Source organism: Candidatus Brocadiaceae bacterium, from assembly GCA_012728835.1.
GTDB lineage: Bacteria > Planctomycetota > Brocadiia > SM23-32 > SM23-32 > JAAYEJ01.
Genome location: JAAYEJ010000012.1, coordinates 57,672 through 114,596, shown reverse-complemented (window position 1 = coordinate 114,596; position 56,925 = coordinate 57,672). Strand labels below are relative to the sequence as shown.

52 protein-coding genes and 1 tRNA gene (2 of these 53 running past the window's edge) are annotated in these 56,925 nt (G+C 69.0%); 23 read left to right on the top strand and 30 right to left on the bottom strand.

Annotation, left to right across the window (positions count from 1 at the left end; all coding sequences use genetic code 11):
* From GXY85_02150 to hisA, 4 genes are all read right to left on the bottom strand, one after another.
* A protein-coding gene (locus tag GXY85_02150; protein NLW49633.1) for a nitroreductase crosses the window boundary here: on the bottom strand, positions 1–355 show its 5' portion. Its footprint begins 149 nt before the window's first position; 355 of the gene's 504 nt are visible here — the first part of the coding sequence; the start codon lies at positions 353–355; its stop codon lies off the left edge, out of view.
* Between the two features lie 93 nt (positions 356–448).
* Complete coding sequence (gene purE, locus GXY85_02145; GenBank protein ID NLW49632.1) at positions 449–970, bottom strand: 5-(carboxyamino)imidazole ribonucleotide mutase; 522 nt, start codon at positions 968–970, stop codon at positions 449–451.
* Between the two features lie 51 nt (positions 971–1,021).
* A complete protein-coding gene (locus tag GXY85_02140) occupies positions 1,022–3,055 on the bottom strand; it encodes an elongation factor G (GenBank protein NLW49631.1) in 2,034 nt (677 codons plus the stop codon).
* Positions 3,055–3,843, bottom strand: a complete 789-nt coding sequence (gene hisA / locus GXY85_02135; GenBank protein NLW49630.1) for a 1-(5-phosphoribosyl)-5-[(5-phosphoribosylamino)methylideneamino]imidazole-4-carboxamide isomerase — start codon at positions 3,841–3,843, stop codon at positions 3,055–3,057. The genes GXY85_02140 and hisA overlap by 1 nt, the downstream gene beginning before the upstream one ends.
* 291 nt (positions 3,844–4,134) lie before the next feature.
* Between hisA and GXY85_02130 the strand changes: the two genes are divergently transcribed.
* The 3 genes from GXY85_02130 (at position 4,135) to GXY85_02120 (ending at position 6,570) form a co-directional block, all read left to right on the top strand.
* Positions 4,135–4,788, top strand: a complete 654-nt coding sequence (locus tag GXY85_02130) for a LysE family transporter (GenBank protein ID NLW49629.1) — start codon at positions 4,135–4,137, stop codon at positions 4,786–4,788.
* A gap of 41 nt (positions 4,789–4,829) precedes the next feature.
* Positions 4,830–5,267 carry a DUF454 domain-containing protein gene (locus GXY85_02125; GenBank protein NLW49628.1) on the top strand — a complete coding sequence of 146 codons (438 nt, stop codon included), beginning with the start codon at positions 4,830–4,832 and terminating at the stop codon, positions 5,265–5,267.
* A 103-nt stretch (positions 5,268–5,370) separates the two neighbouring features.
* Positions 5,371–6,570, top strand: a complete 1,200-nt coding sequence (locus GXY85_02120) for a hypothetical protein (protein NLW49627.1) — start codon at positions 5,371–5,373, stop codon at positions 6,568–6,570.
* Between the two features lie 9 nt (positions 6,571–6,579).
* Here the strand turns inward: GXY85_02120 and GXY85_02115 are convergent, their stop codons facing one another.
* Together GXY85_02115 and GXY85_02110 are read right to left on the bottom strand one after the other, a co-directional pair.
* Positions 6,580–7,356: a serine/threonine-protein phosphatase gene (locus GXY85_02115; protein ID NLW49626.1), complete on the bottom strand. Its 777-nt coding sequence runs from the start codon at positions 7,354–7,356 to the stop codon at positions 6,580–6,582.
* Positions 7,357–7,409: 53 nt separating this feature from the next.
* The gene (locus tag GXY85_02110; GenBank protein NLW49625.1) at positions 7,410–8,297 is read right to left on the bottom strand and encodes a protein kinase; all 888 of its coding nucleotides are present in this window, start codon (positions 8,295–8,297) and stop codon (positions 7,410–7,412) included.
* Positions 8,298–8,524: 227 nt separating this feature from the next.
* Between GXY85_02110 and GXY85_02105 the strand changes: the two genes are divergently transcribed.
* Both GXY85_02105 and GXY85_02100 read left to right on the top strand, forming a co-directional pair.
* A complete protein-coding gene (locus tag GXY85_02105) occupies positions 8,525–10,159 on the top strand; it encodes a phospholipid carrier-dependent glycosyltransferase (protein NLW49624.1) in 1,635 nt (544 codons plus the stop codon).
* 70 nt (positions 10,160–10,229) lie between these two features.
* Complete coding sequence (locus GXY85_02100; GenBank protein NLW49623.1) at positions 10,230–11,603, top strand: sulfatase-like hydrolase/transferase; 1,374 nt, start codon at positions 10,230–10,232, stop codon at positions 11,601–11,603.
* A gap of 10 nt (positions 11,604–11,613) precedes the next feature.
* Here the strand turns inward: GXY85_02100 and GXY85_02095 are convergent, their stop codons facing one another.
* The 3 genes from GXY85_02095 to GXY85_02085 form a co-directional block, all read right to left on the bottom strand.
* The gene (locus GXY85_02095) at positions 11,614–11,817 is read right to left on the bottom strand and encodes a cytosolic protein (GenBank protein NLW49622.1); all 204 of its coding nucleotides are present in this window, start codon (positions 11,815–11,817) and stop codon (positions 11,614–11,616) included.
* Between the two features lie 149 nt (positions 11,818–11,966).
* The gene (locus GXY85_02090) at positions 11,967–12,461 is read right to left on the bottom strand and encodes a ferritin (protein NLW49621.1); all 495 of its coding nucleotides are present in this window, start codon (positions 12,459–12,461) and stop codon (positions 11,967–11,969) included.
* 46 nt (positions 12,462–12,507) lie between these two features.
* Positions 12,508–13,170: a peroxiredoxin gene (locus GXY85_02085; protein NLW49620.1), complete on the bottom strand. Its 663-nt coding sequence runs from the start codon at positions 13,168–13,170 to the stop codon at positions 12,508–12,510.
* Positions 13,171–13,849: 679 nt separating this feature from the next.
* Here GXY85_02085 and GXY85_02080 point away from each other — a divergent pair.
* On the top strand, positions 13,850–14,692 hold the full coding sequence (locus tag GXY85_02080) for an SAM-dependent chlorinase/fluorinase (GenBank protein ID NLW49619.1): 843 nt from the start codon (positions 13,850–13,852) through the stop codon (positions 14,690–14,692).
* Positions 14,693–14,701: 9 nt separating this feature from the next.
* Here the strand turns inward: GXY85_02080 and GXY85_02075 are convergent, their stop codons facing one another.
* The 12 genes from GXY85_02075 to GXY85_02020 all read right to left on the bottom strand — a co-directional run bounded on the left by GXY85_02075 (position 14,702) and on the right by GXY85_02020 (position 29,305).
* Entirely contained in the window at positions 14,702–15,247 is a 546-nt protein-coding gene (locus tag GXY85_02075) for a hypothetical protein (protein ID NLW49618.1), read from the bottom strand.
* Positions 15,248–15,266: 19 nt separating this feature from the next.
* On the bottom strand, positions 15,267–17,579 hold the full coding sequence (locus GXY85_02070) for a pyruvate dehydrogenase (GenBank protein NLW49617.1): 2,313 nt from the start codon (positions 17,577–17,579) through the stop codon (positions 15,267–15,269).
* Between the two features lie 113 nt (positions 17,580–17,692).
* Positions 17,693–18,934, bottom strand: a complete 1,242-nt coding sequence (gene clpX, locus GXY85_02065; protein ID NLW49616.1) for an ATP-dependent Clp protease ATP-binding subunit ClpX — start codon at positions 18,932–18,934, stop codon at positions 17,693–17,695.
* Positions 18,935–18,979: 45 nt separating this feature from the next.
* A complete protein-coding gene (locus GXY85_02060; GenBank protein ID NLW49615.1) occupies positions 18,980–19,624 on the bottom strand; it encodes an ATP-dependent Clp protease proteolytic subunit in 645 nt (214 codons plus the stop codon).
* A 34-nt stretch (positions 19,625–19,658) separates the two neighbouring features.
* Complete coding sequence (gene tig / locus GXY85_02055) at positions 19,659–21,095, bottom strand: trigger factor (GenBank protein ID NLW49614.1); 1,437 nt, start codon at positions 21,093–21,095, stop codon at positions 19,659–19,661.
* Positions 21,096–21,283: 188 nt separating this feature from the next.
* Positions 21,284–21,988: a peptidylprolyl isomerase gene (locus tag GXY85_02050; protein NLW49613.1), complete on the bottom strand. Its 705-nt coding sequence runs from the start codon at positions 21,986–21,988 to the stop codon at positions 21,284–21,286.
* A gap of 125 nt (positions 21,989–22,113) precedes the next feature.
* Positions 22,114–23,055, bottom strand: coding sequence for a hypothetical protein (locus GXY85_02045; GenBank protein NLW49612.1), 942 nt, complete (start codon positions 23,053–23,055; stop codon positions 22,114–22,116).
* Positions 23,056–23,308: 253 nt separating this feature from the next.
* Positions 23,309–25,930 (bottom strand): hypothetical protein, encoded by a 2,622-nt coding sequence (locus tag GXY85_02040; protein NLW49611.1) that lies wholly within the window; start codon positions 25,928–25,930, stop codon positions 23,309–23,311.
* A gap of 166 nt (positions 25,931–26,096) precedes the next feature.
* Complete coding sequence (locus GXY85_02035; protein NLW49610.1) at positions 26,097–27,281, bottom strand: hypothetical protein; 1,185 nt, start codon at positions 27,279–27,281, stop codon at positions 26,097–26,099.
* A gap of 43 nt (positions 27,282–27,324) precedes the next feature.
* Positions 27,325–27,801, bottom strand: a complete 477-nt coding sequence (locus GXY85_02030; GenBank protein NLW49609.1) for a hypothetical protein — start codon at positions 27,799–27,801, stop codon at positions 27,325–27,327.
* Positions 27,802–28,239: 438 nt separating this feature from the next.
* Positions 28,240–28,626, bottom strand: coding sequence for a BlaI/MecI/CopY family transcriptional regulator (locus GXY85_02025; protein NLW49608.1), 387 nt, complete (start codon positions 28,624–28,626; stop codon positions 28,240–28,242).
* Positions 28,627–28,798: 172 nt separating this feature from the next.
* Positions 28,799–29,305 carry a class I SAM-dependent methyltransferase gene (locus GXY85_02020; protein ID NLW49607.1) on the bottom strand — a complete coding sequence of 169 codons (507 nt, stop codon included), beginning with the start codon at positions 29,303–29,305 and terminating at the stop codon, positions 28,799–28,801.
* Positions 29,306–29,425: 120 nt separating this feature from the next.
* Here GXY85_02020 and GXY85_02015 point away from each other — a divergent pair, with 120 nt between their 5' ends.
* From GXY85_02015 to GXY85_01970, 10 genes are all read left to right on the top strand, one after another.
* Positions 29,426–30,442: an SGNH/GDSL hydrolase family protein gene (locus GXY85_02015; protein NLW49606.1), complete on the top strand. Its 1,017-nt coding sequence runs from the start codon at positions 29,426–29,428 to the stop codon at positions 30,440–30,442.
* A 69-nt stretch (positions 30,443–30,511) separates the two neighbouring features.
* Complete coding sequence (locus GXY85_02010; protein NLW49605.1) at positions 30,512–31,552, top strand: Gfo/Idh/MocA family oxidoreductase; 1,041 nt, start codon at positions 30,512–30,514, stop codon at positions 31,550–31,552.
* Positions 31,553–31,604: 52 nt separating this feature from the next.
* Positions 31,605–33,092: an Asp-tRNA(Asn)/Glu-tRNA(Gln) amidotransferase subunit GatA gene (gene gatA / locus GXY85_02005; GenBank protein NLW49604.1), complete on the top strand. Its 1,488-nt coding sequence runs from the start codon at positions 31,605–31,607 to the stop codon at positions 33,090–33,092.
* A gap of 214 nt (positions 33,093–33,306) precedes the next feature.
* The gene (locus tag GXY85_02000; GenBank protein NLW49603.1) at positions 33,307–35,097 is read left to right on the top strand and encodes a type II/IV secretion system protein; all 1,791 of its coding nucleotides are present in this window, start codon (positions 33,307–33,309) and stop codon (positions 35,095–35,097) included.
* A gap of 134 nt (positions 35,098–35,231) precedes the next feature.
* The gene (locus GXY85_01995) at positions 35,232–36,191 is read left to right on the top strand and encodes an AEC family transporter (GenBank protein ID NLW49602.1); all 960 of its coding nucleotides are present in this window, start codon (positions 35,232–35,234) and stop codon (positions 36,189–36,191) included.
* Positions 36,192–36,276: 85 nt separating this feature from the next.
* The gene (locus tag GXY85_01990; protein ID NLW49601.1) at positions 36,277–36,978 is read left to right on the top strand and encodes a hypothetical protein; all 702 of its coding nucleotides are present in this window, start codon (positions 36,277–36,279) and stop codon (positions 36,976–36,978) included.
* A 70-nt stretch (positions 36,979–37,048) separates the two neighbouring features.
* Positions 37,049–37,139: transfer RNA gene (locus GXY85_01985), tRNA-Leu, on the top strand.
* Positions 37,140–37,415: 276 nt separating this feature from the next.
* Entirely contained in the window at positions 37,416–39,278 is a 1,863-nt protein-coding gene (locus GXY85_01980) for a hypothetical protein (GenBank protein NLW49600.1), read from the top strand.
* Positions 39,256–39,531 carry a hypothetical protein gene (locus tag GXY85_01975; protein NLW49599.1) on the top strand — a complete coding sequence of 92 codons (276 nt, stop codon included), beginning with the start codon at positions 39,256–39,258 and terminating at the stop codon, positions 39,529–39,531. The genes GXY85_01980 and GXY85_01975 overlap by 23 nt, the downstream gene beginning before the upstream one ends.
* A gap of 60 nt (positions 39,532–39,591) precedes the next feature.
* Positions 39,592–40,185 carry a sigma-70 family RNA polymerase sigma factor gene (locus tag GXY85_01970; GenBank protein ID NLW49598.1) on the top strand — a complete coding sequence of 198 codons (594 nt, stop codon included), beginning with the start codon at positions 39,592–39,594 and terminating at the stop codon, positions 40,183–40,185.
* A 135-nt stretch (positions 40,186–40,320) separates the two neighbouring features.
* On the opposite strand, the gene tadA is transcribed toward GXY85_01970, so the two are convergent.
* From tadA to lexA, 4 genes are all read right to left on the bottom strand, one after another.
* Positions 40,321–42,198, bottom strand: coding sequence for a Flp pilus assembly complex ATPase component TadA (gene tadA / locus GXY85_01965; protein ID NLW49597.1), 1,878 nt, complete (start codon positions 42,196–42,198; stop codon positions 40,321–40,323).
* A gap of 452 nt (positions 42,199–42,650) precedes the next feature.
* Positions 42,651–43,226, bottom strand: a complete 576-nt coding sequence (locus GXY85_01960) for an RNA polymerase sigma factor (GenBank protein NLW49596.1) — start codon at positions 43,224–43,226, stop codon at positions 42,651–42,653.
* Positions 43,227–43,317: 91 nt separating this feature from the next.
* Positions 43,318–43,533 (bottom strand): DUF1854 domain-containing protein, encoded by a 216-nt coding sequence (locus GXY85_01955; protein NLW49595.1) that lies wholly within the window; start codon positions 43,531–43,533, stop codon positions 43,318–43,320.
* Positions 43,534–43,610: 77 nt separating this feature from the next.
* Positions 43,611–44,216, bottom strand: coding sequence for a repressor LexA (gene lexA / locus GXY85_01950; protein ID NLW49594.1), 606 nt, complete (start codon positions 44,214–44,216; stop codon positions 43,611–43,613).
* 636 nt (positions 44,217–44,852) lie between these two features.
* On the opposite strand from lexA, the gene GXY85_01945 reads away from it, so the two are divergent.
* Positions 44,853–45,173 carry a TRL-like protein family gene (locus tag GXY85_01945; GenBank protein NLW49593.1) on the top strand — a complete coding sequence of 107 codons (321 nt, stop codon included), beginning with the start codon at positions 44,853–44,855 and terminating at the stop codon, positions 45,171–45,173.
* Positions 45,174–45,250: 77 nt separating this feature from the next.
* Here GXY85_01945 and GXY85_01940 read toward each other — a convergent pair whose 3' ends face one another.
* The 3 genes from GXY85_01940 to pspA form a co-directional block, all read right to left on the bottom strand.
* Positions 45,251–45,634: a PspC domain-containing protein gene (locus GXY85_01940; GenBank protein NLW49592.1), complete on the bottom strand. Its 384-nt coding sequence runs from the start codon at positions 45,632–45,634 to the stop codon at positions 45,251–45,253.
* Complete coding sequence (locus tag GXY85_01935; protein NLW49591.1) at positions 45,621–45,866, bottom strand: phage-shock protein; 246 nt, start codon at positions 45,864–45,866, stop codon at positions 45,621–45,623. Before GXY85_01935 ends, GXY85_01940 begins: the two co-directional genes overlap by 14 nt.
* A 66-nt stretch (positions 45,867–45,932) precedes the next feature.
* Positions 45,933–46,595 (bottom strand): phage shock protein PspA, encoded by a 663-nt coding sequence (gene pspA, locus GXY85_01930; GenBank protein ID NLW49590.1) that lies wholly within the window; start codon positions 46,593–46,595, stop codon positions 45,933–45,935.
* 213 nt (positions 46,596–46,808) lie between these two features.
* Here pspA and pspF point away from each other — a divergent pair, with 213 nt between their 5' ends.
* The 5 genes from pspF (at position 46,809) to GXY85_01905 (ending at position 50,291) form a co-directional block, all read left to right on the top strand.
* Positions 46,809–47,816 carry a phage shock protein operon transcriptional activator gene (gene pspF, locus GXY85_01925; protein NLW49589.1) on the top strand — a complete coding sequence of 336 codons (1,008 nt, stop codon included), beginning with the start codon at positions 46,809–46,811 and terminating at the stop codon, positions 47,814–47,816.
* A 504-nt stretch (positions 47,817–48,320) separates the two neighbouring features.
* Positions 48,321–48,647, top strand: coding sequence for a PadR family transcriptional regulator (locus GXY85_01920; GenBank protein ID NLW49588.1), 327 nt, complete (start codon positions 48,321–48,323; stop codon positions 48,645–48,647).
* 1 nt (position 48,648) lies between these two features.
* Positions 48,649–49,446, top strand: coding sequence for a hypothetical protein (locus tag GXY85_01915; protein ID NLW49587.1), 798 nt, complete (start codon positions 48,649–48,651; stop codon positions 49,444–49,446).
* A gap of 77 nt (positions 49,447–49,523) precedes the next feature.
* The gene (locus tag GXY85_01910; GenBank protein NLW49586.1) at positions 49,524–49,781 is read left to right on the top strand and encodes a hypothetical protein; all 258 of its coding nucleotides are present in this window, start codon (positions 49,524–49,526) and stop codon (positions 49,779–49,781) included.
* 36 nt (positions 49,782–49,817) lie between these two features.
* Entirely contained in the window at positions 49,818–50,291 is a 474-nt protein-coding gene (locus GXY85_01905; GenBank protein ID NLW49585.1) for an FprA family A-type flavoprotein, read from the top strand.
* Positions 50,292–50,297: 6 nt separating this feature from the next.
* On the opposite strand, the gene GXY85_01900 is transcribed toward GXY85_01905, so the two are convergent.
* Complete coding sequence (locus GXY85_01900) at positions 50,298–51,212, bottom strand: VWA domain-containing protein (protein NLW49584.1); 915 nt, start codon at positions 51,210–51,212, stop codon at positions 50,298–50,300.
* Positions 51,213–51,220: 8 nt separating this feature from the next.
* Positions 51,221–52,171: an acetylglutamate kinase gene (argB, locus tag GXY85_01895; protein ID NLW49583.1), complete on the bottom strand. Its 951-nt coding sequence runs from the start codon at positions 52,169–52,171 to the stop codon at positions 51,221–51,223.
* A gap of 194 nt (positions 52,172–52,365) precedes the next feature.
* Here argB and GXY85_01890 point away from each other — a divergent pair, with 194 nt between their 5' ends.
* A protein-coding gene (locus GXY85_01890) for a hypothetical protein (protein ID NLW49582.1) crosses the window boundary here: on the top strand, positions 52,366–56,925 show its 5' portion. The gene runs 141 nt beyond the window's last position; 4,560 of the gene's 4,701 nt are visible here — the first part of the coding sequence; its start codon is at positions 52,366–52,368; its stop codon lies beyond the right edge, outside the window.

Genomic DNA, 56,925 nt, shown 5'->3' with positions numbered 1-56,925 from the left:
TCCAGCACGTGCCCAGACCCTCGGCGGCGGCGGCCAGGATCAGGTGCTCCATGGCGATGCTGACGTCCACGTCGCTGTAGTTCTTCCCGTCGCTCCTCTGCCAGGCCTCTGCGGGCCGCGCGCAGGCGCAGATGACGATCGGCGCCTCGGCGAACCACGGCTGCGAGTAGGCGTCCAGAAGCCGCGTGCGCAACTCGGCCTCCCGGATGACCAGGAAGCGCCACGGCTGGCGGTTGGCCGCGCTCGGGGCGATCCGAGCCGCCTCCAGGACACGCCCCAGCGTCTCCTCGTCCACGGGGTCCGCGCGGTAGGCGCGCACGCTCCGGCGCCGTCTGAGCACATCGTGGAAGTCCATGGTCTCCCCCCTTCTGGATGTCCGGGTACATTATTGTCCCCGGGCCTCGGGTTTGCAAGCCGGCGAGCCGTCCGGAGCGAGTTCCGGGCGGCTTCAGCCGTTCCGGCGGTCCTTGCACCAGGTGCGGATGCGTTCGTCCTGGTTGCGGACGCGTTCGGCCAGCGCGTCCTTGTGGCGGACGAGGGCTTCGCGCAGCGCCGGATCGCCGCCGGCGAGGATCTGCACGGCCAGGATGCCCGCGTTGGCCGCGCCGGACCTGCCCAGTCCCACGGTGGCCACCGGCACGCCGGCGGGCATCTGCACGGTGGACAGCAGGCTGTCCATGCCGCCCATGCGGTCGGTCGGGATCGGGACACCGATCACCGGGATGACGGTGGCCGCGGCCAGGACGCCGGCCAGGTGGGCCGCCCCGCCGGCGGCCGCGATCAGCACCTGAACGCCGCGGCCGGGCGCCTTTCGCGCGTATTCCTCCACCGCGCGGGGCGAGCGATGGGCGCTGAGCACGCGCATCTCGAACGGCACGCCGAACTGCTCGAGCACCTCGACGGCGGCCTCCACCACGGGCAGGTCGGACTCGCTGCCCATCACCAGTGCGACGCGGGGGGCGTCGGTCATGGGGCGTCTCTTTCTTGACGGAGTGCCCGGCTCAGGTTGCCGGCGCGCCGGCTACTCCTCTTCCCTGGCCTTCTGGTGGCGGGCGATGATCTCCTGCTGAACGTTCGCGGGCACGACGGCGTAGTGCGAGAACTCCAGGGTGAAGCTGCCTTCGCCGCCCGTCATGCTCTTCAGCTCGGTGCTGTAGCGGGTGACCTCGGCCCGCGGGATCTCGGCCTTGACGACCTGCAGGCTGCCGACCTGGTCCATGCCGAGGATGCGGCCCCGGTGGCCGGTCAGGTTGCCGGTGACGTCGCCCATGTACTGCGAGGGGATGGTCACCTCGATCAGCGCCATCGGCTCCAGGAGGACGGGCTTCGCCTGCTCGAAGGCCGCCTGGAACGCGCGCCCGCCGGCGATCTTGAACGCCGCTTCCGAGGAGTCCACCGTGTGGTACGATCCGTCGTGCACGGCGGCCTTGACGTCGACAATCGGGCAGCCCGCCAGGATGCCCCTCTCGAGGACCTCGCGGATGCCCTTCTCGATGGCGGGGATGTACTGGCGCGGGATGACGCCGCCGACGACCTCATCCAGGAACTCGAAGCCGGCCCCGCGTTCGTTCGGCTCCACGCGCAGGTAGACCTCGCCGAACTGCCCGCGTCCGCCCGTCTGCTTCTTGTGGCGGTGCTTGCCCTCGGCCGCACGTGTGACCGTCTCGCGATAGGCAATGGCCGGCTCGTGGGTCTCGACGGCCACCCCGTAGCGGCGCTTCAGCCGGCTCAGCATGACATCCACGTGCAGAATGCTCATGCCCGTGATCACCAGTTCGGCGCCCTGGCCGCGCCCGACGGTGAAGGTCGGATCGCCCTCGGCCAGGCTCTGGAGGCCCTGGGCCACCTTCTGGTCGTCGTCGCGACTCTGCGTCCCGATGGCCAGCGGCATCATGGGCGCCGGGAACGCCGTCGGCCGGACGCTCAGACGGGTCTCCCCGCAGAGCGTGTCGTCCAGGCGCAGCTCCTCGACCTTGGTCACGCAGAGCAGGTCGCCGGGGACGGCATAGTCGGTCTCCTCATGCCCCTCGCCCTTGGGCAGGTAGATGTGGCCGAGCCGTTCGGGCTTGCCCGTGCGGGCCAGATGCACGGTCAGGTCCCCACGGAGGCTGCCGCTGTAAACGCGGAAGCAGGCGACCTTTCCGACGTGGACGTCCGTGGTGGCGCGGAAGACGCGCGCGCAGAACGCACCGTCGGGGTCGGCCGGCAGGGGCACCTCCTGAGCGTCCGCACCGAGGGCGCTGCGCGGTGCCATGTCGGCCGGGGCCGGCGCACAGGCGGCCAGGAAATGCCCGGTCTCGCGCACGCCGACGTCGGCGCGGGCCGCACAGCAGAGGATGGGCACCAGGGCACCGGACGCCACGGCCCGGCGCAGCGTGGCGGCGATCTCGGCCGGGTCGATCGTCTCGCCCTCGAAGTAGCGCTCCATCAGCTCGTCGTTGCTCTCGATGACGCTCTCCAGGGCCGCCTCGCGGGCCGCGTCGAAGTCGCCCTCGACGCCGGCGGGCGCCTCCTCGGTCTCCAGAACGTTCACCACGCCCTTGACGCCCTGCCCGGTTCCGATGGGCAGGAAGACGGGGCGGCACTGGTTGCCGAACGTCGTCTGGATCTCGTCCAGCGCCTTGGACAGGTTGACGTTGTCGCCGTCGATGCGCGTCAGGAGGATCACGCGGGCGAGCCCTTCGCGTTCGGCGGCCGCCCACATGTTGCGCGTGTTGAGCTGGATGCCTTCGCGGGCGCTGACGCAAATGACGGCCGTCTCGACCACGGGCAGCACGGAGACGGCGGCCCCGACGAAGTCCGGGTAGCCGGGTGTGTCGATGAGGTTGAAGGCACGGCCCTCGAACTCGAACTGGAAGATCACGCTGTTGATGGAGAACTTCCGTTCCTGTTCTTCGACTTCGTAGTCGCTCAGCGAACTGCCGGCGTCGACATCCCCGGCGCGCTTGGCGACCCCGGCCACGTGCAGGAAGTGGTCCACGAAGGTCGTCTTGCCCACGCCTCCATGTCCGAGCACGGCAACGTTCAGGATGTTCGAAGGTGTTCGCGGGGCCATCAGAGGTCTCCAGTCTGGCTGTCTGCTCCGGAGTTCGCCGCCGCATCGGGCGCCGCCGGGAGACGCGAAGGGTAGCGAGAGGCTGCCGCCAGGGCGTCGGCCATGGACATGTGCTCCTCGTAGAATGCCTTGCCCACGATGACGGCGTCGGCGCCGCAGGCGCCCAGCATGCGGATGTCGTGCGTGGAGGCCACGCCGCCCGAGGCGATGATCGGCACGTCGACCGCCTTGCGAAGGGCCTCGACCCCCTGGAAGTTCGGGTGGGTCAGCATGCCGTCACGACTGACGTCCGTATACAGGAACGCGGCCGGGGCCGCCTCGGCGAGCCGGCGGGCCAGGTCCAGGGGGTCCTCCCCGACGACCTCCTGCCATCCTTCGACGGCCACGTGCCCTTCGCGCGCTTCCACGGCGATGACGACGCGGCCGGGGAGGCGCCCGCACAGCCGGGCGGCCCAGGCCGGGTCGCGCACGGCCCGCGTGCCCACGACGGCACGCGCCGCGCCGGCCTCGAGCACCCGCTCGACGGCCTCGGTGGTGCGCAGGCCCCCTGCCACCTGCACGGGCAGGGAAATGCCGTGCAGGATCTCCCGCACGGCGTCCCAGCCGGCCCCGGGGCTGCCCAGGGCGCCGTCCAGGTCCACCACGTGAAGGACGCGGGCGCCCGATCCCTGCCACTTCCGGGCGGCCTCCAGGGGGCTGTCGTAATACACGGTGGCGTCCGACGGCCGACCCTGAAGCAGACGGACGCACTTGCCTCTGGCGATGTCAACGGCCGGATAGACCAGCATTTGCAGTCGTGACTCGGTCTCGCGAGAATGGCGCCTGCACGCACCGGACGCCGCGGATGCGGTGCCGCCCGGTGCGAGGAGGCGGCCGGGGGATGCGCCGGTTCCTGCCTTCCCCGCCGTCTGCGGAGCGTGACGGGCAGACGCAAGTCATTATAGAAGCGCCCATTCGGACTGTCAAAGGGAAAGCCCCCCCTGCGGCCGCCCCGGCCGTCGTGTCGTCGCACGCCGGCCCTACGTGCCGTAGAATGGGCCCGGCAGTCGGCCGTCCCCCTTGAGTCGGAGGTGTACATCGTGGCTCTGCCCGCACTCTTCGCGCTGGCCTTCGGCACGGGATTCACCGGCGCCGTCGCCCCCGGCCCCGTGCTGTTTGCGACCGTGCGCTGGAGCGCCCGCCGGGGCCGGTGGGTCGGTCCGGCCGTGACCCTCGGCCACATGATCGTCGAACTCCCCCTGGTGGTCGGGGTCGTGCTGGGCCTGGGCGGCCTCCTGAAGGCGGACCTGTTCGTGGCAGTCGTCGGCCTGGCCGGCGGCACGACGCTGCTGGCCATGGGGGTGAGCATGGCGTGGACGGCCCGGCGGGCGTCCCTGCCGTCGAACGCGGACGACGACCCGGACGGCGGCCGCATCGAGCTGGGCCGGATCGCGGCTGCCGGCGCGCTCACGTCCCTCTCGAACCCCTACTTCCCGCTCTGGTGGGCCACCGTGGGGCTGAGCTTCCTGGCCCAGGCCGCCCCGGCCGGCCCGGCCGGCTATGCCGTGTTCTACACGGGCCACGTCCTGGCCGACCTGGTCTGGTACAGCGCCGTCTCGGAGAGCATGCACCGCGGCCGACGGCTGCTGTCGGACCGCGGTTACCGCCGGCTGGTCGGTGCGTGCGGGCTGCTCATGGCGGCCTTCGGCGTCTTCTTCGCCGTGCGCGGGTACGGCTTCCTGGGCGGCACGTGAGCCGGCCCGCAGATACCCGCACAGGAAGGAACCCCCCCAAGATGCCTGCCTCCGGAGCACGCAAGTGGCTTCTGGTCGCCGCCGGCTGCACCGCCGTGGCGCTGGGCGCCGTCGGCGTCGTTCTGCCCGTGCTGCCGACGACGCCCTTCCTCCTGCTGGCCGCGGCGTGCTTCGTGCGCAGCTCGGACCGGCTCTACCGGTGGCTCATACGCCACCGGTGGTTCGGCAGCTACATCCGGAACTACAGGGAACACCGCGCCGTCACCCGACGGGCCAAGATGGTGGTGGTGACGCTGCTCTGGCTGACGCTCGGCTACTCGATGGTCGTCGTCGGGGCACTCTGGCTCCGCCTGCTTCTGGCGGTGATCGGCCTCTGCGTGACGATCCACGTGGTCGGCCTCAAGACGGCGCCGCCCGCCACACAGGCCGGCGGTGCGGCCGGCCCGGGGCCGGGCGAACGGCCGGCACCGCCGGCGTAATCGGCACTGTTTTTGCTGCGTCCGGGCTGTAGAATGGAAATGAGGCAACGGCATTCGCTGAGGCGACATCGAGCCCCCTGTGCAAAGCCCGTGGAGGCCCATCATGGCAGACGCGCTGTCGGAGGTTCGGGACGAGGCGATCGCCCTGACGCAGAACGCCCTGGTTGTGGACATCTACACGACCAGCTTCCTGCACGAGTCGATCCTCAAGTCGCTCCGCAAGGGGGGCCTGGCGAACCGGCCCGGCTGGTTCGCCCGGATGGGCGGGAGCGCGGGCGCCGCCGGCTACCGCCGTTTCGACCTGGCGGCGGTCAGGGAGGGCGGGCTGAACGTCTTCGGCCAGAGCATGCTGGACGGCTCCGCCTCAGCGGGCATGTTCGAGCGTTCGGGCGAGTACCAGCTCTCCGTGGACCTTGCCCGGGAGTTCGACCGCGAGGGCGAGTGGCCGGAGGACTGGGCCCGGTTCGCCTACCCGCCGGACGCCTACGACCACTACACGCTGCAGTTTCCGAACCGCCCCGGCCTGCTCAACGCGCTGATCCTGTATGAGATCGCCGTGCGCGAGGTCGAGGCGATCGACGACCTCGTTCTGATCGAACGGGCGGAGGACATCGTCCGCGCGCACGCCGAGGGCAAGGTGGGCCTGCTGCTGGACGCCAACTGCGTGCAGATGATCGGCGATTCGCTGGAGATGCTCGGGATCCTCTACCGGCTCGGCTACCGGCAGATGCTCATGGCCCGCTTCAGCCGCAACCTCTGCGTGGACAGTTGGGTGCAGGCGCGCGCAAAAGGCGGCCTCACGCCCTTCGGAGAGGCGGTGGTGCGCGAGATGAACCGACTGGGCATGGTCATCGACCTGTCGCACACGAGCGACGAGGGCTTCTGGGACGTCCTGGAGGTCTCCACGGCGCCCGTGATCTGCTCGCATTCGAACTGCCGGGCCATCTGCGGCCACCCCCGCAACCTGACCGACGAGCAGATCGAGGCGCTGGCCGCCCGGGGGGGCCTGATGGGGCTGATGACCCTCTTCGTGGGCCCGGGCCGCCAGTACGGAGACGGCACGGGCTGGAACGTCAGCGACCCGCGCTTCCAGCGCTGGCTCGATCACGTGGACCACGCGGTCGACCTGGTCGGCCCGGACTACGTCGGCTGGGGCTCGGACGGCTACCTGAACATGCTCCTGAGCCCGGCCGAACTGCCGAAGATCACCGAGGGCCTCATGCAGCGGGGCTACTCGGAGGCCGACATCCGGAAGTTCTGGGGAGAGAACTACCTGAGGGTCTTCCGGCAGGTCGTCGGCTGACGGCCGCCGTCAGGCGGGCCGCCAGCGGGCCATGACGATCGTCACGTTGTCGCGCCGCCCGGCGCCCTCCGCGTCGTCCATCAGGCCCCAGCAGGCCGTGGCCACGTCGCCGGCCCGGCGCAGTATGCCCCGGATGCGTTCGTCGGAGAGAACGTCGGTCAGGCCGTCGGTGCAGAGCAGCAGTTCGTCGCCCTCCCTCAGGACGACCGAGGTGACGTCGGGCTTGGCGGTCTCCCGCATGCCCACGTAGCGCTCCAGGCGGCCGCGCATGGGGTGGCGGGCCGCCTGGCTGGGCGTCAGCACCTCGCTTTCCACGAGCATGCCCACCAGGGAGTGATCGCGGGTCAGACGCATCAGTTCGCCGTTGCGGAACAGGTAGGCCCGGCTGTCCCCCATGTGCACGACGTGCGCATGGCCGTCGCGGAGCAGGGCGGCCGTGACGGTGGCACCCATCCGGCGCACGCCGTTGAGCGCGGCGGCCGCTTCGAAGACGCGACGGCTCAGGACGACGACGGCCTCGCGCATCTCGGCGTGCACGTCGCCGTCGGGCCTCTCGCCCGGGGGAACGCGCTCGGCCAGCAGTTGGGGCAGCCATTCGACGACGCGCGCGGCGGCCACCTCGCCGGCCTGCTCGCCGCCCATCCCGTCCGAGACGATCAGAAGACCGTCCTCGGGCCGCACGAGGAACGCGTCCTCGTTGTTCTCCCGCGTCCAGCCGCGGTCGCTGACCCAGCACGCGTCGAGCCGTGCGCCGCGGCTGCGGCCGCTGTCTCTGTCAGGCGCCAAAGCGAGATATTCCCCTGTGCACTGCGGCAGGCCTCAGGCGCGCCCCGGGCGCCTCACCCCCGGTCTCCGGTGCCGGATGCGGCGTTCTTCTGCGGAGGGGGCGGCGGAGTGTAGCCGCGCCCGATGGCGAGTTCATACACACCCTCGGCCATCTCCCGGACCTCTTCCATGCGGATGCTGCGCTCGAGGGGGTCCTCGACCAGACACATCTCCAACGTTTCCATCAGTGTCCCCGGCATCAGAGCGATGCCGGACCGTGCGGGGCCGTCGCTCCGGTAACGCTGCAGGGCGGCCGGCGCCATGGGCCCCGAACGCCATGCGACCTTCCCCATGAACATGTGCAGCACGCTGGTTGCCCAGCACCAGACGTCGCACGCCTCGGTCAACTGCCTGCCCGCCATCTGCTCGGGGGCGGCATAGGCCTTGGTCATGGCACTGCGCTCGCCGAACTTCCATACCTTCACGAGCCCGGACTCGCAGATCAGCACGCTGGCGGGCTTGAAGTTGTAGTGCAGGCGGTCTTGCCCGTGCAGCCACGCCAGCCCGGCGGCCGTCTGGATCGCAATGCCGAGCATCGCCGGCAGGGTGGTGATGCTGCCGTCCTCGATCATGTGGTCCCAGCACCGGCCGACGGCGCCCTCCATCACCATGAACGGCAGATCGCCGTCGCCGGTCATCCGCTCGGCCACCAGGAGGTTCCTGTGCGGAGGGACGCTGAAGGTCTGCGCACAGAACTCCTCGAACCACGTGAGCCAGTTGCCGCGCTTCATCGCCGCCAGGCTCGGACGCAGCAGGAGCTGCGGCGTCTGCCGGAACACGTCCTGCGCCTGCCACAGATCACACGTGCCGGAATGCCGGACACACCTGCCCAGCCGGAAGCGACTGCCCAACAGCAGGTCGGGCCGCCAGGGCCCCGAGTTGTCTGGCGTGGATTCGCCCAAAGCCCATCTCCGCATCAGGTCGTGGACGCACCGAAGACCCCGCGCCAGGGGCGCGCCTCCGTACCGGCACCGCCGGCGCAGGGCCGTATTATACACAAGGCGAGGGAAGGTGTGAAGTTCATTTCGCAGACCGTCTCGCGCGCCGTCAACGACGCGAACGGTTGACGCGGCGGCGGCGTCCGCCTATAAGAGGGGGCCGGTTTGCCAACCTCAAACAGAGAGCCTCCATGCCGGAAGCCAGCGTACCGACGAGCGGCCCGACCCACCCCTCCGCCGGCCGGCGCAGGATCGTCCTCCTCCTGGGCGTGCTGGGCCTGCTGTACGCCGCCGGCCTCAACGGCCACTGGCGCTTCCAGCGCGACAGCGCCCGCTACATGGCACTGGCCCGCTCGCTGGCCGAGGACGGGACCTACCGCTTCAACGGTCGTCCGCATACACTGGTCTGGCCCGGGTTCCCCGCCATGCTGGCGCCGGTCTACATGGCCGCCGGCCAGAGCTTCCTGGCGATGAATGCCCTGCTGTCGCTGCTCGGACTCGGCGCCGTCGCCGCCGCCTGGGCGCTCTACCGGGAGCTGCCGCTGAACGCCCGGCAGGCCGCCGTGTGCACGCTGCTCTTCGGATTCTCGCGCACGCTCTACTACTACTCGTCGCACATCATGTCCGACGTACCGTTCACCGTCTTCGCCCTGATCACGCTGCTTTGCGGGACGATCATGCTGCGCAGTCCGGGACGCACCGCCTGGCTGTGGTGTGCGGCGGCCTCCGTGACGGCCGCCGCCGCCTGCTTCATCCGGCCCGTGGGGCCGGTGCTGCCGATCGCGCTGGTGTCGGCGGTCTGGCTGACCCCGGGCGTCCGACGCGGCCGTCTCGCCGCCGGCCGCACCCTGATGATCCTGGTCCCGGTCCTCGCGGCGGGGTTCGCCTGGAACGTCCGCACTGCCATGGTCCGCGAACCGAACAGCTTCACTTACTTCGACGTGTTCATCGAGCGCCACACGCTCCGCGAGACCGTCCTGGGGATGGCCGTGCGGGCCCCGCGGATCGTCGACGCTCTGCCCGACGCCGTCCTGGGGCTCGATGTCGGATGGAGCCTGGGGCTTCTGATGGCGGTCGCGATGGCGATGGGGCTGGCAACGGCCCTGCGGCGCGGCGAACGTCTGGCCTGCACCTACGGCGTCGTCTACCTGGCGACGATCTGCCTGGCGGCGCCCGGGCGGCGCTTCCTGCTGCCGGCGCTGCCCGTCCTGATCTACTGGCTGGTGCTCGGCATGCACAGTGCGGCCGCCGTTGTGCAGCACCACCGGCCCGCTTTGTCGCCCCGGCGTGCGGCCGTCGTCGGGCACGTGCTGCTGGCCCTCGCGGTGGGAACGAACCTCACCCGCATCAGCAAGCTCGTCTATGAAGCACGCGCGCCCGGGTTCTACGAGCGGATCGAGGACGGGCGGCTCCCCGACTACTTCGCCCTGACCGCCTGGCTGAGGGACAACGCGACGGCCCGGGACGTCGTCTTCGCCCGCGAGCATGAGACGGTCCATTACTTCTCGAGAGTGCGGACCCGGCGGGCTGGTCCGGGCTGGGAACGAGACCCCCTCGGGTTCCTTGGTCGCACGGACGTCACACTGGTCGTCCGGGATCCGGACAAGGATGCCGGGTGGGAGCACCTGCCGCACCTGATGCGGGCCCGGCCGGACGTGTTCGAGCCCGTGGCACGCTTCGGCCGCCTGGAGGTCCTGCGCCTGCACCGGGAGGCGCTCCCGCGAGCCCCGGACGCCGCCGCACCGGCCCCGCCGTCCTCCGGGGGCACGACGACATCGAGCGGACGGACGGGGGACGAAAGCCCCGAGATGCCCCCCGCCTCTTGAGGGAAGGCGGCCGGCACGCTATTGTACGCAGGCTGCGAGGCGGCACCTCACAGCACACCGGAGACGAGCCATGCGACGTCCGAACGTTCTGCTCCTCTACACGGACCAGCAGCGGTGGGACACGATCGCCGCCGCCGGCTACCCCCACATGCGGACTCCGAACCTCGACGCCCTGGCCGGCCGCGGCGTGCTGTTCGAGAACGCCTTCTGCAACGCGCCCGTCTCCATGCCCAGCCGCCAGAGCATGCTCAGCGGACGCTACCCGTCCACGGTCGGCTGCACGTGCAACGGCATCGAGATGCCGCCCGGCATTCCCACGGTCTGGGACATCCTGAGGCCGTACGGCTACCGTGCCGCCAACTTCGGGAAGCTGCACTTCCGGAACCACTCCAACCGCGATCACCGCACACCGCACCCCACGTACGGGCTCGACACGCTCATCCTGTCCGACGAACCGGGCTGTTACGAAGACGCCTACGTCCAGTGGGTGCGCCGGCGCGACCCGGACCAGGTGGAGAACTGCCGCTGCGGCACGCCGCCGGCGTGGACCGGCAGGCCGGTCGAGAAGGTGCGCAGCCCCGTCGTGCCCTACGTCTTCGAGGGCCCGGAGGACATGACGCACTCGGCCTTCACGGCCGAGGAGACGGCCGACTTCGTCCGGCGGCATCGGGACGAGGCGTTCTTCGCCATCGCCGGCTTCTTCGCGCCCCACTGCCCGCTGAACCCGCCCGCGCGCTTCGTTGAGATGTACGATCCCGCCGAACTGCCCGCGCCGGCCATGAACCCGGGCGAGGACCGCTTCGACCTGTCCGAAGCCGAATGGCTCCGCATCCGCGCTCACTACTACGCGCTGGTCAGCCACGTGGACGACCAGGCCGGCCGCATCCTGACCGCCCTGGACGAGGCCGGCCTGCGCGAGGATACCCTGGTGATCTTCACCTCGGACCACGGCGACCACCTGGGCGATCACGGCACGGTCGGCAAGGGCGCGCCGGGCCTGGACAGTTGCGCGCACGTGCCGCTGATCGTCTCCTGGCCCGGACACCTGCCGGAGGGCGCCACGCACCGTCACCTCATCGAGGCCGTGGACCTGCTGCCCACGATCCTGGAGTGCTGCGCGGTTCAGGTGCCGCCGTTTGCACAGGGCCGCTCGTTCCGGCCGCTGCTGGAGGGAGAGGACTACGAGCCGCGCCGCTCGGCCTACATCGAGCATCGCGTGCCGTTCCGCGATTCGTGGAAGACCGTGCGCACGGCCGACTTCAAGTACTGCGTGGGCAGCCACGCGGGGGAGCGGCTCTACGACCTGCGGACCGACCGCCATGAACTCCGCGACGTTGCCGGCGACGCCGGCTATGCCGACGTCCTGGCCGAGATGCGTGCCGAGCTGATCCGACGCTCGTTTGACGTCGAGAACCAGTACCCGCCGCGCACGGGCCACTACTGAAAAGCGACGGCTACACCGCGCCGCCGTTCACCAGCCCGGCGAAATGCTCGAAGCTGCGGTCGTAGGTCGCCTCGGCGTCGGCCGGGAAGCAGCAGGCCGGAAGTTCACGCATCGCCAGGTGGTAGCGCAGGCAGTCGCAGCACGCACCCTTGCGCGAGCAGCCGGGGTAGCTGCAGTTGCAGCGATTCAGGTTCTCCGCCTTCTTGCACTCCACGGCTCGACCTCCCTGGTTGGACGTGGGCCCGCAAGGCGCCCGCCCCATTGTAGAGGCCGCCCGCCGGCGCGGCAAGGCCGAGGGGGCCCGGCCGCGAACGGTCGGGCCCCGCGTCGGCCGTGTCGAGACGGGTGATCCGGAAGCGGCGGCTACTCGGCGCCGCGCTGACCGAGCATCCGGTCGATGGCGAACAGAGCGCCGGGCGACTCCTTGGCCATCCGCAGCTTCTGGACGACGGAGTCGACGGACGCCTCCTCCTCCACCTGCTCGGTCACGAACCACTGCAGGAAGATGAGGGTCGCGTTGTCCTTCTCGGCCGTGGCCAGGGCCACGTGCTCGTCGAACTCCCCGGTGACCTTGCACTCGTGCTCATAGGCGGCCTCGAAGGCTGCCAGCGGGCTCTCCCACTCCACCGGAGGCGCCTCGACTCCGGTCAGGCGAATGCGCGCGCCACGCTCCCGCAGATGGTCGTAGATCCGCATCGCGTGTCCGGTTTCCTCTTCGGACTGGAGCTGCATCCAGTGCGCAGCGCCTTCCAGGCTGAGGGACTCGAAGTAGGCAGCCATCGCCAGGTAGAGCCGCGCGTTGAAGAACTCGCGGTTCATCTGCAGGTTCAGCGCATCCGTCACTTGCTGGCCAATCATGGAGCCACTCCTTCCACGTCGGGGTTTGGTCGGTCAGACGCCTCGGTCACTTGCCATGCGGACACTTCTTCAGGCACATGAACCAGTCGAGACACGTGTAGTCGGCCCCCGCCTTCTCGACCCGCTCCTTGGCCGCGCCACACGACCCCGGGGGCGGCACGATCACGTCGTCGCCCGGCTGCCAGTTGGCCGGCGTGGCGATCTTGTACTTGTCCGAGTGCTGCATGGCGAGCACCAGCCGCTTGATCTCCTGCATGTTGCGGCCGTTCGAGAGCGGGTAGTAGAGGATGGCCCTGACCTTGGCCTCGGGGTCCATGATGAAGACGGCGCGGACGGCCTCGGTATCGCTGGCGCCCGGCTGCAGCATCCCGTAGGCCTTGGCCACTTCCATCTTCAGGTCACTGATGACGGGGAAGTTGACCTCGACGTTCTTCATCCCCTTGTACTCGATCCGCTCCTTGATCGTGCGCAGCCAGGCGATGTGGCTGTGCGTGCTGTCGATCGAGAGGCCGATCAGCGCGCAGTTGAGCGCCTTGAACTCCTCCTCCATGCTGGCGAACGTCATGAACTCCGTCGTGCAGACGGGTGTGAAGTCGGCCGGATGCGAGAACAGGATCACCCACTTGCCCTCGTAGTCCTTCGGGAACTGGATCGTCCCCTGCGTGGTCTCGGCGGTGAACGCCGGCGCCTTCTCCCCGATCAGCGGCAGCCCGCCCTGCGTTTCGTCACAACACATTCTCTGATCCTCCCTCTCCTCCTCTACGTGCGCCTCCGTGCCGCCCGTCGCACGACGGACGCCGCACCGGACGCATGGACGTGTACGGTCCGCACGACTCCCGCGGAGACACACGGACTCGTGGAACTCGCTTCCCAACCGGCTCCCATGGCCCCGTCACCCGCCGATCGGGCAACGGCACCGCGACCATCCCCCGGCGATGACGCGATGTCCCCCGGAGCCTACCGGCCGCTCAAGGAATCCGCACCCCCTGAGCCGGCCGCCGCAGACCTCCGCCTCCCGGCTGCGGCCCCCCGCCGAAGATGGTTCAGCGGGGACGTCGGAGATTGCGGTCGGGTCCGGCGCGCGTTCACCGCAGGCCGTCCCCCACAACCCGCCCCGACGCTCTCACGTCGATTATACACCGCCCCGGCGTCCAGGCCAACCCTCGTCGAGCCGCAGACGCCCCCGCGCCGGTATCCGCGAATGATTACTGTTCTCAACACAGCATTCTACCATGCACCGGCGCGGTGTCAAGCACCCGTCCCGGTCATTCTGCGCGGCAGGCAGCCGGGACCATCGCGGCGGACTTGCATGCCTCGGGAAGCTGCCGCTACAATCGGTAGGGTGGGTGGGCGCCCTTCGACAGACACATGGGAAGAGCATCCGGGTCATGGCACGTTTCAGTCTCGGCAAAGCTCCGCCGCCGATCGTCCTGCTGACGGACTTCGGCTACAAGGACAGCTACGTCGGCATCATGAAGGGCGTGATGCGGCGGATCTGCCGGGAGGCGGACATACTCGATCTGTCTCACAACATCATGCCGCAGGACGTGGCCGAGGCCGCCTTCGTGCTTTCGTCCGCCTACCGCTACTTCCCGGACGACGCGATCTTCGTCTGTGTGGTCGACCCCGGGGTGGGCTCCGAGCGGGCCGTGCTCTGCATGCGCAAGGGGGGGCAGACATTCCTGGCCCCCGACAACGGCCTGCTGAGCATCATTGCGGAGGCGACGGGCTACCAGGAACTGCGCGAGGTGACCGAGACGCAGTACTTCCTCAAGGAGCGGAGCGCGACGTTCCACGGCCGGGACGTCTTCGCCCCGGTGGCGGCGCACCTTGCCGAAGGGGTCGAGCCGCAGAAGCTGGGGCCCGCGCGCAAGGCCCTCGAGTCACTCCACCTGCCCCGGCCCGTGCGGTGTGCCGACGGGAGCCTGCGCGGCGAGATCATCTACATCGACCACTTCGGGAACCTCATCACGAACATCCGTCGGGCCACGCTGGACCGCAGCTTCGGCGGTCCGCCCGAGCAGTTGCAGCTCCGCGTCAAGCGGCGCCTTGTGCCCGGAATCCGCTCCACCTACGCCGACGGGGCTGACGGCGAACTGCTGGCCCTGGTCGGAAGCAGCGGACACCTCGAGGTCGCCGTCAACGGCGGATCCGCCGCGCGGATGCTCGGCTGCGAGAAGGGCGATTCGGTCTCCCTGATGCTGCCCGCCGGCGCCACGGCGGACTCCTGAGGGGGCCGGTCACCGGGAACGAAGCAGCCCGGCCAGGTCCACCGGGCCCCGCCCCGCGACGTGCACGGCCGGGATGCCGGAGATCAGCCAGCGGCCGTCCGTCTCCGACAGCGTCACGAGCCACTCGCTTCTGCTCACCCACGCGTAGCCGTGCATGTCCAGCCGGGCCGTCGCGTGCACCGTCGCATGCACAGCGCCCTGGAACGCCTCCACTTCCCGCACCGACAGCCCGACCTTGACAAAGGGCCGGTCGCGCAGGACCGAACGCAGCGCATCGTGCAGGTCCTGTCGGCTCAGGTGCTCCATCGAGAACCCGGGGGCGACGTGTGCCATGGCGGCGTCGGCATCGCCGTCGCGCAGGGCGGCGGCCACCCGGGTCAGCACCCGCGTCGCCTGCGCCCCCCGGCCCGGCCAGAAGGTCGTCACGGCCAGGCCGACGGCTGCGGCGCCCAGCACGACCAGGCCAAACGTCAGCCCCCGATGGGCGCGCGCGGCCGCCACGAGCCATGCGCCCGGCGACGGCGCCCCACCCCCATCGGGCCGCGTCTTGCTCACGGCGCCCTCCTTCCCGGAGCTACGCTGCGCCGTCCCGCCGGCAGAGCCGGAGCGCAGTCGTCACAAGGCTTTCCACATCCGGCAGATACGCCTTTTCCAGGACTTCCGACTGGGGTGAAATGCCGTCGGCGGAACCGATCCGGGCCACCGGCGCGTCCAGGTAGTCGAACGCCTCCTCCTGGATGCGGGCGGCGACTTCGGCGGTGAAGCTGCCGGTGCGGCACGCCTGGCAGGCCACCAGGCAGCGGCCCGTCTTGCGCACGGAGGCCAGCACCGTCTCCATGTCCAGCGGGATCAGGCTCCGCAGGTCGACCAGCTCGGCCCGGATGCCGTGCTCGGCCGACAGGACGTCGGCCGCCTCGAGCATCCGGTGTGCCAGCAGCCCCCAGCCGACCATGGTCACGTCGCGGCCGGGGCGCCGCAGGATGGCGCGGCCGATCGGGACCAGGTAATCGTCCTCCGGGACCTCTCCGCGGACGTTGTAGAGCCCCTGCGACTCCACGAAGAGCACGGGATTCTCGTCGCGAATGGCGCTCTTCAGCAGGCCCTTGGCGTCGTGCGGGGTGGACGGGCACACCACGCAGAGGCCCGGCGTGTGGGTCGCATGCGCTTCGAGCGCCTGGGAGTGCTGCCCGCCGTAGCCCTTGCCGGCGCCCACGGAGCTTCGCACGACCAGCGGCACGGTCGTCTGCCCGCCGCTCATGTAGTGCCATTTGGCGGCCTGGTTGAAGAGCTGATCGCCGGCCTGGAACTCGAAATCGCTGTACATCAGCTCCACGACCGGGCGCAGGCCGGTCATGGCCGCGCCGACGGCCGTGCCGACGATGGCCGCCTCGCTGATGGCCGTGTTGAAGACGCGGCGGCGCCCGAAGGCCTCCAGAAGCCCCTTGGTGACCTTGAAGGCGCCGCCGTAGTCGGCGACGTCCTCCCCGTAGACGATCACGCGCTCATCGCGCAGCATCTCCTCGACGAGGGCCTCGCGCAGGGCATCCTTGAAGGTGATCCGTCCGTCCTTGCGCTCGGCGCGCGGTGGCCGGCCCCCGACCGCCTCGGCGGGCCGGGGGGCGGCCCGATCTTCGGCCTTGCAGAAGACGTAGCGGGTGACCTCGGACGCCGGTGGATCGGCCGCCCGGGCGGCGCGGACGGCGGCCTCCTCATGGCGCCGCTCCACGGCCCGTTCCAGCCGCTGCACCTGCTCCTCGTCGGCGACCCCGGCGGCGATGACCTCCCGGCGGAAGGCCGGCACGGGATCGTGGGCCCGCCATGCGCTCTCCTCCTCCTTGTCGCGGTATTCCGTGCGGGGGTCGCTGAGGCTGTGGCCGTGGTACCGGTAGCAGGCCAGCTCGCACAGCACCGGACCGGCGCCGCTGCGCGCGACCTCGGCGGCGCGGCAGACGGCGTCGCGGACGGCCAGGACGTCCATGCCGTTGACCACCTCGGCACGCATCGCCTCCATGTGGAAGCCGGCCGCGCGGCGGGCCAGGAAGTCGACGCCCGACACCTCGCCCTTCTGCCGGCCCGTCATGCCGTACTGGTTGTTGACGATGACGTAGACAACGGGCAGGCCGAAGGGCCGGCCCGTGAAGTACGGATTGGTGAACTGCGCCATCGAGGCGAAGTTGAGCGACTCCAGCACGATCCCGTTCGCGTAGGCGCCGTCGCCCGCCAGGCAGAGGCAGACGCGGCCGTCGGCGCGGTAGCGGCAGCTCAGGGCCGCGCCGGTGGCTATGCCGAGCGAGCCGCCGACGATGGCGTTCGCGCCCAGGTGCCCGCTGGAGAAATCGGCGATGTGCATGCCGCCCCCGCGCCCGCGGCAGTAGCCGTCCTCCTTGCCGAACAACTCGGCTGCGGTGCGGTAGACGTGCTCGGCCTTGGCCGCCTCGCGCAGCTCGTCGCCACGCAGGGAGGCCGCCTCCTCGGTGCCGATCCACCCGCGCAACTGCTCGTCGCTCCGCTGCCGAATGGCCACGTAGCCCTTGGCGATCGCGTCGCCGTGGCCCCGGTGGGTGCTGGTGATGTAGTCGTCGCACCCGATGGCCGCGCACGCGCCGACGCTGGCCGCCTCCTGCCCGACCGACAGGTGCGTGGGCCCCCTGTACTGGAAGCCGATCTGCCGCAGGGGAGCGAACGACTGCATCCGGAGGGCGACGATCATCTCCTCGAAGGCGCGGATGCTCAACATCCATTCGAGCATGTCGAGCGCATCGGCGGCGGTCAGGCGGCCGGCAGCCATCTCCTGCCGCAGATCGCCGGAATACCGGAAGGCGGGCAACGCGGGGAAGGTCAGGTCCCGAGGTTCGAAATCGGGCAGAACGGAGTCGTGAGGCGCCAAGGCGGGCTCTCCGGGTAAAGGCGCGGGAACGGCCGACAGAGAACCCCCACTTTAGCGCACACGTGCCGAACGCGCAACCGCACCGGTCCGGTCCGGTCCGACCGGGCGGGGCCTCAGGCGCCCTTGCGCTTGCGCTGCTCCAGGAGCGGCTGCTCGCCGGTCACGACATCCCTGGAGACCATGTAGGTGGCCCCCTTGGGCCGCGAGGGCAGGTTGAAGAGGGGATCCAGCATCAGCCGCTCCATGACCGACCGCAGCCCGCGCGCGCCGGTCTCCCGCGCCAGGGCCGCCCGCGCGATCTCCCGCAGCCCGTCCTCGGAAAACTCCAGGTGCGCCTCCTCCAGCTCGAAGTACTTCTGATACTGGCGCACCAGCGCGTTCTTCGGCTCGATGAGGATTCTCATCAACTCGTCCTCGCCGAGCGGCATCAGCGGGGCGACCAGGGGCAGCCGGCCGACCAGTTCGGGGATCATGCCGAACTTGATCAGGTCGTCTTCGGTGATGCGGGCCAGCAGGGCGCCGATGTCCGCCTCGTCGTCCGCGCCCTCCCGGCCGAAGCCGATGATCTGCTGGTTCGTGCGCTTGGCCACCAGCTCGTGGATGCCGTCGAAGGAGCCGCCGCAGATGAACAGGATCCGGCGGGTGTCGATCTGGATGTACTTCTCCTCCGGATGCTTCCGTCCGCCCTGGGGGGGCACGTTGGCCGTGGTGCCCTCCAGGATCTTCAGGAGCCCCTGCTGGACGCCCTCGCCGCCGACGTCGCGCGTGATGCTGACGTTGTGATGGGTCTTGCGCAGCTTGTCGATCTCATCGATGTAGATGATGCCCTGTTCGGCCCGCTCCAGGTCGAAGTCGGCCGCCTGGATGAGCTTCAGGAGCACGTTCTCCACGTCCTCGCCGACGTAGCCGGCCTCGGTCAGGGTGGTGGCGTCGGCAATGGCGAACGGCACGTCGAGCGTGCGGGCGAGCACGCGCGCGATCAGCGTCTTGCCCACGCCGGACGGGCCGACCAGGAGGACGTTGCTCTTCTCCAGTTCGACCCCGTCCTCTTCCTCGCCGTGCAGCAGGCGCTTGTAGTGGTTATGGACGGAGACGGCGACGGTCTTCTTGGCGACATCCTGCCCGATCACGTACTGGTCGAGGCCCTGCTTGATCTCCGCCGGGGTGGGGACGTGCATCCGGCGGCGAGGCTGCGCCGGCCGCACGGAGTCCTGCTTGATGATCGAGTAGCAGAGCTCGACGCAGTCGGCACAGATGAAGGTGTTGTGCCCCGCGTGGATCATCCGCTGGACCGAATCGTAGCTCTTGCCGCAGAAGGAGCAGGCCTCTTTGTGACTGTCGCGGTCTTTCGGCATGTGTCCCTCTCTGTCGCCCCTCCCCCCCGGGGGGGAGGACGCGCCTCAGTCGCCGGCGCTTGAGTGGAGTATCTCGTCGACCAGGCCGTAGGCCTTCGCATCATCGGCCGACATGTAGAACTCCCGATCGGCGTCCTTCTCGACTCGTTCGAGCGGCTGCCCCGTGTGCTTCGCCAGGATCTCGTTGATCCACTGCCGCATCTTGATCATCTCTTCGGCGTGGATGCTGATGTCGGCCGCCGTCCCTTCCATGTCGCCGAACGGCTGGTGCAGCATGACGCGCGAATGGGGCAACGCGAACCGCTTCCCTTTCGTGCCGCCGGCCAGCAGCACGGCCGCCATGCTGAACGCGTGGCCGACCACGTACGTGGCCACCTCGCACTTGATCAACTGCATCGTGTCGTAGATCGCCAGCCCACTGGTGATCAGTCCGCCCGGCGAGTGGATGTAGACGTGGACGTCCTGCTTCTTGTTCTCGCTCTCCAGGAAGAGCAACTGCGCCACGGTCAGGTTGGCAACCAGGTCGTTGACCGGCGTGCCGATGAAGATGACGCGGTCTTCCAGCAGGCGGGAGAAGATGTCGTAGCCGCGCTCGCCCTGGGCCGTCTTCCTGATGACCGTCGGCACGATCGCCGCATTGTACGCGTGCAGGCCGTGTCCGTCGCTCGGCAGATCGTTCGTTGCTCTCATCTGGCCCTCTCCGCCGCCATGCGCGTATGCGCGTTCACTCCTCGGCGCCGGTTCCCTTCTCGGACTCCGGTTCGCCGTGCCGCCCCGCAGACTCGGCCTGCGCGACCTCCCTGATCCGGGCATGCTCGATCAGGAAGTCGATGGTCCGGCTCTCCCGCATGTCGGCGCGCAGCTCGCGCACCATCCCGCGCTCCTCCATGTAGCTGCGGGCCCGCTCCTCACGCCAGCCCTGCCGCGACGCGAAGGCCCGCACCTGGCTGTCCACCTCGGACTCGGTGACGATGATGCGCTCCCTCTCCGCCACCTGGCGCAGCAGGTAGCTGACCTTCAGCCGCTGCTCCACCACGTCCCGCTGCCGCTCGCGCCCGGCGCGGGCCCGGCGTTCCGCTTCCTCCCGCGGCACGCCCGCGCGCAGCAGGCGCAGGAGCAGCCGCAGGTTCTCGTTCGCCGCCGCGCGGTCGACCAGACCGGACGGCAGCTCGACGTCCACCGACCGGAGGAGGGCGTCGCAGACGGCGTCGCGCGTGGCGCGCTCCGTCTCCTCCTTGACCGACTCCTCCAGCCGGTCGCGCACGACCGCTTCGACGTCGGCAACCGATTCCATCCCGATCTTCCGGGCCAGTTCGTCGTCCAGCGCCGGCACCTTCCGGCGCATGGCGACCTGCAGCGCCACGCTGAGCTTCACCGACCGGCCGACCAGCTCCTCCAGTTCCGGCCGCGCGCCCGCCGCATCCTCCTGAAGCTCGGCATCCACCTCCACCGTGTCGCCGACCTTCGCATCCGCCAGGGCGCCCTTCATCCCCTCGACCGCAAAAGGCCCGATCCGCTCCGAGCGGGGGTGGAAGCCGATCCGCTCCGTCCAGTCGACGCCGGCCACCGAGACGTCGGCCTCGACGTAGTCATCCCAGTCGACGGCACCTTCGGCCTCCTCAAATGTGCTGAACTGGCGGGCAAACCGCTCCATGCCGTCGGCGAACATCTCGTCGGTCACCGCGAACGCCGGAACCTCCGCCTCCAGCCCCTTGTACTGCTGCTCGTCCAGCTCGACCTGCGGCAGGACCTCACATCGGTACTCGACCTCGATCGGCTGGCCGGGCTCCCAGGACAGCGCGTCCAGGTCCGGCTCGTCCGTGTGGCCCACCACCTCCAGGTCGTGCTCCTCCACCGCCTTGTCATAGGCTTCGGACACGACCGACGAGACGAGGTCGCTGCGCAGCGTGCTGCCCATGCGACGTTCCACGAGCCCCGCCGGGGCCTTCCCCTTGCGGAATCCGGGCAGGGCCACCTCGGCCTGCAGCGCGGTCAGTTCCTTCTGGTAGCGCTCGCGCAGGTAGGCGACCTCCGCCTCGATGCGGATCGTACACTCGGCGGGCCCGACCCGCTCCACCGCAACGCGCAGTCCGTCTTCGGCCGCCTCTCCGACAGTCGCCGCCTTGGCGGCCTCGGACGCCTGGTCTCGTTCATCCGGCATGGGAAAACACCTGTCTGGGCAAACCCTCTGAAGGGCACAGACCCCTGAGACAAAAACGAGGGACATCGTGTCCCTCTACCCCGGACAGGCTACTCGATCGCGCGGACGGAAGTCAAGTGAGGCTCCCGCCCGGGAACGGGCCGCAAGGGGCCGAAGGCGGCCCCGCGGCGGCGGTGTGGCCCCCCCAGCTATGGCCTCGCCGGGCCCTGGAGCGTCTCCGGCTTCGGCTGGACACCGGTCAGCTCCGCCCCGTCGCGCGTGAGGACGATCCGCTCGATCGTCGGGGGCTGCAGCGGCCGGTCATTGGCCCCCACCCCGAGGGCGCCGATGGCCTCCAGCACGTCGAAGCCGTCCACGACCTGCCCGAACACGGCGTGGCGCCTGTCCAGGTGCGGCGTCGGCGCCAGGGTGATGAAGAACTGCGACCCGCCCGTATTCGGCCCCGAGTTCGCCATCGAGAGCACACCGACGCGCAGGTGCCGCAGTTGCGGATGAAACTCGTCGGCAATGCGCCATCCGGGACCGCCCCGCCCCGAACCCTCCGGGCATCCGCCCTGAATCACGAACCCTCGCACCACCCGATGGAAGATCACGCCGTCGTAGAAGCCGCTGGAGGCCAGATGGACGAAGTTCGCCACCGTGTTCGGCGCCCTCGCCTCCTCCAGTCTCAGAACGATGGCGCCCATGGACGTCTCCAGGCGGGCCAGAAGCTCCGCCTCGGCCACCGCCGGCGTCTCGGCCTCGGCGGCCGCCGCCGGCTCGGCGGCCGGCTCGACGGCCGGCTCGGCGGCCGCGGCCGCGCCCCCCGCCGGAGGCGTCTCGGCCTTCTTGCACCCGCAACTCACGATCAGAACCGCCAGGCACGCTCCCAGAACCGCCCAGCCACCGTGCATGCGCATCATTGCCACTCCCCCGGTTGTTCGAAGGTCAGGTCTTGCCCACCATTTCGTCCCCAAGGATACCGCACCGGCAGGCCCGGCGCCACCGCACGGAGGGCGGCCGAGGGCCCCGACGCACGTCAGATCGGCAGGTCCTCGCCCGGGATGCGGTCGATGGCGGTGACGCTGCGCGCCCGCCGGATGCGCTCGTCGGCCTGAGACGCATGCGGGACGAAGTAGACCCGCGCGGGCCGGTTCCGGTCGCGAAAGCTGATGATGATCCGCCCGAAGCCGAACAGCCACCGCTCGACGACGTCGGTCGCGTCGAAGTCCACGTCGTAGTCGGCGTTCTTGATCTGGCGCCCCGTCTCGGTCAGGCCGCGCTGCAGGTCGGCCACGTTCGGCGTGATGGCGATGTAGTCGAAGAGCCCGCGCACCCAGCCGACGAAGAGCACAAGGACGATCGTGCCGGCGGCCATGAAGTAGAGCTTCGGCGGCACGTCCACGGCGAAGTAGCGCAGCAGCCGCACTGCGTGCCCGGCCCAGTTCACCAGGTGCAGGACCAGCAGCACGGCGCCGAGCGTCGGCACCAGGATCAGCACCGTGCGGATGTTCATGTGAAACTGCTCGACCATGACGTTCAGGATGCAGAGCACCACCCAGATGCCGCCGAGCATCCGCGGCGTCATGGCATCCGGCAGCAGGCTCCAGCGGTGCAGGTAGACGCCCAGCGCGAACAGCAGGGCCGTCGCGAGCGTGGGCGTGTAGAGCACCCACCGGGGCCGGTTCCAGAGGATCACGTACTCGTTGACCTCGCGGTGCTCGAGGATCTTGCGCTCGACGGTGTAGCGCGTGCGCGCGGTGCGCAGCAGGATGAGCAGGGCCGCCTCCGCCGCCAGCACGAAACCGGCGAGGATGTAGGTGGCGATCATCGGGTTGGAGCCCCAGGTATGGCTGAAGCCGTAGCGCACCACGGGGATCGCCGCCAGGGCCAGCACCGCCACCGCCAGACCGACGACGAGCCCCCAGGGCACGGCCTTCCGCGTGTCGGTCTGGGCCGGGGCCTTCTGTTCTTCGCTCATGGTCGTCTCACTCCTCCGCTTGCAGGGACGCCGCTCGGACGCCCTCCATCCCGTCTACGCCGGCGCGCGCCTCCGTATTCGCACAAACCGTCGCCCGAGAGGGAAAGGCGCACCGGCCGTCTCGGAATGCCGCCGCTCCACCTCGGTGGACGCGGGCCGGGCCCCGCGGCGCCGGTGCGCCTGCGCCTGTTGCCACGTCAGATCATACCAGACCGTGGCCGCTCTCCTATCGAGCATCTCAACATCTGCCGCTTCACTCCGCGTCCGCCGGCCAGATGAGCGTCAGCTCCGGCAAGCTGACGGCCACCTGCTGCGCCACCTCCGCCCGATCGCCGTCCTGCACCCGGAGCAGATCGCCGTCGGCGGAGATCGTGCGTCCGCTCGATCCCAGCCTCACGACGGCGTCTTGTATGGACAGGGGCCCGAGCGTCAAGCTCTTGCAGAACGTCAGATCTTCGTCCCGCCACCAGAGCACGACATCCGGCCGCACTTCGATCCACTGATGTCCCCTGCTGCTGTCGCCCATGAACTCCAGGATCATGCGCCCACCATGCGCGGTGACCTCGATCTCTTCGGCGCCGGGGAGCGCTGATCCAACGTTGCCCGAGACTGACGCGGGAATGACGCCGTTCTTCTTGTAGATGAGGGCATCCCGCATGGAGCCGACCAGTTGGTGGTCGTGAGCCGTCAGGGACGCGAGGATGTGCGGTCGACTCTCCTCGTCGACCGAGTGGACGAGCCATCGCTCCGAATCGTGCAGGAGCCTCACGACCAGGAACTTCCCCTCGCCATCCTGCGGTTTCTCCACGCGCGCCGCGGCAAACCCCATATCCACCCAGACGTCGGTCACCTGGCGCAGCAGGTCGCGGTTGCCGGCGTACTCGGCCCTGAGACGTTCGCCCAGCGGGGGCAGGGCGCGCGTCCGCCAGTCCGGCCCAAAGCCGAAGTCCCTGTCAACGGCCACCGCTGCCAGCCGCTCCGCGTCGCCGGCCACCAATGCGTCAAGGAACTCGACGACGGCCTCCTTCACGGGCGCTACGTCGGCCTGGAGCTTCGGCTGCATGCGCTCCCAGAGGAAGGCTTTCACCGTCCCCCCGCGCGCGACGCCCCATGGCGTCCTGCGCAGCCCGGGCTCAACGCCCATGCGCGACTGAGCCCAGAGGTCGACGCCACGCTCCAGCAGCAGTCGGGCGGTGGCCAGATGATCTTCCTCCTGAGTCCACGGCCATGCCGCCAGCTGGTGAAGGGCATTTGCCCCGTTTTCGTCCCGGTCATTGACATCCGCCCCCAGTTCGATGAGGAGCGCGCAGAGTTCCGCATCGCCGCTTTTGGCCGCGTGGAGAAGAGGCGTCAGGTTGTTGGAGCCCGAGCGCGCATGGATATCCGCGCCCTTGCTGACGAGCAGCCGGGCCATCTGCAGCCTGAGGGGTGCGCGGGCAGCCGGCATGCTCGAGAGGGTGCAGAAGGTGCAGATCGAGTGAAGGGGAGTGCTGCCTTCGCCGTTGACATCGCATCCGCGCGCGACCAGATCTTCCGCCAGCTTCAGCAGCGCCGGGTTGTCGTCCGTGCGGCTGCGCGACGCCACCATGTGCAGGGGGCTGTACTCTCCTCGGCCGAAAGTCACCTCCGCGCCGGCCCGGAGCAGGAACTCGGCCACGGCCAGATCCCGTCCGCTCAGGGCCACCAGGAGCGGCGTCACTCCCCCGCCGAATGCCAGGGGCGTGTCCAGCCAGTCGGGGTGCGCCGCCAGCAGGCGCCGGACTTCGGCGAGGTCGCCGTCCATCGTGGCCCGGTGGATGAGCCAGGGGCGGACGTCTTCGGAGACGCCCGCGCGGAGCACGAGGGGTTCGGGCGAGGAAGCCGGCAGCGGTCGCGCGTCCGCATGCTCAGCCCGAAACCTGGCCACCTTCTCGTCGACCCGCGACCGGACATCCTTTCTGAAATCGTACGACGCACTGACCAGCAGCCAGCCCTGACCGCATGCCTGCAGTTCAACGCATGCATATCCGGGCACGTCGCTCCCCGTGTACTCAAGGAAGTTGCTGACGGCCAGCGCCGACATCCCGTCGGCCAGCACCGTCTCCAGCCAGAGGCTCTCGCAGTCGGTCACGAGCCTCAGCACACGCATATCCCGCGACGGACGCTCCCGCACAGCGTAAGGCCTCAGGGCGGCACTGGTGGCATCGTCGCCCGACAGGACAGCGGTCAGGTAACGTTCGGCGACTTCACGCGCGGATCCCACCGATTCGGGGATCGGCCGGTCCAGCACCAGCCTGTAGCGCAGTCGAACGGTTGCCGGCTCGTCCTCCGTTGCCCGCTCGTCCTCCGTGCCGGTTATCTGCAAGACTCCGATGGCGCCCTCGCGCGTGCGGAATGCGTAAACCGGGTGAGCGTCCTGCGCTATGGCAATCTCCCAGACCGGCTCGGCCTCGCCCGCTGCCAGGAGTGGACTGTTGGCCACTCGCTCCGCGGGAACGTCGTCCCAGCCTTCGCCCGCACAACCGGGGAAATCATCGGGAGTCCACGGCACGACCACCATGTCAAGGCAGACCAGCCGGTGCACTCCCTCATCCTCCACGCTGAATCCGTCCAGCCCGTCTGCAACCAGTCGCTTCAGGCTGTCGGCATCGAGTCGATGCAGGGGATGCCTCGCAGTCATCCCCGTGTCCAGGTCGAGCATCAGGGAGATGCCCATGAACTTCGGCGCGAGCAGTTCCGGCGGTGCGCCAGCCGGAAACGGGAACGCCATCGAACGCGCAGACTCCAGAGCCACCTGTGCCGTGGGCCCGAAGAAGGCCGGACCTTTCTCCGCCTCCGCGCCGAACGCCAGGCCCAGGTGTCCCAGACATGCCGCGAGGACTACTGCAGCCGTCATCCGGCATCTTGCGCCCATCCCTTTCCCCTTTCGTGACCCGCTACTCGATCTCCACCACGAGATCTTCCATGCGGCATTCGAACGGCCCGCTGTCGACGACCGGCGTCAGGATGACCTTGCCTTGCACGTTCCTTGGGACTCGCCACGAGCCCGAGCACGTGCCGCCTCAGCCATACTGGAACGCGTAGTTGCCCAGCTCCTTGCCGCCCTCGTCCCGGATGACCATCTTCGGCGGCGGCATGCGTTCCGCGCCGCGCAGGAAGCGGTAAGCCTTCCCGTCGTCACCCTTCAGCTGCGCCTCGACCTCGAGGGCTCCCCCCCTCGTGGGGGAGGAATTCGTGGTCCGCGCCAGCGATGCTGTGAAGGGCGGGCCGACAGCCAGAGACGTCTCCTCGCCCTCGCGAACGAAGGCCTGCAGGATCGGATCCCGGCTCCCGCCCGCCTCCCATTTGACCCCGTCCGCAGCCACGGCCTTGACCCAGCACATGCCGATCCGGTAGTCGTCGGCGGGAACCTGGATGCGCCCGTGGCCCTCGGCGATGAAGCCGCCCTGGGCGGTGTTGCTGAGGAACTGCGCGGCCACTTCGAGCCCGTGCGGCACGGTGACCGTCCCCATGGGGAACTCGGCGGGCGTGAACTGGATGTCCCCGCCGTCGCTGCTTGTCGAGACGCTGTACCAGCGCCCTTCGCGCACGAAGCGGAGCGTGCAGTTGAAGCTCTCCTTCGAACCGAACTTGCCGTCGCCGTCCCAGTCGACGAACACCCGATCCGGCGTGACGAGCGACGGCGTCCAGATGTCGTTGAACAGGCCGTTGCCCGTGGCGTCGAAGACGGCGGCGCGATACGTCTGGCCGCCGATGATCGTCTCGCCGACGTTGTAGCAGGCCGGCATGAGATACCATCGGTCGGGCCGGCCGCCCTCATAGCGGTAGCGCCGGAGGCAGAAGTGATAGAGCCCGACGAACCCCGCCCTCTTCAGCTTCACCGCGATGGGGCCGTAGTTCTCGGTGCCCTCCCAGCGCTGGCTCTCCAGCGGCGTCTCCTCGGCCAGGTCGCCGTCGTTGTCCACGTCGAAGTAGAGCGCTCCCTTTCCCCGGTTGGCGCCGGCGTCCATCACTCCGATGAACGGCGGCTGCCCTTCCTCCCCCAGTTCGAAGACGAGATAGGAGGCCGTGCCCACCAGCTTCGGCTCGGCCGTCATCGCCGGCTTCTTCGCGGCAGGCGTCATGGGCCTGAAGCCGCTCATGGGCAATTCCTGCCGCAGGAGCGGCGGGAGCCCGTGCCGGTAGCCCAGCCCGGCGGCGCCGGTATCCCGGGCGGCCGCGGCCGCAAGCAGTAACACCGCCGCCATTGCGATTCCTGTCTTCCGCATAGTGCGCCCTCCCGTTGGCAGACTACAGCGTCTTCGGCAGCAGAGCCTTTGCCTTCTCAAGCACCTCATCCGGATCGCCAAGCGCCATCACGTTCCCCTGCGCATCGATCAGGGCGGCGGCCGGGACGTCGCGGACGCCGTAAGCCAGCCAGGTCTCCGCCTGCCAGCCGTCGGCGTCCGCCTCAGGAACGCGGACGATGGAGAACGCGATGCCGTTGTCCTTCCGGAAGTCCTCGATCTCCTCGGCGCTCGCCGTGCGATCGTGCACCGCGACGACGTTCGGACCGCCATCCTTCTGGAAGTCGCGCAAGGCGAGAAGCAGCCGCGCGCACGGCCGCCCTCCATCCCGTCTACGCCGCCGGGCTCCGTCGTATTCGGCACGCAGGCGCACCGCAGCGGTCTCCGCGCGTCGTCGCTCCACCTCGTGGACGCGGCCCGGTCGCCGGAGGGCGCCCGCGTGCCCGCGTGCCCGCCAATCGGCCAGTGATTCTACCCTCATGACAGCCATCTGACGGACCGCCGTCAGCGTCTGGCAAGCCTGGCCTCACTGGCTTCTCGGGAGTCGCTCGGAACTCCGCAACCGCACGCCGCAGCATCTCCAGCGGCGCCCCGACCCCCGGGCACCTGATTATACCCGGAATCTTCCCCCCGCCAAGACCCTTTCCGCCCCCGGCCGCTTCGCCACGGCCCACCGCTTGCCGCACGGGCCTTGCCGAGGCTCGCCCCGCCGTCCACAGGATGGTCGCCACGGGGCAGGCCGCCATGGCCACAAGCGCGGCGCAGCAGGCCAGGTAGCGCGCGCCGGCCGATCTCCGCCGCGTGAGGGCGAGCACGGGCGCCAGCAGCAGCGCCACGAGGGCGCCCTGCCAGAGGAAATGCACGAGCGCCCACCCCAGGCGCTCGACGGCGGGCCCGGCAGGCAATCCCGCGAAGCCGTTCATCTCGTCCCCTCCTCCAGTTCGTCCAGCAACCGCCGGATCCTCGCCAGTTCGTCGGCCGACACGTCGCGGTCCTGCAGGGCGTGCAGCACCAGTTTCTCGGCCGATCCCCCGAACGCGTGCTGCACCAAATCGCGGGCCAGCCGCCGCAGCGTGCGGCCCTCGGATGGCACGGCGCGGTAGACGTGCGCACGCGCCGCTTCATCGCGCTCAACCAGCCCTTTTTCGAACATGACCTGGAGCTGCTTGAGCGTCGTCGTGTATCGCACGGGCTCCGAACGGCTCACCTCGTCGTGCACCTCGCGCACGGTGCTGGGCCCGCGCCTCCAGAGCACGCCGAGGATGGCCAGTTCGGCTTCCGACGGTCTGGGCAGGCGTTCCGCCATATAAGACACCCCCCGCAAGAGCAGAGTTCCCCGTCTCTGTCCGCCCGTTATATACGATACTGATCGTATTGTCAACGATGAAAATCGTACTTTGTTGTCGAGGATGTCATTGGAGGCTTGCCCGCCTGGGGCGGGGACGCGTTCCTGCGCGTCCCCGTCTCGCGATCGGCGGTCACGCAGGAGCGTGACCCTCCAGGTGCAGGAACATCAGCCCGGCGCGCACCCGGCACGGCCGCAGGGCCGACCGTGCGACCAGGCGGCGCACCTCGTCCGCCGTGTAGCCCGTGCGGAAGATGGGATCCAGCCAGCCCAGGCAGGAGCGCCGCACGTCGGCCGCCAGCAGCGTGCCGTCGGGCGTCAGGACGCGCGCGCACTCGTCGAGCATCGCGACCGGATCGTCCACGACGTGCAGCGTGCCGACGCTCACGACGGCGTCGAACGAGTCGTCTTCGAGCGGCATCGACTGCACGTCGCCTTCGACGAACGAGACGCGCGCGGCCACGCCCGCCCGTTCGCGCAGGCGCCGGATGAAGCGGTCGGCCATCTTGCGCGCGAGTCGGGCGTGTCGTGCGGCATACTGCTCCGCCTCGGCCCGATCGCCGAAGAGGACCGGGAACCTGCTCTCCGCCTGCGGCACTCGCTTCACGCAACGTCTCCCCGAAAGAGCCGCCCCGATCATACCGGCGAGCCTGCGCACTCGGCAGCCGGTCCGAACGCGCGCGACGTTGACAGGAACGCCGAGCCGGTTAGGCTGATGGGCCGGGTCGGAAGGAGCTACGTTGCCGGCAAGGAGCAGGCAATGCGTACGTTGACGGTCGATGAGCTCTGCGCCTGCGCGCGCGGAGCGGCCGAGGTCGTGGAGAGGACGGACGGACTGCACTTCGCCCGCTGGCAGCCGGCGGCGCGCGAGTGCTGGCAGAAGATCGCCGACGAGAATGACCGCCCGCAGCTCATGGTGCGCGTCGATTGCAGCACGGGCGTCGTGCTCGACTTCCTCACTGACGCCGCCTCGGTCTCCGTCGAGGCGACACTCGACGAGGGAGCCCGGCGGGTGGCACACTTCGACCTGTGGGTGGACGGCGCGTTCGCGGGATGCCTGGGCAGCCCGGAGCCCGGCGATTGCGTCCAGGGCGAGATCGTGCTGCCGCCCGGCGACGGGCAGCGGCACTGCACGCTGTATCTGCCGCAGTCGCGCCCCTGTCATGTGCGCACGGTCGGGCTGAGCGAGGGCGCGTCCTTTGCGCCGGCGGCGGCCTTGCCCGTGCTGCTGGCGCTCGGCGATTCCATCACGCAGGGCATGGACAGCGTGCACCCGGGCCTGACCTTCCCCGCCGTGGCCGGCCGCCGGCTGGGCATGACGGTCCACAACGGCGGCGTGGGAGGGTGGATCTTCGACGTCGGCAGCCTGCCGGAGCCGCCCGTGCCGGCGCCTGCGCTCGTGCTCGTGGCGTTCGGCACGAACGATTTCAGCAACGGCCTGACGCCCGAGCCGGCGGGCCCGTACCTCGAGCAGGTGCGCCGCTTCTACCCCGAAGCGCCCGTCGCCGTCCTGGAGCCGCTGTGGCGGAGCGCCTACGGCGGCGAGACCGGCCGCAACGCCGCCGGGCGGACGCTGTCGGAATACCGCGCCGCCCTGCGCGACGTCGTCGCCGGATTTCAAGGCGTGCAGCTCGTGCGGATGGAATGGCAACTGCCGCCCGGGGACGCCTTCCTGGAGGACGGCCTCCACCCGACGACGGCGGGCCACATGGTGCTCGGGGAGAACGTGGCGCGGGCGCTGGCCGCGGCGGGCTTGCGGGCGCCGCGTTCGCTTTGAAACTCCTCGCGCGGGCCGTAGAATGGCGGTGCGAATCCGCCCGTTTTCCCTCCGTGAGGAAGAAGACCGATGGCTGACAGGGTAAAGGTCGGCGTTCTGGGCCTCGTGCACGACCATGTCTGGGGCATGCTGAAGCAGCTTCAGCAGGTGGAGGGCGTCGAGGTCGTCGGCGCCGCCGACCCCCACGAGGCGCTCCTGAACCGCTTTCGCGAGCAGACGGGCGCCGAGTTCGCAACAGACGACTACGAGGAACTGCTGGACACGCAGCCGATGGACGCCGTTCTCGTCTACGGCACGAACCGCGGGCGCGGCGACCTGGTGGAGATGGCGGCCGAGCGCGGCCTGCACATCATGAGCGAGAAGCCGATGGCCAGCGACCTGGCCGTGGCCGACCGCATGCTGGTGGCGGCGCGCAAGGCGGGCGTGCAACTGATGATCAACTGGCCCATCGCCTGGAGCCCGGTGATCCTGTGCGCGCTGGACCTCGTGCGCCAGGGCGACATCGGCCGCGTCTGGCAGATGAAGTGGCGCGGCGGCCACTGCGGCCCCAAGGAGTTCGGCTGCGATCCGCACTTCTACGAATGGCTCTACGACCCGTTCGAGAACGGCGGCGGGGCGCTGGTCGATTACCTGGGCTACGGCGCCAACCTGGCGCGGCTCTTCATCGGGCGGCCCACGGCCGTCATCGCCATCGCCGGGCGGCTGGTCAAGCAGTACATCGCCGTGGACGACAACGCGGTCGTCGCGCTGGAGTACCACGACGCCAACGCGGTGATCGAGACGACCTGGACGGAGCCGATCCCGTACAAGCCGCCGCACGACGTGATCCTCTACGGAACCGAGGCGGTGCTGATCGCCGGCCGCAGCGCGGTGACGCGCTACAGCAAGGCCGAGCCGGACGGGCGCGTGATCGAGCCGGCGCCCCTGCAGGCGCCCCGCCGCAACGGGCCGGAGTTCTTCATCCACTCCGTGCGCACCGGCGAGCCCATCGAGGGCCCGTGCAGCCCCGAGGTGTCGCACAACGCGCAGGAAGTCGTCGAGGCCGCCAAGCTGTCCGTGCTGACCGGCCAGAAGATCGCCCTGCCCCTGGTGGACCATCTGTACGCGTAGAGGCGCGCGCCGAGCGCCGGGCCCGACTCCACGACCTCAGCCGGGGGGCGACATGAAGGACACCCTGCCGACCGCGTCTCTGCTGCGCGAGCAGTTCGCCAGCGGCGCGCGCAGCGCCGAGGACATCGTCCGCGAGCATCTGGATCGGATCGCCGAACGCGAGCCCCGGGTGGACGCGTTCCTGACCGTCCTGGACGAGCAGGCCCGGGAGCGTGCGCGCACGCTGGACGCACGCCGCGCGGCCGGCGCCCCGCTCGGCATGCTCGCCGGCGTGCCGGTCGCCCTCAAGGACAACATCTGCACGCGCGGGGTCCGCACGACGTGCGGGGCGAAGATGCTGGCCGGCTTCGTCCCGCCCTACGACGCGCACGTCGTCGAACGGCTGCTGGCCGAGGACGCGGTGATCATCGGCAAGGCCAACATGGACGAGTTCGCCATGGGGTCCTCGACCGAGAACAGCGCGTTCAAGATCACGAAGAACCCCTGGGACCCCGCCCGCATCCCGGGCGGCTCCAGCGGGGGCAGTGCCGCGGCCGTGGCCGCCGGCATGGCGCCGCTGGCGCTCGGCAGCGACACGGGCGGCTCCATCCGCCAGCCGGCCGCCCTCTGCGGCGTCGTCGGACTGAAGCCCACGTATGGACGCGTCAGCCGCTACGGGGTGATCGCCTTCGCCAGTTCGCTGGATCAGGTCGGCCCGTTCGCACGCACGGCCCGCGACGCCGCCCTGCTGCTGCAGGCCATCGCCGCGCCGGACGAGCGCGACTCGACCTGCGCCCGCACGGAGCCGGACGACTACCTGGCGCAGATCGACGCGGGCGTCGACGGCATGACGTTCGGCCTGCCGCGCGAGTTCTTCCTCTCCGAGGGCATGGACCCCGAGGTCTCGGCCGCCGTCGACGAGGCGCGCCGCACGTTCGAGACGCTCGGCGTCCGGTTCGTCGACATCTCCCTGCCCCACAGCCGCATCGACGCCCAGGACGGGCTGCTGTCCAGCTACGCCCTGGCCACCTACTACGTGCTGGCCACCGCCGAGGCCAGCTCGAACCTGGCCCGCTTCGACGGCGTCAAGTACGGCCACCGCAGCGCCGGCTTCTCCGACATGGTCGACATGTACGCGAAGACGCGCGAGGAGGGTTTCGGCGACGAGGTCAAGCGCCGCATCATGCTGGGCACCTACGCGCTGAGCGCCGGCTACTACGACGCCTACTTCCTGAAGGCCGCCCGCGTGCGCCGCCTCATCAAGGAGGACTTCGACCGCGCCTTCGAGCAGGTCGACGTCGTCCTCGGCCCCACGGCCCCGCAGAGGGCGTTCCACACCGGCGAGAGGGCCGCCGACCCGCTGGCGATGTACATGAGCGATATCTTCACCATCCCCTGCAACCTGGCCGGCATCTGCGGCATCTCGGTGCCGTGCGGCTTCACCCGGTCGGGCCTGCCCATCGGCGTGCAACTGATGGCCACGCACTGGGCCGATGCCACCCTTCTGCGCGCCGCCCACGCCTTCCAGAGCGCCACGGACCACCACCTCCGCACCCCCTGACGACGGCCGCCGACGGGCCGGAACGACTTGACCTCGCAGGGCAGGCCCGGTAGCATCGAAGGTGTGGGGCGTCCGGGCCGCGGCGGGCCGGGGGCGCACGCGCGCGCGCGCATCAACGCGGGCAATCACGAGCCGATCGGGGGGCGTTCTGGCCGGCTGAGGCCACAGCGAAGGGTTCGAGGACACTACTGTACTTCTGCGCCGAGGGGGAAAGATGAGTAAGCGCAAGAAAGACGAAGGCTCGAAGCGGACCGTCGCCAAGCGAGAGGCGAACGAAACCGGGTGTACCTATCGCGTCCTGGGCGGAAGCGGAGGGCACGGCAAGGAGCGCCGGGCGGCCATTCTGGACATCAGCACCAGCAGCGCGCGCATCGCCGTCAACGAGCAGCTGGAGGCCCATGCCCGCCTGGAGCTGATCGTGAGCGGCTTCGGCCTGAGTGAACCCGCCCGGGTGCACGGCAGCGCGTCCTGGTGCCGCCGGGACGGATCGACGGACTTCTCGCACGAGGCCGCCGTCGACCTGTCGGCCCCGTCCGGTGAAGACCTGAAGCGCCTGCGCAGTCTGCCGATGTTCTACGACCTGCGGCACATTCAGATCGACCACGACCTTGTTGCCGCCCTGCCCCGGGGCATCGCGCAGGAGCTGCGGATCGCCCCGTTCCGGTTCGACCCGGGGACCGACACCGTGCACCTGGCCACGTCGCGGTGGCACGGACGCCAGACGCTCGACACGCTGCGCAAGGAGTTCGGACACCCCGTGCAACTGCACTACGCTCCCATGCGGGACGTGATGAGCGCCATCCGCTTCCTTTACGGCACCATATCGGTGCAGGAATCGGGGGCGTCGACGGGTTCGGCCTTCCTGGCCAACATGCTCGAGGAAGCCGATCGGCTGCGCGCCTCTGACATCCACCTGCAGCCGGGCGATCCCTGCCACGTGCGCTACCGGGTCGACGGCATCATGGCCATGGGGCCGAAGCTGGAGCCGGAGCACTACCGCGGCCTGGTCAACCGCATCAAGGTCGAGGCCGGCATGGACATCGCCGAGCAGCGCGCCGCGCAGGACGGCCACTTCGAATGGGAGACGCCCTCGCTGAAGCATCGCGACATCCGCGTGGCCTCCGTTCCCACGGTTCTGGGCGAGCACGTATCGCTGCGCCTGCTGGGCGAAGGCGACCGCCCCGGCCGGCTCGACGCACTCGGGCTGTCCGAGGAGCAGTTGGACATGCTCCTCGACGCCGTGAACCGCCCCGAGGGCCTGGTCCTCGTCACCGGCCCCACCGGCGCGGGCAAGACGACCACGCTCTATGCCGCCCTGCGGGAGATCGACCGCATCGACCGCCACGTGATCACGATCGAGGACCCGGCCGAACACAAGTTCGCCAACGTCACCCAGATCGAGCTGCACGGGCCCACCAAGATGACGGCGGGCAACGTCCTGCGGTCCGTGCTGCGGCACGACCCCGACGTGCTGGTCGTCGGGGAGATCCGCGACACCGACACGCTGCACATCGCCATGCAGAGCGCACTGAGCGGCGCCCTCACACTGGCGGCCATGCAGGCGGACGACGCCCCCTCGGCCCCGGTGCGGCTGCTGCACATGGGCGCGCCTGCCTACGTGCTGGCCTCGAACCTGCGCCTGGTCGTCGCCCAGCGACTGATGCGCAGGCTGTGCGAGGCGTGCCGCCGGCCGGCGGAAGTGCTTGAGAAGGAAGCCCGGCTGCTCGGGCTGGAGCCCGGGCTGGAGGCCTACGAACCCGCCGCCTGCGCCGAATGCGACTACTCGGGCTACCGCGGCCGCGTCGGCGCGTTCGAGGTGCTGCCGTTCGGAGCGGTCGCACGCGAACTGATCCTGAAGGGCGCGCCGGCCTCAGAGTTCCGGAACGTAGCGGCCGAGAGCGGCCTGGTCACCATGCGTGACCGGGCGGCCGCCTACGTGCGGGCCGGCATCACGGACGCACGGGAGGCACTGCGCACGGTCCCCCTGGGAGCCGTCGGGGAGTAGCCGACCGGGTATGGCGCGGGGGCGTCCGGGCATTGGCGCCCCGGGCGGGCATGCGCTATGCTGTGCGCCGTGTTGCGCCGCCACTTCGGCTCGGCGCTCCCGCTGCGGATGCCCGAGGACGGGAACGGACAGGCATGCTCGAAGTGCTGACGATCTGCCTGCCCGTGTTCGCCATGATCGGGCTGGGGGCGCTGCTGCGGCGCGTCGGGTTCATCGACGACACGAGCCACGCCTTCCTCTCGCGCTTCGTCTACCTGTTCGCCCTGCCCGCCATCATCTTCCTGCACGTGGCGTCCTCGGGCTTTCGCGAGCTGTTCGTGCCGGGCGTTGTGGTGACGTCCGTCCTGGCCATTGCGGGGGTGCTGGCGGTCTTCCGGCCGTTCACGTCGCGGCTGGCCGCCGGGCTGCGCGGACCGGTGCTGCTCAGCACGTTCTTCGCCAACACGGCCTACCTGGGCATCCCCCTGGCCCGGAGCGCGTACGGCAGCGAGGGGCTGCGCTACGCGGCCATCGTCAACGCGTTCATGTTCCCGCTGATGGTGGTGCTCAGCGTCTCGCTCCTGGCGGGCGGTCAGGCCGGCGCCCGGTGGCGGTGGCGGGCTCTGCGCGCCGCCCTTCTGAACCCGAGCATCATCGCCGCGCTCGTGGGCGTTCTGGTCTCGGGCGCCGTGCAGCAGTTCGCACTGGCAGACCTGGTGGGCCGGTCGGTCCTGCTCTCGGCGGCCGTCGACATCGGCGTGCGGACGCTGCGGATGCTCGAGAGCATGTCGCTGCCTCTGGCGCTGATCGCCGTCGGGGCCTCCCTGCGCCTGCGCTACGTGCACGGGCACATGTTCCTGATGGCCGCCTGCTCAGCCGGGAAGCTGCTCCTGATGCCCCTGGTGGCCCTCCTGGGGTGTCGGCTGCTCTTCCCGGGCATGCCCGGGGCGGCCGTCGGCACCACGGTGCTGCTGATGGGCAGCCCCCTGGCCGTCACGTCCTACGTGCTGGGCCGCGAGATGAACGCCGACGGAGACCTCATCGCCGGCCTGCTGGTGGTGAGCACGATCACCGCCGTGCTGACCATCCCGATGTGGCTCCTCATCCTGCCGTGACCGCCCCGCGGCCGGGCTGTGCACCTTGACTCCCTGCCCCCGCACCGGGTAGGCTCCCGGCCGGACAGCAGAAAGGAGGACCCTCATGGCCGATGGACCCCACAGCGAGGCGGCAGATGCAGCAGGCGCCGGACCGGCGGGGGGCAGGCTGTCGGCCGCGGCACTGATCGTCGTGAACCTCGTCCCCCTGGCGGGCGTGCTGGCGCTGGACTGGGACGCCCGCGCCGTCGTGCTGCTGTACTGGGCCGAGAACCTCGTCGTGGGCTTCTACACCGTGCTGAGGATGGCCTTCCTTTCGGCCGACGAACCGGCGCACCACCTGGGGAAGCTGTTCGCCATCCCCTTCTTCTGCGTGCACTTCGGCATGTTCTGCCTGGTCCACGGCGTGTTCCTGGTCACACTCCTCGGGATCGGGCGGGACGGTCCCTTCATGCACGGCGGCCCCTTCGCTCACCTGTGGCGGAACCTGCCGCCGGGGATCGCCTGGCCGCTGTTCGGGCTGTTCGTCAGCCACGGGATCTCGTTCATTCAGAACTACCTGCAGGGCGGCGAGTACAGGACGCTGAACATCGCCGAGGCCATGATTCGGCCCTACGGGCGCATCATGCTGATGCATGTGACCATCCTGGCGGGCGCGTTCTTGGTGGTGGCGCTGGGCTCGTCCGTGGGCCTGCTGGTCGTCCTCATCGTCCTCAAGACGGTCGTGGACCTCCGCCTGCACAGGAAGTCGCACCGGGCCGCCGGCATGCAGGAGCCCCTGCGGAGTGCAGAGACGACGTTCGACTGACGGGCCCGTCGCACCTGCGCCGGACACGGAACGCCCTGGAATGACGGGCCGTGTGGTCGCACGGCAAGCCGGGCGAGTGGCGGAATCGGCAGACGCTCTGGACTTAAAATCCAGTGGCCCGCCCGCGGGCCGTGAGGGTTCGATCCCCTCCTCGCCCACCACCTAACCGGTTACTGTATGAAGTTTTACGATCCTGGGCCTCTCAGGCGCCGCAACACCTTCGTCAGGGCCGTGTGACGGACATGTGACGTCCCTGATCGCCTTCCCGAAGGGAAGACGGGCCTGCGCGTCCCGGAGCGCCTCCGGCATGACTCCCGCGTAGCACTTCACGGTGCCGGCAATCGCGCTGTGCACGTGCACGGGGAGTTGTCCGGCGTCATCCTGATCCCGGCGGCAGTAGAAGTGTTCCGAGGTCACTCGGCTGCGGAGGATGTCTGATGGCGAAGTTGACCGATGTCAAAGGCGTTGGCGGCGTGCATGAAGCCGCGCTGGCCATCGTCCTCTTGGGCCTTTTCGCCGTGAGTCTGTCGGCATTCGCGCATGCCCAACCAGACCTGGCCGGGGCCGCGATCGGGCAAGGTGCGGTATCGCGCACGCCGGGGGCCGGTGCCTCCCCTCCGCTCAGCTTTACCTTGCCGAACATCGAGTACCCAACCGAGGGGAGAGTGTATTACGTTTCGCCCGAGGGCACGGCGAGCGCCGAAAACAGCCTCGAACGCCCCTGGAACATCAAGCATGCGCTGGCCACGGCGGACGACGGTTCCATCCTGGTCTTGAGGGGCGGCGAATACCGGACGGGTGACTTGACCATCAGGAAGAGTCTCACCATACAACCGTACCGCAGCAGGGAGGGCAATGAGCAGGTCTGGTTCAAGGGAAGCCGAGTGATCCCGGCGGCCGAATGGCGCACCGAAGGCGACAAGTGGGTCAAGGACGGCTGGGAGCATTCGTTTGTCATCTACCCCTCCGACAGCCTGTTTGTTGTCCCTGAGTACCCGCTCGCCGGGTATGGCGACATGGTGTTTGTTGACAACGCCCCGCTCGCCCAGGTGGCGTCGGTTGCGGAAGTCGCCCCCGGGACGTTCTGTGTCGACGCAACGAACAAGAAGCTCTGGCTGGGCGACAACCCGGAAGGGAAGAAAGTGGAAGCGACTGTCTATAGAAGGGGCCTTGCCACCAACGATGACGGCCCGGCCTATCTGACGCTTCGCGGCATCGGCTTCATGCATTACGCCACGCAGGGCGCGTCCTTGCGGGGGCCGCGCCGGACGGTGGAAGGCTGTGCTTTCGTCCGGAATGGGGGCTATGGCTTCGCGCTGCATAGGGCGGCCAACTCCGTGATCCGCGGCTGCGTGTTTTCATGCAACGCCAACAGCGGCATGGGCATGAGCGCGTCGCCCGATGTGCTGATCGAAAACTGTGTCTTCTCGCACAACAACCAGGAGCATTTCAGCAAATCCTGGGATGCCGCAGGGATCAAGGTCACGAATTTGGATACCAAACGCCTGACCTTCCGCCACAACATCCTGGAACACAACGACGCCACCGGCCTGTGGATTGACATCAACGTGAGCGGGGCCCTGGTCTATGACAACATCTCACGCCATAACAAGGGCGTTGGTCTCTACAATGAGATTTCGCTGGACAACGTCTTCGCCTTCAACACTGTGTACGGCAATACCATTGGCGTTCGGATCTCCGGAGGGATGAGGATCCGGGTATACAACAACACGATCGTAGACAATGGCCTGAACGTGAGGATCATGGACAACGACAGGCAGAACAACCCGGACCGGAAGATCAGCCGCGCGAGCTACGATGCCAGAGCGACCATGCCCGGCTGGCTGTGGGACACCTACGACAACGAGGTCGTGAACAATGTCATCTCCGGCAGCAGCGGGAAGGCGCTTGTTGATGCGGGAGTGGTGGCTTGGCCGGAGCAGGTCGCTTTCGGCAAGGACAAGGCCACGGCCATGGTCACCCGGTCCGATCACAACGTCTACTACCGCCCGAACCCGAGTACCCCTGAGCATCTGGTGCTCGGCGCCGTTGAGGGGAAGAAGAGAGTCAACTGGCGATCATTGGCTGACTTCAAAGAGGACTGTCCCGGCTTCGGAGATGCCTCGGTGAGCATCGACGGCGGAGAGGAGCCCTCCTTCGCGAACGCGGCGGAACGCGACTACCGGCCGCGCAGAAACAGCGCGCTGGTGGGGAGCGCCGCGCCGCTGCCGGAGGACATCGCGAAGGGCTGCGGACGTCCGGTCGAGATCGGCTACATTGGCGCGCAAGAACCGGAATGACCGGCGGGCGCCGGCCCGCACCCTCCTCGAACGGGCGGTCGCTCTGCACGAGGCGAAACCGGTGCATTCCTTCGGCGGGCGGCACTACGTCGGCGCCGAGGCGTACGGCGAGTGTATCAAGGCTCTGGAGACGACCGGCGGCCCCGCCGACCTCGTGCTCGACGAAGTCGTGCGTGGCAGAGCCGCCGCGGCCGCATTCTGCGAGGCAGCCGCCCTGCCGAGTGCAACCTTCGGCGGCCGCGAGCTGTCATAGAGCCTGGAGGCGGCGACCCGCGGAGGGAGCCGCGACGCAGACGGATCGAGGGTACGCGCGATGTCCGATGTGACCGATGCGGAACTGGTAAGCCGAGTCCTCAGTGGCGACCAGGACGCCTATCGTGAGCTGGTCTCACGGTACCAGGGGCACGTCTACGGCCTGGCGTACAGCATCGTAGATCACTGGGCCGATGCCCAGGACATCGCGCAGGAAGTCTTCATCCGGGCCTACTCGAACCTGGATCAGCTCCGGGACCATACCCGATTCGCCGCCTGGCTGAGGCGCGTGACGTTCGGCGTGACCATGAACTGGCTGAAGGCCTTCCGCCCGGGCCTCTTCAGACACCTGGGCCACCTCTCGGGGCCGGACGGCCTGGACGTGCCGGACTTCCGCCCCGGGCCACCCGAGATCGCCGAGAAGAAGGACCTGGCCGATGCCGTGCTCGGCGCCGTCCACTCGCTGCCTCCCAGGTACAGGATCCCCCTGACGATGTTCCATTTGGGCTGGCTCTCATACCGCAAGGTGGCGGAGTTCCTGGACGTGCCGCTCGGCACGGGCCCGCCCAGAAGTCCTTCCAGTCCGAGCCCGACTCCCCCGTGGGCGGATTTCGCCGGCACGGAACACAGAACGGCTGCGAGAACCGACAAGTAGAGCACCCGGTACGCGAAACGCATGATCGCCCCCTGCGCTGCATGAATCGTGATGCCACTTCTCTCATGCATATCAGCACGCCATGCGCAGTGCAGGCCACGTCCCGCCGGCGCCCGTCGGGCTGCTTACGCGGGGTCATTCCCACAGGTCAGCGGCCATCACCCGCAGCACCTCCTCGACCGAGGTCGTGCCGTCGGCGGCGCGCAGGATTCCGCACTGGAGCATCGTGCGCATGCCGGCCGCCGTGGCGGCCTGGCGGATCTCGCGCGCCGGGGCCTCCCCGGCTATCAGTTCCCTGATCCGGTGGTCCGGGGTGAGGATCTCGTGGATGCAGGTGCGGCCGCGGTAGCCGGTGCCCCGGCACTTCTCGCAGCCGGCCGGCCTGTAGAACTGCACGTTTTCCCGGCCTTCAAGCATCTCCGCCGCGTCCGGCGGGAGGGAGTGGCGCGGCGGGTCGATCGGCTCCCTGCACTCCCGGCACAACATGCGTACGAGGCGCTGGGAGATGACGGCAGCCAGAGAGGAATTCAGCACGAAGGGCTCCAGGCCCATGTCCAGCAGCCGCCTCAGGCCGGCCGAAGCCGTGGGGGCGTCGATTGTGGAGAACACAAGGTGACCGTTCAGGGCGCACTGCGCCGCCAGGTTCGCGACCTCGGCATCAGGCAGCATGCCGATCATGATCACGTCGGGGTCCTGGCGCAGCAGGCTCCGCACGACGGCAGGGAAGGTGCGCCCGGCCCGGGGGTCGACATCGACTTGCGAGACGCCTTCCAGGTAGTACTCGACGGGGTCCTCGACGGACACGACGCACCGGCTGTCGCGATCCAGTTCCATCAGCATGGCGTACAGCAGCGTGGTTTTCCCGGAGCCCGTCGGACCGGCCACGAGCACCAGGCCGTGTGGCAGGCGGCAGAGGCTCCGCGCCGTCGCCAGATCTTCGTCGAGCAGGCCAATCTCCCTCAGCCGGGGGTGCATCGTCCTTCGGTCCAGCATCCTCATCACGACGCGCTCGCCGCGAACCATCGGTACGCTGCTGACTCGTACGTCGATGGCCCTTCCGCTCACGTTGAGTTGGATGCGTCCGTCCTGGGGCGCCCGCTTCTCCATCAAGTCCATGCCCGCCATGACCTTGATCCGGTTCACGACTTCGTCATAGGGGATCTGCTCGCCCGGGCGCAAGCCCTCCCGTGGCCGACTGTAATCGTGAAGCACGCCGTCCAGGCGCAGGCGAAACCGCCCCTGCCCGTTCTCGGTCGGCTCGACGTGTACGTCGCTCGCCCTCTCCTGCAGGGCGTTGAGCATCAGAACGTTGACAAAGCGGCTGACGGCCGGCAGTTCGTGCATCTGGGGCAGGGCCTCGATCGGCTCCGCCCGAAGCGAACGGAGGTCGCCGGACTCCAGCGCATTGGCAATCCTCATCGCCTGCTCGTGCAGGTTCCCGGAGTCCTCGCCGATCTCCACGGCAAAACAGACGGCAAGTGGGAAGAGATCCGTGTGCTCTCGCATCACGGACGCCATCGAGCTGCCGCGCAAAACGGACTGCTCGATAGCTTCCACTGCGTCCGCCAGAGCATCCGTGCAGACCTCCTTGCGCAAGACCCGAAAGGTCTCCAGGATTGGAACCCCCGACCCGATCATGTGCCCGAAGCAGCGCCAGAAGCGCACCTGCTCGTCGCCCTTCGGCGGCACGCCGGGCAGCGGCAGGCTGCCGTCTTGTACAGCCTCGACCAGCCGCGACGCGACGGCCGGGATCGGCCCTCCCTCTTCGGCCGCACGGAGGAGGACGGCGACGCTCTGCGAGAACAGCTCTGGCTCTCCGGCCACAGCCATGTGGGAAGGCTTGCCACCTTCAAGCGCCGCTGAGATCCGGGCCAGAGGACCCTCGAATGCCGTGCCGGCCATCTCTTCCTTGCTCTCGTTGAGCGCCCACAGGATGTTGCCGTGCTCCTTGAGGCGCCCGGCAAGGAACCGCCAGAACCGCACGTGCTCTTCCCTTGTCGCCGTTGGTGCCATCGTCGACCTCCCATTTGATGCCCGACAGGATGTGCGCCACGTCGCTCTCGGCAGTGCTGCGCGCGTAGACGCGTTCGCGCCGGGCAATCCAATCGATCAGCTTCTCGCGGCGGATGCGGATGCGCCCGCCGATCTCAAATGCCGGCAACTGCGACGCGGCCTCCCGCAGATCGTCCGGCTCCACCCGCAGGAACGCCGCGGCCTCCTCCAGCGTCATCACCTCAGGCGCAGGCCTGGCGCGCAGTTCCTCATTGAGCGCGCGCCGCGTCCGGAGCATCGCCCCGGCCGACGGCCGAAGGCGCGGCAGAAGCTTCAGCCGCGCGTCCGTCTCGCGGATTGCGGCCAGGCGCCTCGCGCAGACCGCGCAGCCCTCCAGGTGCCCCTTCAGGGCGGCAGCGCTCTCGGGATCGAGATCGCCCGCGGCGAAGGCCGCCAGCTCTTCGTGTTTGCGTTCACACGTCATCTCGTTGTGCTCCCTGATCGTGGTTCAACGCGAGGGCCAGAGCGGCGCGGGCGCGGTGGATGAGCGCCTTGACCGTGCCCATGGGCGCCTGGAGCGCCTCGCTGACCTCCCCGTACGTCATGCCCTCGAACGCGTAGAGTGCCAGGGCCTCCCTCTGCCGCTCGGGCAGGGCACGCACGGCCTCATGGACCGCCCGCATTCCCTCATCCCATTCGAGCAGTTCGGGCGCGGCCGGAGCCCCGGAAGCGCTTTCGTCCGGGAAGTCGCCGTCGGCCGCCAGCACGCGTCTCCGCAGCCGTTCGGAGTGGAGCCGGTTGAGGCAGAGGTTCCGCGCGATGCGCATCAGCCACGGGCGGAAACGGCCGCGGGGGCTGTACGCACGGGCCGAACGCGCCACCGCGAGGAAGGTATCCTGCAGGACGTCCTCGGCGTCGTTGCGGCCATTGAGCATGAGACAGGCGAAATGGTAGACGTCGACGTGGTGACGGTCGAACAGCGCGTCGAACGCATCGAGGTCGCCCTCGCGGAACATCGCCAGCAGTTCATCGTCGGACGGCCCGTCCACGTGCCCCTCCCGGTTTCTGGAAGCGCCTCGCGGCCTCACTATCTATAACAGATGGCAGCGCGAGATGTTGCAGGAGCCGGATTCGGCAGGGTCAGACGAGGCACTCAAAGAGGCGGCGGGAGCGGGCATCCAGCCTTGTGATGTCGACGCGGTAACGGTTGCCGTCGACGTCCGGGATGAGCAGGGTCGCGTCGTCCTGCTCCTCGATGGCGTCCCGGGCGCCGCGCACAAGGGAGCGAGGGCCCGCCAGGCCCCGCATCGCGCGCGTCGGCCGGATGTGGCTGTACGTCAACCGCGGGATCGGCATGGAAGGCCGCTCCGCGCCGCGCGTCCGTTTCTGTACCGCCCCCGAAGCGACGGTGCTCGAACTGACGGCGAAGGCGCTTAGAGCTTGCGCACGACGCCGATGACGGGACCGTAGACGACGACCTCGGGCGAGTTCTTGTCGACGGCGATGTCGTCGTACTCGGGGTTCTCGGACTTCAGCCGCATCTGGCCCCTGCTGATAAAGACGCGCTTGACGGTGGCCTCGTCGCCGATGCCGACCGCGGCGATGGCGCCGTTCTGCACGCGCTCCTTGCTGTCGACGATCACGTAGTCGCCCGAGAGGATGCCGGCGCCGATCATGCTCTCGCCTTCCACCTGGAGGGCGAAGGTGCCCTCATCGGGGCGGAAGAGCCCGGTCGTGGAGAGGGAGCCTTCCAGGTTCTCGACGGCCAGGATGGGCGAGCCGGCGGCGATGCGGCCGACGATGGGGATGCCCTGCGGCGAGAGTTCCTCGCGGATCTCGATGTTACGCGCCTTGCGGCTGCGACGGCGGATGTAGCCCTTGCGCTCGAGGGCGTCCAGGTGATCGGTCGCCGCCTTCGGGCTGCGGAAGCCGAAGCGGTCGGCCACCTCGCGAACCGTCGGGGGGCGGTTGTCCGCCCGCATCACCTCGCAGATAAAGTCGAAGATCTCCCGCTGCCTGTCCGTCAGCGCTCGTGTCATGGTTCGTCCGCCTCGATCAGGTTCACCGGGACACGCCGAGTCCGGGTCGGCGCGCGGGCGAATTCATCTCCACAAATGTATCATACCCAAACGGACATCCCCTGTTCAAGAGTAGGCCGTTCCGAAAGCGAACGCGGACCGGACGGCAGGGGCGTTCCCAGCGTCCGTGGCCGACAGGCTGGTGATGTGTCGGAGAGCTAAGTCCTTGCATCGCAATGACTTGAACGTCAGAGGGAGGGTGCCCGCCCTGTCCGGTCATTGCGCCTTGCGGCCTGGCATGGGTCTTGTTGCCGTTGCCGGTTGCCGTCCGGCCTCGCCCCGGGTGCTTGCCAGACGATCAGGGGAACCGTCGATGCGCGGGCAGTCCGGGCACTCTTCTTGTGTGGCACAGGCGCCCCGCCCCCCCGCCGCGGCGGGCAGGCCCCGGCGGGCGGCTGGTCCACAGTCTTCTGCGGGCTGATAGGGCTTGAACCGGTCCGGCCGGCGAGGTATGCTTGGACTGTGTTGCCGGGGGGCCGCTGGTCGCCCGGCGAGGGGACCGGGGGGGTGAGTTCGCACAGGCCAGCCCGGACCGGACTCCGAGCCGCGGCGGACCTGGCCGAGGGCCCTGTTCACTCATTGCGAGGAGGTTGTACGATGAAGCGTTTCGCGCTAGTGCTGGGATTGGCCGGTCTGCTGGCTGTCGCCGTCGGCTGCACATACCCGACGGGCGCCATCATTGCCCCCGTGCAGATGACGCGCAGCCCGGTGGCCGTCGGCGATACGTCCATGGGCACCGAGAACCTCAAGCGGGGCGTGGCCATGAGCGAGGGGATCATCCTGCTGGCCCGCGGCGATGCCTCGATCGAGGCGGCCATGAAGAACGGTCAGATCACGCAGATCCATCACGTCGACTCCGAAGAGACGAACATCCTGGGCATCTACTGCACGTACACGACCATCGTGTACGGCAGGTAGCGGCCCGGTCGGCAAGTGACGCGGGGCACGCCGCGCCGTTCGCCGGCGCGGGTGCCCTGCTCTCTTGTACGCAGCCGTCAGCGCCGTATGCGCCGCTCCCAGTCGTACTCCCGGTCCGTCACGATGCCCTCCATGCGGCGGATTCGGCGGTCCAGGCGGTCGAAGCTCGCCTTCAGCCTGTCCACGGCCATGCGGCGCGAGCCGGCAAAGGAGCTGTAGAACTCCGCATCCCCCGCCGTCTCCAGCGGCACGACGGGCTCCGGCTTCATCAGCACCCCCGCCAGGAAGTAGACGAGCAGCATCGGCCAGACGGTGGACAGCAGGGTGAGGATGATCACGATCAACCGAACCACCAGAACCGAACACTGCATGTAGCGGGCCATCCCCTTGCAGACGCCCAGGATGAGGCCGTCCCGCGCGCGGTACGGCCCGGTGCGTCGCTGCCAGTCATTGACGTTCATGCGCCTCTTCCTTTCCTTCGCTCTCCAGGAGCAACGTCTCCAGCGCCTCGACGCGCTCCTCCATCTTGCGCAGTCCGCTGTAGATCTCCTGGATCATGCGCGTCTCATCGGCCGTGTCCCTGCGCCCCCGCCCCGAGCGCATCAGGAGCGCCACCCCGATCGCGATCAGGATCAGCAGGGGAATGAGGAAGAACAGAATCACGGCAAGTACGCTGACCGACCGAGACTCCATTCCGATCCCCAGCGGCATGGCCAGTCCCAGCGTTTGCATCGTCCGGCCTCCTTCTGCGTGTTCCAGCTACTCGGGCGCCGTCCGGTTCTTGAGCCCCTGAAGCTCCTGCTCGATCTCCTCGTCGGTCTCGATCTCGGCGAAGCGCTCTTCGAGGGCCGGCTTGCGGTGCGCGTTCACGAGGTCGGCCTCGGCCTCCATACGCTCGATGCGGTTCTCGAACTGCTCGAACCGGACGAACGCGTCGCTGGTGTCGACGCGGCGGATGTCCTGCTCGACGCGCTTCTTGCCCCGGGCGTGCACGTGCCGCTGCACGAGCACCCGCTGCTTCTCGCGCGCACAGGCCAAGCGCTCCTCCAGCTGCATTATATCGTCCTGGTACTGCTGCACCAGCCCCTGGAACTGCGTCAGCTCCCGCTCCAGGGCCTCGGCGCGCTCGCGGTAGCGCCGCTTCTCGACCAGGGCCTCGCGGGCCAGGTCGTCGCGCCCTTTCTGCACAGCCAGGGCCGCCTTCTCGCCCCACCGGTCGGCGTAGGACTGGACCTCGTCGCGGGCGCGCTCCGTCTTTTTGCAGGCGGCCATGGCGCCGGCGCAGGACGCCTTGATCTCGACCAGCGTGTCCTCCATCTCCTGGATCATCAGCTTGATGAGCTTCTCAGGATCCTCCGCACGCTCCAGCATGGCGTTGATGTTGGAGCTGATGATGTCCCGCAGTCGGCTGAAGATACCCATCTCCCGTCCCTCCTTCTGAGCATCGGTGAATGCCGCTCCTGGGGGCGTCCCTGAGCAATACGGATGCCAGAGAAAACACACACATCGCAAGTGATTTGAAGCCAAAGACTTGCGCATGCCCCCACCGGGCGGCCCCCTTGCGTTTCGTGGTGATTTCCGCTACAATCAGGTCAGTTAGCCCTCTAAATGGTCCATTCGCGCATGAAAGACACGATGCCGGGAGGGGTTGAGCGCGTGGCCGAGGCCCTGGGGGAATCGGAGGCGTTCCTGGCGTTCCAGGAGCACCTTTCGGCTGCCGCCGGGGTCGACCGCCCCCTGCTGATCGTCGGCGAGCGCGGCACGGGCAAGGAGCTGGCCGCCCGCCGCCTCCACTACCTCTCGGGCCGGTGGCAGGGCCCGCTGGTGACGCTCAACTGCGCCGCCCTTTCGCCGAACCTGATCGAGACGGAGCTGTTCGGGCACGAGGCAGGCGCCTTCACGGGCGCCGGCGCCCGCCGGGCCGGCCGGTTTGAGGCGGCGGACGGCGGGACGCTCTTCCTGGACGAGATCGCCAACACGCCGCTGGAGGTGCAGGAGAAGATCCTGCGCGTCGTCGAGTACGGGGCCTTTGAGCGCGTGGGAAGCGCGCAGAAGGTCGAGGTCGACGTCCGAATCGTCGGCGCCACGAATGTCGATCTGGCCGAACGTGCCCGGCGGGGCCTGTTCAAGCGGGACCTGCTGGACCGACTGTCGTTCGAGGTGCTCTTCCTGCCGCCGCTGAGGGCGCGCGCGGGCGACGTGGCACTGCTGGCCGGGCATTTCGCCGCCCGTATGGCCCATGAACTGGGTCGGGACGAGGTGCCCGAGTTCGACGCGGGCGCCCTCGCCCGGCTCGAAGCCCATGCCTGGCCAGGCAACGTGCGGGAACTCAAGAACGTCGTGGAGCGCGCCGTCTACCGCGCCGATTCGCCCGTCATCCACACGATCGACTTCGACCCGTTCCGCTCTCCTCACGCGCCGGCGTCCGACCGCGCCGAACCGGCCGCCGAGCCGTCCGAAACGCCCCCCTCCGCCCCGGCCTCCGGCAAGCCGTTCGCGGAGGCGGTGCGGGAACTCGAAGTGCGCCTGCTTCGGGAGGCGCTGGAGGGCGCGCGCTTCCACCAGCGCCTCGCCGCCGAGGCCCTGGGCCTGACCTACCACCAGTTCCGCGGCCTCTACCGCAAGTACAGGGACGAGTTGTAAGGGGGGGGAGCCCGTCCGAACGGCCGCTTCTGCCTGTGCTCCGTCGGCTGAGCACGTTCGCCCGAGCCACGGCCAGATCCCTCGGGCCGCCTGAGCGGCCCTCGGGATGACATCCTCATGGGGCCGTGCAGTTGAGGAGCCGCCGCATGCCCTCCAGCACTCCGCGGTGCAGCGCCATCGCCCGTTCGCCCGCCCCGTTCGCCCGCTGTTTTCGTCGTGCTCGTCGTGTCGTCGTGGTTCAACGGCGGATCTGCGGCAAACGCAGCGGCGTTTGCACGTTGAGCCCGCCCCCGGGCGGGCGGCAGGTCGTTTGGCCCAGCGCGTGAGCGCTGGGTACCCTGCGCGCTATCAGGCCGAGCGCCCGCAGGGCAAGGCCGCCACGACTCCTCTGAGACGCCGCGCGCCCACGCCGATTCTGCCGACCCCAAGATGTTGCGAAAGGGCCTCTTGACGCTACCATACGTTATCGTATAGCATAATCCACTATAGACCGAGGGGAGTGACATGCGCGTCTGGCTGGCTCAGTTGCGGAAGGGGCTTGTGGAACCCTGCGTCCTGGGAGCGTTGCGGCAGGGCGAGGCCTACGGCTACCAGATTCTGCAGCGTCTTGGCGGCGCAGAGTCCCTCGGGATCAGCGAGAGCACGGTCTACCCGGTCCTGGCCCGATTGGCGGCGCAGAAGCTCGTGCTTGTGCGGGAGGCACCCTCCCCCAACGGTCCGCCGCGCCGCTACTACCGTCTGACCCCGGCGGGCCGGGCCCGCCTGGCGCACATGACGCTCTGCTGGCAGCAGGTGGCTTCTGTGGTCAACGAACTGCTCAAGGAGGGATAAAATGGCGGGCAGTGAGAATCGCTCGGACCCCGAACACCTCATCACAGAGCACCTCGAAACAATCGACAGGGCCCTCGCCGCCCGCGGCATGCCGCTTACGGAACGCCGTAGCGTGACCGGCGACGTGGAGGCACAGATCCGCGACATGCTTGAAGAGCGCGCCGGCGATGAGCCCACTACAGCCGACGTAGAGGCGGTTCTGGGGATGCTGGACGCGGCGGAGTCCTACGTCGAGGATGGGCAGGCGGCAACCGACGAGAGTACACCGACCACCGGTGTTCGGCCTTCGCGCCTTTCCCGTGTGGCGGTTGTGGGCGCAGCCTGGGCTCCGTTCACGTTTGTCATGTTGCTCCTGTGGCTCGTCGCTGTGCCCGTAACGGGCCCCCACGGTAGTCCTGCACCCGGACCAGCCTGGTGGCAGATCGCGGCATTGGTAGTGCTGTTGCCGCTCGGCTCTCTCGCCCCCTTTGCCACAACCATCTTGGGATGGATCGCCGTCGGTCAGATCCGGCGTTCGGCCGGACGGCTCCATGGGCTCGGGTTGGCACTCGCGGACGGCCTCCTTTTCCCGCTGCTGCTGCTCGACATACTCGTCTACATGTTCTGGCGTGTCGTCATCGCCGTGGCCGTCGCCTGGAAAACGCTGGGCATTGCCGCTTTGGGCAGGCCCCATTATGCGTCAGTTGACAGGAACCCCATGGTGGTTGTTGTTCTGGCGGCAATCACGTCGGTCGTCGTGGACTGGCTCATCGTTCGGTGGGCGTGGCGGAAGGTCGCGAGGAATGAAGGCGAGCGTTGAACCCGGGCCGGCTGCGCGTTGCGGGAGGGCGCCGCGTGCTTTAGGATGGGCGGATGACGCGGGCCGGGAGGCGCGGCGTGGACGACGTCGATGACAGGCCGGAGTCCGAGGAGTCGTATCGCGCGCTGCAGCGCCGGGCGGACCGCATCTGCTCGTTGATCGTGGCGAGCGACTACCCGGCCATCGACGTGGTGATCGAGATACGGAAGCTCCGGGAGTTCGTCGAGCGGAATTTCCCGGGGCGCGAACGGCTGTTCGATGTAATCTACAGGAGCCGTTTCCGCCGCCTGTGGAGTCAGTTCCGTTCGGACGCAGGCGGCCGGCTGGACGCCTGAGGGAGCGTTGACCCTCGCGAAGAAGGGAGAGACGGGATGCGCCGGAGCAAGATCGCTGTCATCTACCATTCGCAGTCGCTGGGCAACACGAAGGCCGCCGCCGAGCACGTGATCGAGGGGATCCGCTCGGCGGGCGATTTCGAGGTCGTCTCGTTCAACACCAACGACGGCCGCGTGGACCCCGCCATACTGGAGGAATGCGCCGGCGTCGCGTTCGGTGCGCCGGACTACTTCAGCTACCCTGCCGGCATGCTGAAGCAGTTCATGGACGACTGGCTGATCGCCAAGCGCAAGGGTAACGAGGAGCTGGAGGGCATCCCGGTCGCGCTGTTCGCCACGCACGGCGGCGGGGGGCGCATCAAGGAGCCGTTCGAGGGGCTCTTCCAGCGCGTCGGTCCCCTCGTGGCCGAGACGCTGATGATCAAGGGCGCCCCGGGCGAGGCCGAGGCGGAGGCCTGCCGGAAGCTCGGAGCCGAACTCGCCCGACGGGCGGCGCAGAGCCCGGCCTGATCGGGCTCAGAGGAGCCGCAGGGACAGGGCCGCCAGGAGCGCGGCGCCCGCGTACAGCCAGGGGCTGAGATCCACCAGCACGCCGCGGCGGCGCGCAGCCTCCCAACGCAGGCCGGGCGGCACGACCAGGTCGGCGCGGGCGGGCAGGCCGCCGGGCGCCGTCCACGCCCGCCCGCCGCCGCGGCGCGCCCATTCCGCCATGGCCTGCGGCCGTGCCCGACTCAGGGGCGGATCGCCGCCGGCGGGCGTCGCCCGGTCGACGCGCGCTCCGACCGGCGTCCCGACCGTCACGGTATGCACCACGGCACCCGCACGGCGCAGCGCCTCGAGGCCCTCGTCGGGCGCCGGCCCGTGGTCCTCGCCGTCGCTCACCAGGATGACGGCGCCTCCCTCGCGCTCCACCAGCGGGAGCGCCGCCTCCAGCCCGGCGGCCACGCAGGTGCCGGCCGGCATCCAGCCGACGGCCGCCTGGTCGAGGATGGCCAGGAAGGCCCGGCGGTCGTCCGTCGGCGGGCACACGACGGCGGCGGCCTCCCCGCCGGCCACCAGGGCGGCGCACGCATCCGGCACGAGCGCGCAGAGGTCGCGCACGGCGGCGCGGCCAGCCGCCAGGCGATCCGGCACGGCGTCCCGCGCCTCCATGCTGGCGGAGACGTCGAGGACGAACACGACGGGCGTCCCCGCCCGGGCATCGACGCCCGCGCCGAGGTAGCCGGGCCCGGCCGTCCCGGCGATCAGCAGCACCAGGGCCAGGAGCCGCGCCGCGCCCCGCAACGGATTGCCTGACAAGGACTTCGGCCCGCCGTAATGCTCACCGATGCGCCGGGCCTGCCGTGCCGCCTGCCCCCAGGCGAGCCACAGCAGGGGCACGAGCCCCAGACCGAGCAGGACGGTCGGGCTCTGGAAGGAGACGCTCGGCATGGGCCGCTCTAAGCGCCGGCGGGGGGAGCCGACTTCAGGATCTCCGTGCCGACGCCCTTGTCAGTGAAGATCTCCAACAGCAGCGAGTGAGGCAGACGTCCGTCGATGATGTGCGCCTTGCGGACCCCCGCATCGATAGCGCGCACGCAGGCGGCCACCTTGGGAAGCATGCCGCCCGAGATGACGCCGTCCCGGATCATCGCCTCCACCTGTTCCTCCGGAACGCTCGAGATGAAGGAGTCGGGGTTTCCGGGTTCGGTCATGATCCCGTGAACGTTGCTGAGGAAGACCAGCTTCTCTGCCTTGAGGGCGCCGGCCACGGCGGCGGCGGCGGTGTCGGCGTTGACGTTGTAGAGCTGGCCGCCCTCGTCCTGACCGATGGGGGGAAGGACCAGCACGCTGCCGTCGTCGGTCGCGTCCAGCATGGTCCAGAGGTCCACGTCGTGGACCTCGCCCACGAACCCGACGTCGATCTTCCGGGGCACGCCGTCGACGGTGGCGCGCATGAGCTTCCTGCGTGCGCGCAGCAGGCTGCGTCCGCCCGAGTAGCCGGGACGCGCACGGCCGCCCCATGCGCGGATGCGGCGGACGATGTCGGCGCTGATTTCTTCCGAGAGCACGCGCACGGCCACCTGCAGGGTTTCGGCATCGGTGACGCGATGGCCCTCGACGAACTTCGGCTCCAGCCCGGCCTGCTTCATCGCCTCGGATATCTGGGGGCCGCCCCCATGCACGACGATGGTGCGGATGCCGACCGTGGCCAGGAACACGATGTCGTGCAGGACGTCGTCAAGGACAGCGGCGCTCTCCATGGCGCTGCCGCCGAACTTGACCACGACGGGCCGGCGGGCGAACCGCCGGATGTAGGGCAGGGCTTCGATCAGGATGTCCGCTTTGCGGATGGCTTCGTCCATGGATGGGGCTTCCGGAAGAGGGTGGGTCGGGTGTGCTGCCGGCATTCTACCACGGCGCCGTGGTCGGTGCCACAGACATGACCATCGGAGGACGGCTTTTCCGTTTGACAGCATTGGGCGACCGCCTATAATGGCGGCGACAACCGGTTGCCCTGATGCGAGAAGGTCCAGAGATGGCGCGCAAGTGGGGATTCGCGGCCTGTACGGCGTTTGTTTTCTTTCTGCTCGCAACACCGAGCTTGGCCGCAGAGCCCGGTGCGGCCGCGAGCGACTCGGAAGCCGACCTGCGGGCCATCGACCCCGCCAGACACATCCGGCACCTGTCCGGTTACCAGAGCCGGTTCACGGGGTACCCCGGCTGCTACGAGGCCGGCCGCTACATCGCCGCCGAGTTCCGCGCGCTCGGGCTGGCCAACGTGACGGAAGAGCCGTTCCAGGTCGTTGTGCCCATCGTCCCGGACGACGAGCGCTGGGGCAAGCGCATTCCGGAGGCGGAGCGCGGCGAGCGCCCCTCGCACGGGGCCACCCTGACGGTCGGCTCCCGCGAGCTTCCCCTCTACTGCCTCTTTCCCAACTATGTTCGCACCCCCATGACCGGGCCGGACGGAATCACCGGGAATCTGGTGTGGGTCGGCCCGGGACACTTGAGCGACATGAACAAGAAGGAGATCCGCGGCAACCTGGTGCTGATGGATTTCGCTTCGGACACGCGGTGGGTGAACGTGGCCAAGGCCGGGGCGGCGGGCATCATCTTCGTCCAGTCGCCGCATGCGTTCCGCATCGACGCCGAACAAAAGTACATGGACCTTCCGGTTCCGGTCCCGCGCTACTACATCCAGAAGGCGCAGTTGCCGGCCCTGGCCGCGGCCCTGTCGGGGCGCGCGGGCGAGACGGCCTCGGCCGACGAGGCTGAGGCGGCGCTGCACCGGCTGGGAACGCCGGAAGGCGCGTCGGTCCGGGCGACCGTACGGGCCCAGATGCGGTGGGAGGAGATGGACGTCTTCCGCATCAGCGGGGAGATCCCGGGCATCGATCCGCAACTGGCGGATCAGGCGCTGGTGGTGTTCACCTACTACGACGGGACCTCGGTCGTCCCCGCCCTCTGCCCGGGAGCGGAGAGCACCTGCGGCGTGGCGACCATGCTGGAGGTCGCCAGGTATCTGACGAAGCACCCGCCGCGGCGCAAGGTGAAGTTCATTGCCGCCCCCGGCCACTACCAGGCTCTCTCGGGCGTGCGCGACTACGCGTTCCGCACCATGTACCCCCGCCGAAGCGGCCCCAACGCCTCGGCCGGCCAGGCCACGGGCGAGCCGTACTTCTTCATCGGACTGGACCTCTCCAGCCGGCACAACAGCCTGGGGTCCTTCTACAAGGGCAATTTCTACGACCAGTTGACGCTGAGCTGGAGCAACCAGGAGATTGATCTCCAGCGGGCCTACGCCGAGTACAGCAGCCTGCTGACGGAGTGGATGAACGGGCTGTCCGTCCGCGGCGGCCCGGTCGGGACTCTGAAGTACTTGAGCGGCATCGTGCCCCAACAGGGCCGTGACTGGCGGTCTCTGGTGCCCGACCTGATGGCCTTCGACAGCGAGGTCATCTCGCTGTGCGGCTACCCGGGCATCACGCTGGCGACGGCCGGCGACCCCCGCAACAGCGTCAACACGCCGCAGGACACCTACGAGGAGTTGGAGCCGTACCTCGACAACGTCCGCCGGCAGGCCATCGCCTGCGCCCACCTGATCAAGAGCACGGCCGACATCCCCGTGCTGCCCATCCAGCGCAAGGACATCTGGAAGCAGCGCAAGATCGGGAGCATCTTCGGCTTCACCATTGAGCTGGCCCTCCTGGCCTACATGCCGAAGACGCCCATCCCGAACGCCACCGTGGCCGTCAGCATGCTGGCCCCGACCCTGACCAGCCGCTCCAAGAGCATGATGGGCGTCTCGACGCTGGACTTCCGCATCAGCAACGTGCAGGGCCACTTCGAGGTCTTCGGGCTGGTCGACGCCCAGACGTTCCGCGTCGACGGCTTCGCCCTGTCGCCCACGGACGGCGTCGTCAGCAAAGTGGCCCAATCCGAGCTGGTGGCGGCCTCGGCCCGCGCGCGGGAGGCCGACTGGACCGAACGAGAGACGGACGTTCGGATGAACTTCTTCCGGGCCGTCTGCAACACCATCTTCGACCTGATCGACCCGCTGTCCCTGGCCACGCTCGGCCGCACGATCGCGGTCCGGGGCGAATCCAACAGCGAGTTCCAGCCCGACGAACTGGTCTCGTTCGTCGGCCAGCAGACCGTCGACGATCCCTTCAGCAAGCCGCTGGCCGTCTACTTCACGCGCCGCGACCGCAACGTGAAGTACCTCATGGCGGCCACCGCCGTCGGCAACGAGGGGCTGCTGCTGAACTACCAGGACCAGGTGACCGAGCAGGAGCGCAGCAAGCGGGAGAAGACGGGCATCGGGTACCGTGCCGACCAGACCGAGAACTTCATCTACCTGACCGGGCTTCAGACCGTCCAGGACATGCACAGCCTCGACGCCCACCGCATGGACCGGCTCACGCAGAGCGGCATCTACAAGACGCGGGTCTGGGAGCTGTACGACCAGGCCGAAGCGCACATCCACAACGCCCGCCGCGAGATGGGCGCCGGGAACTACGACACCTTCTACGACAACGTGAACATGGCCTGGGCGCTGGAGAACCGCGTCTACCCGGACGTGCGCGACACGGCCACGGACGTCGTCAAGGGCGTGGTCTTCTACTTCGCCCTGCTGCTGCCGTTCGTCATCTTCGCCGAACGCCTGCTGCTGAACGTGGTGGACATCCGCAAGAAGCTGCTGGCCATCGCCTGTCTGTTCGTGCTCTCCTACATCGTCCTGCGGCTCGTACACCCGGCCTTCCAGCTCTCCGAGACCCCCATCATCATCCTGGACGGCTTCTTCATGCTGGTCGCCGCCCTGGGCGTAATCTGGTACCTGCTGGCGAAGTTCAACATCGTGATGGAACACCTGCGCCAGAAGGTCGACATGATCCACCGGGCCGACGTGGCCCGCGCCAGCGCGACGATGGCGGCCTTCATCCTCGGCATCTCCAACATGCGCAAACGCAAGGTGCGCACCGGGCTGACGGCGGCCACGCTGATCCTGCTGACGTTCACGATCCTGTCGTTCACCAGCTTCGAGACGATGCCCACGCGCATGCTGGAGTACGCCTCGCCGCGCGAGGCCCCGTATGAAGGCGTGCTGCTGCGCGGCCTCGGCTGGGGGCCGCTGCCGGAGTTCGTGGCCTACGACATGATGAACTTCTTCCGCGTGCGCGGCATGGACGTCGCCCCGCGCAGCTGGTTCGTCAACCGGAAGAAGACCGAGGAGCTTCAGATCGAGATCTCGCGGGTCGGCGGCGAGGGCGAGGCGGTGGCCAACGCCATCCTCGGCCTCACGCCCGAGGAAGCGCAGTTCTCCGGCATCCACACCCCGCAGTACCTCAGCCACGGGTGGTTCGACCGGTCGGCTCCCGACTGGCCCTTCGTCTGCATCGTGCCGACGCGCATGAAGGAGAACCTGCGCCTCGAGGACTCCGACATGGGCCGGGCCTACATCAGCGTCATGGGCCGGCAGTTGCGCGTGATCGGCTCGATCAACAGCGACGAGCTGTTCCGCTACGAAGACGTCGATGACGAGGAGATCACCCCCGTCGACTTCGTCGCCCAGCAGTACCGCGAAGGCCAGACCGGCACGGCCGCCGGGAGCGGCGGGCTGGCCCTGAGCGCCACCGGGGAGATGGACGTAGAGACGTTCGTCCACCGCAAGTCCGCCCAGCAGGAGGAAGAAGAGCAGTACGTGCACATGGAGCCGGACCGCGTGCTCTTCATCCCGAACGAGCTCAACCTGAAGCTGGGCGGCACGGTCCGCTCCATCGCCGCCGGACCGGGCCGCACGGGCGCCACCTCGCTGCGTCCGTTCCGGCAGGTGCTCCAGGAGCTCCTCAGCCGCGTGAACCTGGCGCTGTATGCGGGCTACAGCAAGACGCCGGGCGGCACGCCGCAGGTGCATCGCGTGGCCACGCGCGCCCGCCTGAGCATGGGAGGGCTCAAGGGCCTGGTCGTGCCGATCATGATCGCCGCGCTCATCGTGTTCAACACGATGCTCGGGGCCGTCTACGAGCGGATCGGCGAGATCAAGACCTACGCCTCGGTCGGGCTCGCTCCGGTGCACATCGGCGCGCTGTTCTTCGCCGAAAGCTGCGTGTTCGCCGTCATGGGCGCCATGCTGGGATACCTGCTGGGCCAGGTGATCAGCCGGGGGCTCGTCCACGTGCCCGCCCTGATGGAGGGCATCTCGCTGAACTACTCCAGCGTCAGCGCCGTGTGGTCGGCCCTGGCGGTGGTGGTCGTCGTGCTGCTCTCGACGGCCTACCCCGCCCGCATGGCCGGCAAGCTGAGCGTGCCGGACGAGACGCGCCGGATGACGATCGCCAAGCCGACCAGCGACGTCTGGGAGATCTGGTTCCCGTTCACGGTCAGCTCCCATGAGGCGCTCGGCGTGATCTCCTACCTCTACGAGTATTTCGAGAGCAACGACGAAGACGCGGTGGGCAGTTTCACCTCGGCCGACCTGGCGTTCTACGAGGAGACGGTCGAAGGCTCCCGACGCATCTCCATGGAGGCCACCGTCTGGGTGGCGCCTCTGGACATGGGCGTGAGCCAGAGCGTCAAGATATCCAGCGTGCCGGACGCCGAACAGCCCGACATCACGTATCTGTACTTCGTTCTGACGCGCAAGAGCGGCGAGTTCCAGACC

Excerpts from the sequence above, each read along its gene's own strand:
- GXY85_02015 (NLW49606.1), top strand. The coding sequence starts at position 29,426 with ATGCGTACGTTGACGGTCGATGAGCTCTGCGCCTGCGCGCGCGGAGCG.
- GXY85_01980 (NLW49600.1), top strand. The coding sequence starts at position 37,416 with ATGGCGAAGTTGACCGATGTCAAAGGCGTTGGCGGCGTGCATGAAGCC.
- purE (NLW49632.1), bottom strand. The coding sequence starts at position 970 with ATGACCGACGCCCCCCGCGTCGCACTGGTGATGGGCAGCGAGTCCGAC.
- GXY85_02060 (NLW49615.1), bottom strand. The coding sequence starts at position 19,624 with ATGAGAGCAACGAACGATCTGCCGAGCGACGGACACGGCCTGCACGCG.
- pspA (NLW49590.1), bottom strand. The coding sequence starts at position 46,595 with ATGGGTATCTTCAGCCGACTGCGGGACATCATCAGCTCCAACATCAAC.
- GXY85_02140 (NLW49631.1), bottom strand. The coding sequence starts at position 3,055 with ATGGCCCCGCGAACACCTTCGAACATCCTGAACGTTGCCGTGCTCGGA.
- GXY85_02080 (NLW49619.1), top strand. The coding sequence starts at position 13,850 with ATGGCACGTTTCAGTCTCGGCAAAGCTCCGCCGCCGATCGTCCTGCTG.
- GXY85_02030 (NLW49609.1), bottom strand. The coding sequence starts at position 27,801 with ATGAGGGTAGAATCACTGGCCGATTGGCGGGCACGCGGGCACGCGGGC.
- gatA (NLW49604.1), top strand. The coding sequence starts at position 31,605 with ATGAAGGACACCCTGCCGACCGCGTCTCTGCTGCGCGAGCAGTTCGCC.
- hisA (NLW49630.1), bottom strand. The coding sequence starts at position 3,843 with ATGCTGGTCTATCCGGCCGTTGACATCGCCAGAGGCAAGTGCGTCCGT.
- GXY85_01905 (NLW49585.1), top strand. The coding sequence starts at position 49,818 with ATGCGCCGGAGCAAGATCGCTGTCATCTACCATTCGCAGTCGCTGGGC.
- GXY85_02100 (NLW49623.1), top strand. The coding sequence starts at position 10,230 with ATGCGACGTCCGAACGTTCTGCTCCTCTACACGGACCAGCAGCGGTGG.
- GXY85_01970 (NLW49598.1), top strand. The coding sequence starts at position 39,592 with ATGTCCGATGTGACCGATGCGGAACTGGTAAGCCGAGTCCTCAGTGGC.
- GXY85_02040 (NLW49611.1), bottom strand. The coding sequence starts at position 25,930 with ATGACGGCTGCAGTAGTCCTCGCGGCATGTCTGGGACACCTGGGCCTG.
- clpX (NLW49616.1), bottom strand. The coding sequence starts at position 18,934 with ATGCCGAAAGACCGCGACAGTCACAAAGAGGCCTGCTCCTTCTGCGGC.
- GXY85_02045 (NLW49612.1), bottom strand. The coding sequence starts at position 23,055 with ATGAGCGAAGAACAGAAGGCCCCGGCCCAGACCGACACGCGGAAGGCC.
- GXY85_01995 (NLW49602.1), top strand. The coding sequence starts at position 35,232 with ATGCTCGAAGTGCTGACGATCTGCCTGCCCGTGTTCGCCATGATCGGG.
- GXY85_01915 (NLW49587.1), top strand. The coding sequence starts at position 48,649 with ATGGCGGGCAGTGAGAATCGCTCGGACCCCGAACACCTCATCACAGAG.
- GXY85_02120 (NLW49627.1), top strand. The coding sequence starts at position 5,371 with ATGGCAGACGCGCTGTCGGAGGTTCGGGACGAGGCGATCGCCCTGACG.
- GXY85_01955 (NLW49595.1), bottom strand. The coding sequence starts at position 43,533 with ATGCCGATCCCGCGGTTGACGTACAGCCACATCCGGCCGACGCGCGCG.
- GXY85_01920 (NLW49588.1), top strand. The coding sequence starts at position 48,321 with ATGCGCGTCTGGCTGGCTCAGTTGCGGAAGGGGCTTGTGGAACCCTGC.
- GXY85_01935 (NLW49591.1), bottom strand. The coding sequence starts at position 45,866 with ATGGAGTCTCGGTCGGTCAGCGTACTTGCCGTGATTCTGTTCTTCCTC.
- GXY85_02020 (NLW49607.1), bottom strand. The coding sequence starts at position 29,305 with ATGATCGGGGCGGCTCTTTCGGGGAGACGTTGCGTGAAGCGAGTGCCG.
- GXY85_02125 (NLW49628.1), top strand. The coding sequence starts at position 4,830 with ATGCCTGCCTCCGGAGCACGCAAGTGGCTTCTGGTCGCCGCCGGCTGC.
- GXY85_01900 (NLW49584.1), bottom strand. The coding sequence starts at position 51,212 with ATGCCGAGCGTCTCCTTCCAGAGCCCGACCGTCCTGCTCGGTCTGGGG.
- tadA (NLW49597.1), bottom strand. The coding sequence starts at position 42,198 with ATGGCACCAACGGCGACAAGGGAAGAGCACGTGCGGTTCTGGCGGTTC.
- GXY85_02025 (NLW49608.1), bottom strand. The coding sequence starts at position 28,626 with ATGGCGGAACGCCTGCCCAGACCGTCGGAAGCCGAACTGGCCATCCTC.
- GXY85_02035 (NLW49610.1), bottom strand. The coding sequence starts at position 27,281 with ATGGCGGCGGTGTTACTGCTTGCGGCCGCGGCCGCCCGGGATACCGGC.
- tig (NLW49614.1), bottom strand. The coding sequence starts at position 21,095 with ATGCCGGATGAACGAGACCAGGCGTCCGAGGCCGCCAAGGCGGCGACT.
- lexA (NLW49594.1), bottom strand. The coding sequence starts at position 44,216 with ATGACACGAGCGCTGACGGACAGGCAGCGGGAGATCTTCGACTTTATC.
- GXY85_02105 (NLW49624.1), top strand. The coding sequence starts at position 8,525 with ATGCCGGAAGCCAGCGTACCGACGAGCGGCCCGACCCACCCCTCCGCC.
- GXY85_01945 (NLW49593.1), top strand. The coding sequence starts at position 44,853 with ATGAAGCGTTTCGCGCTAGTGCTGGGATTGGCCGGTCTGCTGGCTGTC.
- GXY85_02000 (NLW49603.1), top strand. The coding sequence starts at position 33,307 with ATGAGTAAGCGCAAGAAAGACGAAGGCTCGAAGCGGACCGTCGCCAAG.
- argB (NLW49583.1), bottom strand. The coding sequence starts at position 52,171 with ATGCCGGCAGCACACCCGACCCACCCTCTTCCGGAAGCCCCATCCATG.
- GXY85_02050 (NLW49613.1), bottom strand. The coding sequence starts at position 21,988 with ATGCACGGTGGCTGGGCGGTTCTGGGAGCGTGCCTGGCGGTTCTGATC.
- GXY85_01990 (NLW49601.1), top strand. The coding sequence starts at position 36,277 with ATGGCCGATGGACCCCACAGCGAGGCGGCAGATGCAGCAGGCGCCGGA.
- GXY85_01940 (NLW49592.1), bottom strand. The coding sequence starts at position 45,634 with ATGAACGTCAATGACTGGCAGCGACGCACCGGGCCGTACCGCGCGCGG.
- pspF (NLW49589.1), top strand. The coding sequence starts at position 46,809 with ATGCCGGGAGGGGTTGAGCGCGTGGCCGAGGCCCTGGGGGAATCGGAG.
- GXY85_02010 (NLW49605.1), top strand. The coding sequence starts at position 30,512 with ATGGCTGACAGGGTAAAGGTCGGCGTTCTGGGCCTCGTGCACGACCAT.
- GXY85_02090 (NLW49621.1), bottom strand. The coding sequence starts at position 12,461 with ATGATTGGCCAGCAAGTGACGGATGCGCTGAACCTGCAGATGAACCGC.